47 protein-coding genes and 1 pseudogene (2 of these 48 cut by a window edge) are annotated in these 57,671 nt (G+C 40.4%); 12 read left to right on the top strand and 36 right to left on the bottom strand.

The window, feature by feature from the left end:
- Positions 1 to 1,291: the 5' portion of a glycoside hydrolase family 13 protein gene (locus AC2TF5_RS00500; RefSeq protein WP_491302762.1), read on the bottom strand. 362 nt of this gene lie to the left of the window's left edge; the window shows 1,291 of its 1,653 coding nt (coding positions 1-1,291); it begins with the start codon at positions 1,289 to 1,291; its stop codon lies beyond the left edge, outside the window.
- A gap of 95 nt (positions 1,292 to 1,386) precedes the next feature.
- Positions 1,387 to 2,391 carry a LacI family DNA-binding transcriptional regulator gene (locus AC2TF5_RS00495; RefSeq protein ID WP_491300355.1) on the bottom strand — a complete coding sequence of 335 codons (1,005 nt, stop codon included), beginning with the start codon at positions 2,389 to 2,391 and terminating at the stop codon, positions 1,387 to 1,389.
- 294 nt (positions 2,392 to 2,685) lie between these two features.
- Here AC2TF5_RS00495 and AC2TF5_RS00490 point away from each other — a divergent pair, with 294 nt between their 5' ends.
- The gene (locus tag AC2TF5_RS00490; protein ID WP_491300354.1) at positions 2,686 to 3,423 is read left to right on the top strand and encodes a DUF4386 domain-containing protein; all 738 of its coding nucleotides are present in this window, start codon (positions 2,686 to 2,688) and stop codon (positions 3,421 to 3,423) included.
- 357 nt (positions 3,424 to 3,780) lie between these two features.
- Complete coding sequence (locus tag AC2TF5_RS00485; protein WP_491300353.1) at positions 3,781 to 5,832, top strand: serine hydrolase domain-containing protein; 2,052 nt, start codon at positions 3,781 to 3,783, stop codon at positions 5,830 to 5,832.
- 181 nt (positions 5,833 to 6,013) lie between these two features.
- Here the strand turns inward: AC2TF5_RS00485 and AC2TF5_RS00480 are convergent, their stop codons facing one another.
- The 12 genes from AC2TF5_RS00480 to AC2TF5_RS00425 form a co-directional block, all read right to left on the bottom strand.
- Positions 6,014 to 6,598: a Crp/Fnr family transcriptional regulator gene (locus AC2TF5_RS00480; RefSeq protein ID WP_491300352.1), complete on the bottom strand. Its 585-nt coding sequence runs from the start codon at positions 6,596 to 6,598 to the stop codon at positions 6,014 to 6,016.
- Between the two features lie 117 nt (positions 6,599 to 6,715).
- Positions 6,716 to 7,795, bottom strand: coding sequence for an ankyrin repeat domain-containing protein (locus tag AC2TF5_RS00475; RefSeq protein WP_491300351.1), 1,080 nt, complete (start codon positions 7,793 to 7,795; stop codon positions 6,716 to 6,718).
- A gap of 132 nt (positions 7,796 to 7,927) precedes the next feature.
- The gene (locus AC2TF5_RS00470; protein WP_491300350.1) at positions 7,928 to 10,153 is read right to left on the bottom strand and encodes an FIMAH domain-containing protein; all 2,226 of its coding nucleotides are present in this window, start codon (positions 10,151 to 10,153) and stop codon (positions 7,928 to 7,930) included.
- Between the two features lie 217 nt (positions 10,154 to 10,370).
- Positions 10,371 to 13,490 carry an ATP-binding protein gene (locus AC2TF5_RS00465; RefSeq protein WP_491302761.1) on the bottom strand — a complete coding sequence of 1,040 codons (3,120 nt, stop codon included), beginning with the start codon at positions 13,488 to 13,490 and terminating at the stop codon, positions 10,371 to 10,373.
- 413 nt (positions 13,491 to 13,903) lie between these two features.
- Entirely contained in the window at positions 13,904 to 14,893 is a 990-nt protein-coding gene (locus tag AC2TF5_RS00460) for a MerR family transcriptional regulator (RefSeq protein WP_491300349.1), read from the bottom strand.
- Positions 14,894 to 14,982: 89 nt separating this feature from the next.
- Complete coding sequence (locus AC2TF5_RS00455; RefSeq protein ID WP_491300348.1) at positions 14,983 to 17,304, bottom strand: ABC transporter permease; 2,322 nt, start codon at positions 17,302 to 17,304, stop codon at positions 14,983 to 14,985.
- Between the two features lies 1 nt (position 17,305).
- Complete coding sequence (locus AC2TF5_RS00450; RefSeq protein WP_491300347.1) at positions 17,306 to 18,067, bottom strand: ABC transporter ATP-binding protein; 762 nt, start codon at positions 18,065 to 18,067, stop codon at positions 17,306 to 17,308.
- Between the two features lie 145 nt (positions 18,068 to 18,212).
- Positions 18,213 to 19,472: a HAMP domain-containing sensor histidine kinase gene (locus AC2TF5_RS00445; RefSeq protein WP_491300346.1), complete on the bottom strand. Its 1,260-nt coding sequence runs from the start codon at positions 19,470 to 19,472 to the stop codon at positions 18,213 to 18,215.
- A complete protein-coding gene (locus tag AC2TF5_RS00440) occupies positions 19,469 to 20,155 on the bottom strand; it encodes a response regulator transcription factor (RefSeq protein ID WP_491300345.1) in 687 nt (228 codons plus the stop codon). Before AC2TF5_RS00440 ends, AC2TF5_RS00445 begins: the two co-directional genes overlap by 4 nt.
- A gap of 154 nt (positions 20,156 to 20,309) precedes the next feature.
- Entirely contained in the window at positions 20,310 to 21,866 is a 1,557-nt protein-coding gene (locus AC2TF5_RS00435) for an SAM-dependent methyltransferase (protein ID WP_491300344.1), read from the bottom strand.
- Positions 21,867 to 22,108: 242 nt separating this feature from the next.
- Complete coding sequence (locus tag AC2TF5_RS00430) at positions 22,109 to 23,497, bottom strand: glycoside-pentoside-hexuronide (GPH):cation symporter (protein ID WP_491300343.1); 1,389 nt, start codon at positions 23,495 to 23,497, stop codon at positions 22,109 to 22,111.
- Positions 23,498 to 23,500: 3 nt separating this feature from the next.
- On the bottom strand, positions 23,501 to 25,900 hold the full coding sequence (locus AC2TF5_RS00425; protein WP_491300342.1) for a hypothetical protein: 2,400 nt from the start codon (positions 25,898 to 25,900) through the stop codon (positions 23,501 to 23,503).
- A gap of 212 nt (positions 25,901 to 26,112) precedes the next feature.
- Between AC2TF5_RS00425 and AC2TF5_RS00420 the strand changes: the two genes are divergently transcribed.
- Positions 26,113 to 26,988 carry a helix-turn-helix transcriptional regulator gene (locus AC2TF5_RS00420; protein ID WP_491300341.1) on the top strand — a complete coding sequence of 292 codons (876 nt, stop codon included), beginning with the start codon at positions 26,113 to 26,115 and terminating at the stop codon, positions 26,986 to 26,988.
- 263 nt (positions 26,989 to 27,251) lie between these two features.
- Here the strand turns inward: AC2TF5_RS00420 and AC2TF5_RS00415 are convergent, their stop codons facing one another.
- The gene (locus AC2TF5_RS00415; RefSeq protein WP_491300340.1) at positions 27,252 to 27,593 is read right to left on the bottom strand and encodes a helix-turn-helix domain-containing protein; all 342 of its coding nucleotides are present in this window, start codon (positions 27,591 to 27,593) and stop codon (positions 27,252 to 27,254) included.
- An 823-nt stretch (positions 27,594 to 28,416) separates the two neighbouring features.
- A pseudogene (locus AC2TF5_RS00410) lies at positions 28,417 to 28,602 on the bottom strand (GNAT family N-acetyltransferase); the annotation flags it as partial.
- Between the two features lie 151 nt (positions 28,603 to 28,753).
- On the opposite strand from AC2TF5_RS00410, the gene AC2TF5_RS00405 reads away from it, so the two are divergent.
- The 3 genes from AC2TF5_RS00405 to AC2TF5_RS00395 all read left to right on the top strand — a co-directional run bounded on the left by AC2TF5_RS00405 (position 28,754) and on the right by AC2TF5_RS00395 (position 30,744).
- Positions 28,754 to 29,233, top strand: a complete 480-nt coding sequence (locus tag AC2TF5_RS00405; protein WP_491300339.1) for a MarR family winged helix-turn-helix transcriptional regulator — start codon at positions 28,754 to 28,756, stop codon at positions 29,231 to 29,233.
- A 66-nt stretch (positions 29,234 to 29,299) separates the two neighbouring features.
- On the top strand, positions 29,300 to 30,496 hold the full coding sequence (locus AC2TF5_RS00400) for an ArsA family ATPase (protein WP_491300338.1): 1,197 nt from the start codon (positions 29,300 to 29,302) through the stop codon (positions 30,494 to 30,496).
- Positions 30,493 to 30,744: a hypothetical protein gene (locus AC2TF5_RS00395; RefSeq protein ID WP_491300337.1), complete on the top strand. Its 252-nt coding sequence runs from the start codon at positions 30,493 to 30,495 to the stop codon at positions 30,742 to 30,744. The genes AC2TF5_RS00400 and AC2TF5_RS00395 overlap by 4 nt, the downstream gene beginning before the upstream one ends.
- A gap of 31 nt (positions 30,745 to 30,775) precedes the next feature.
- Here the strand turns inward: AC2TF5_RS00395 and AC2TF5_RS00390 are convergent, their stop codons facing one another.
- From AC2TF5_RS00390 to AC2TF5_RS00365, 6 genes are all read right to left on the bottom strand, one after another.
- Positions 30,776 to 30,862, bottom strand: coding sequence for a WCX domain-containing protein (locus AC2TF5_RS00390; RefSeq protein ID WP_491302760.1), 87 nt, complete (start codon positions 30,860 to 30,862; stop codon positions 30,776 to 30,778).
- 128 nt (positions 30,863 to 30,990) lie between these two features.
- A complete protein-coding gene (locus tag AC2TF5_RS00385) occupies positions 30,991 to 31,440 on the bottom strand; it encodes a GNAT family N-acetyltransferase (protein ID WP_491300336.1) in 450 nt (149 codons plus the stop codon).
- Positions 31,441 to 31,605: 165 nt separating this feature from the next.
- On the bottom strand, positions 31,606 to 31,968 hold the full coding sequence (locus AC2TF5_RS00380; RefSeq protein WP_491300335.1) for a RidA family protein: 363 nt from the start codon (positions 31,966 to 31,968) through the stop codon (positions 31,606 to 31,608).
- A gap of 480 nt (positions 31,969 to 32,448) precedes the next feature.
- Complete coding sequence (locus AC2TF5_RS00375; protein ID WP_491300334.1) at positions 32,449 to 32,778, bottom strand: hypothetical protein; 330 nt, start codon at positions 32,776 to 32,778, stop codon at positions 32,449 to 32,451.
- A 308-nt stretch (positions 32,779 to 33,086) separates the two neighbouring features.
- Positions 33,087 to 33,980 (bottom strand): AraC family transcriptional regulator, encoded by an 894-nt coding sequence (locus AC2TF5_RS00370; RefSeq protein WP_491300333.1) that lies wholly within the window; start codon positions 33,978 to 33,980, stop codon positions 33,087 to 33,089.
- A gap of 189 nt (positions 33,981 to 34,169) precedes the next feature.
- Positions 34,170 to 35,288: a hypothetical protein gene (locus AC2TF5_RS00365; protein WP_491300332.1), complete on the bottom strand. Its 1,119-nt coding sequence runs from the start codon at positions 35,286 to 35,288 to the stop codon at positions 34,170 to 34,172.
- A gap of 302 nt (positions 35,289 to 35,590) precedes the next feature.
- On the opposite strand from AC2TF5_RS00365, the gene AC2TF5_RS00360 reads away from it, so the two are divergent.
- Positions 35,591 to 36,460, top strand: coding sequence for an aldose epimerase family protein (locus AC2TF5_RS00360; protein WP_491300331.1), 870 nt, complete (start codon positions 35,591 to 35,593; stop codon positions 36,458 to 36,460).
- Positions 36,461 to 36,888: 428 nt separating this feature from the next.
- On the top strand, positions 36,889 to 37,668 hold the full coding sequence (locus AC2TF5_RS00355) for an alpha/beta fold hydrolase (RefSeq protein ID WP_491300330.1): 780 nt from the start codon (positions 36,889 to 36,891) through the stop codon (positions 37,666 to 37,668).
- A 120-nt stretch (positions 37,669 to 37,788) separates the two neighbouring features.
- Here AC2TF5_RS00355 and AC2TF5_RS00350 read toward each other — a convergent pair whose 3' ends face one another.
- From AC2TF5_RS00350 to AC2TF5_RS00335, 4 genes are all read right to left on the bottom strand, one after another.
- The gene (locus AC2TF5_RS00350; RefSeq protein ID WP_018757707.1) at positions 37,789 to 38,142 is read right to left on the bottom strand and encodes a hypothetical protein; all 354 of its coding nucleotides are present in this window, start codon (positions 38,140 to 38,142) and stop codon (positions 37,789 to 37,791) included.
- Positions 38,143 to 38,929: 787 nt separating this feature from the next.
- Positions 38,930 to 40,669: an ABC-F family ATP-binding cassette domain-containing protein gene (locus AC2TF5_RS00345; RefSeq protein ID WP_491300329.1), complete on the bottom strand. Its 1,740-nt coding sequence runs from the start codon at positions 40,667 to 40,669 to the stop codon at positions 38,930 to 38,932.
- Positions 40,670 to 41,038: 369 nt separating this feature from the next.
- Positions 41,039 to 41,773, bottom strand: coding sequence for a CPBP family glutamic-type intramembrane protease (locus AC2TF5_RS00340; RefSeq protein ID WP_491300328.1), 735 nt, complete (start codon positions 41,771 to 41,773; stop codon positions 41,039 to 41,041).
- A gap of 106 nt (positions 41,774 to 41,879) precedes the next feature.
- Positions 41,880 to 42,323: a hypothetical protein gene (locus AC2TF5_RS00335; protein WP_491300327.1), complete on the bottom strand. Its 444-nt coding sequence runs from the start codon at positions 42,321 to 42,323 to the stop codon at positions 41,880 to 41,882.
- Between the two features lie 170 nt (positions 42,324 to 42,493).
- Between AC2TF5_RS00335 and AC2TF5_RS00330 the strand changes: the two genes are divergently transcribed.
- Positions 42,494 to 42,841 (top strand): helix-turn-helix domain-containing protein, encoded by a 348-nt coding sequence (locus AC2TF5_RS00330; protein ID WP_491300326.1) that lies wholly within the window; start codon positions 42,494 to 42,496, stop codon positions 42,839 to 42,841.
- A 553-nt stretch (positions 42,842 to 43,394) separates the two neighbouring features.
- Positions 43,395 to 43,958: a sugar O-acetyltransferase gene (locus AC2TF5_RS00325; protein WP_491300325.1), complete on the top strand. Its 564-nt coding sequence runs from the start codon at positions 43,395 to 43,397 to the stop codon at positions 43,956 to 43,958.
- A 720-nt stretch (positions 43,959 to 44,678) separates the two neighbouring features.
- On the opposite strand, the gene AC2TF5_RS00320 is transcribed toward AC2TF5_RS00325, so the two are convergent.
- From AC2TF5_RS00320 to rlmH, 6 genes are all read right to left on the bottom strand, one after another.
- On the bottom strand, positions 44,679 to 46,769 hold the full coding sequence (locus AC2TF5_RS00320; protein WP_491300324.1) for a hypothetical protein: 2,091 nt from the start codon (positions 46,767 to 46,769) through the stop codon (positions 44,679 to 44,681).
- A gap of 879 nt (positions 46,770 to 47,648) precedes the next feature.
- Positions 47,649 to 48,074 carry a hypothetical protein gene (locus tag AC2TF5_RS00315; RefSeq protein ID WP_491300323.1) on the bottom strand — a complete coding sequence of 142 codons (426 nt, stop codon included), beginning with the start codon at positions 48,072 to 48,074 and terminating at the stop codon, positions 47,649 to 47,651.
- Between the two features lie 2 nt (positions 48,075 to 48,076).
- Positions 48,077 to 49,924, bottom strand: a complete 1,848-nt coding sequence (locus tag AC2TF5_RS00310; RefSeq protein ID WP_491300322.1) for a DEAD/DEAH box helicase — start codon at positions 49,922 to 49,924, stop codon at positions 48,077 to 48,079.
- A 386-nt stretch (positions 49,925 to 50,310) separates the two neighbouring features.
- The gene (locus AC2TF5_RS00305; RefSeq protein ID WP_491300321.1) at positions 50,311 to 51,054 is read right to left on the bottom strand and encodes a restriction endonuclease; all 744 of its coding nucleotides are present in this window, start codon (positions 51,052 to 51,054) and stop codon (positions 50,311 to 50,313) included.
- Positions 51,055 to 51,814: 760 nt separating this feature from the next.
- Positions 51,815 to 52,573, bottom strand: coding sequence for a hypothetical protein (locus AC2TF5_RS00300; protein ID WP_491300320.1), 759 nt, complete (start codon positions 52,571 to 52,573; stop codon positions 51,815 to 51,817).
- A 169-nt stretch (positions 52,574 to 52,742) separates the two neighbouring features.
- Positions 52,743 to 53,222, bottom strand: coding sequence for a 23S rRNA (pseudouridine(1915)-N(3))-methyltransferase RlmH (gene rlmH / locus AC2TF5_RS00295; protein ID WP_491300319.1), 480 nt, complete (start codon positions 53,220 to 53,222; stop codon positions 52,743 to 52,745).
- A 167-nt stretch (positions 53,223 to 53,389) separates the two neighbouring features.
- Between rlmH and AC2TF5_RS00290 the strand changes: the two genes are divergently transcribed.
- Entirely contained in the window at positions 53,390 to 53,629 is a 240-nt protein-coding gene (locus AC2TF5_RS00290) for a DivIVA domain-containing protein (RefSeq protein WP_491300318.1), read from the top strand.
- A 384-nt stretch (positions 53,630 to 54,013) separates the two neighbouring features.
- Here the strand turns inward: AC2TF5_RS00290 and AC2TF5_RS00285 are convergent, their stop codons facing one another.
- Positions 54,014 to 54,181, bottom strand: a complete 168-nt coding sequence (locus tag AC2TF5_RS00285) for a CxxH/CxxC protein (protein ID WP_491300317.1) — start codon at positions 54,179 to 54,181, stop codon at positions 54,014 to 54,016.
- Between the two features lie 289 nt (positions 54,182 to 54,470).
- The gene (locus AC2TF5_RS00280) at positions 54,471 to 55,841 is read right to left on the bottom strand and encodes a S1C family serine protease (protein ID WP_491300316.1); all 1,371 of its coding nucleotides are present in this window, start codon (positions 55,839 to 55,841) and stop codon (positions 54,471 to 54,473) included.
- Between the two features lie 524 nt (positions 55,842 to 56,365).
- Between AC2TF5_RS00280 and AC2TF5_RS00275 the strand changes: the two genes are divergently transcribed.
- Positions 56,366 to 56,578: a hypothetical protein gene (locus tag AC2TF5_RS00275; RefSeq protein WP_491300315.1), complete on the top strand. Its 213-nt coding sequence runs from the start codon at positions 56,366 to 56,368 to the stop codon at positions 56,576 to 56,578.
- Positions 56,579 to 56,687: 109 nt separating this feature from the next.
- On the opposite strand, the gene AC2TF5_RS00270 is transcribed toward AC2TF5_RS00275, so the two are convergent.
- On the bottom strand, positions 56,688 to 57,491 hold the full coding sequence (locus AC2TF5_RS00270; protein ID WP_491300314.1) for an MBL fold metallo-hydrolase: 804 nt from the start codon (positions 57,489 to 57,491) through the stop codon (positions 56,688 to 56,690).
- Between the two features lie 7 nt (positions 57,492 to 57,498).
- Positions 57,499 to 57,671, bottom strand: the final stretch of a protein-coding gene (yycI, locus tag AC2TF5_RS00265) for a two-component system regulatory protein YycI (RefSeq protein WP_491300313.1). Its footprint extends 577 nt past the window's final position; the window shows 173 of its 750 coding nt (coding positions 578-750); the start codon falls outside the window, past its right edge; the stop codon is at positions 57,499 to 57,501.

Genomic DNA, 57,671 nt, shown 5'->3' with positions numbered 1-57,671 from the left:
TAGTAAAGCCTGCGTTTTCACTGTCATCCCATTGTATCGGTGTACGAGCGTTATCTCTTCCTTTTGCGTTGATCGACTCAATGATGTCTTGAGCAGTATACCCTTTAGCCAAGCGATCATGATACATGTTCACGGATTCGATATCTTCTACTTCATCAATACTTGAAACCGGATAATTGGTCATTCCAATCTCTTCGCCTTGATAGATGTAAGGTGTACCTTTCATCATGTGTAAGAGAACGGCAAACATTTTTGCACTTTGATCATGGAATTGTTTATCATTTCCCCATCTTGAAACAATTCGCGGCAAGTCATGGTTGTTCCAGAACAAACTGTTCCACCCTTCATCACCCAGTGATGTTTGCCACTTCCCTAAAACCTTTTTTAACTCCGTAATATCCAAAGGCTTCAGATCCCATTTATCTTTGCCTTCTTGCTGGTCTAAACTTACATGTTCAAATTGGAACACCATAGATAACTCATTTCGTTTTGGGTCAGAATAAAGTTTTGCAATTTCTGGTGTTGCTCCCCAAGTCTCGCCTACAGTAAGGACATCATGAGAACCAAACGTTTTTTGGTTCATTTCTTGCAGATATTCATGCAGCTTTGGTCCATTGCCCGTAATTTCTTTATCCGGAATTTTCCCGATCAGATCTATAACGTCCATACGGAAACCGCCAACACCTTTATCTAACCAAAAATTCATCATATCGTAGACTTCTTGGCGGACTTTTTCGTTCTCCCAGTTCAGGTCTGGTTGGCGTTTACTGAATAAATGCAAATAGTACTGGCCGCTTGCTTCATCCATTTCCCAAGCAGAACCACTAAATATAGAACCTAGACCATTAGGAACGTCGCCATTTACTGGATCACGCCAAACATAGTAATCCCGATATTCATTATCCCGACTTTTTTTAGCTTCAATAAACCATTTGTGCTCGTCCGATGTATGATTAACGACTAGGTCCATAATGATTTTGATGCCAGCCTCATTTGCCTTGGCAAGCAATTCATCCATATCATCCATCGTGCCGAATTCATCCATAATGTCCTGGTAATCACTAATATCGTAACCATTGTCATCGTTAGGAGATTTATAGACAGGTGACAACCAAATGGCTGCAATCCCTAACAATTTCAGGTAGTCAATCCGGTTTATGATTCCTCTCAGATCGCCGATGCCGTCTCCATCGCTATCCTGAAAACTTCGCGGGTAGATCTGATAGATTACAGCAGTCTGCCACCACTTTACTTCTTTTTCTCCGGTTATAGCTTCTCTCTTCTCTTTCATTGCTTCCATTATTCTTTCACTCTACTTTCAGCATAATTTTGAAGGGTAGAAACACAACGTAAACGTTTACGTAATGCACAAAAAATTATCTCTATTCAAGATAATTTTTTTACTGACTGGCGTACAACTAATTCATGTGGAATAACTTTGGACTCAATCTTGATTTTATTTTGGATAGAGGCAATCAAGCCCAAACAACCCTCTCTCCCCATTTCGTATAATGGCTGCGCAACCGTTGTAAGGGGCGGGATCGACATATGTGAAACCTTGGAATTATCATATCCAACAACTGAAATATCCTTTGGTACTTGAAGGTCATTTTCAAAACAAGTCGATATGATACCTAATGCAGCCTCATCACTTGCGCAAAACACAGCCGTAACATCTTCATGATGTTCAATAAACTCCTGCATGGCTTTTTTTCCTGATTCAAAGCTAAAATCCCCTGCCTTAATCAGATTCAAGTCTACTTTTATGCCATGATCTTGCAGCGCTTGAATATAGCCATTAATTCTTGGAGAACCCGCTATAGAATCATCAGGATTAGCCCCTGCCATACCTATGTTTCGATGGTTATTCTTAATGAGATAATTGACAGCTGTATACGCCGCACTAAAATCATCAACTTTAATATATGGCGTGTCTTCTCGGTCGGTTTTGGTAGAGAGCAAAATAAAAGGAATACCGAGAGATGACAAAGATTCGATTTCCGCCTCGTGGAGTTCAACAGAAACAATAATGAGCCCATCCACTCTTCGTTCGCCCATCAGATTCATACTCTCATGGATTCGGGCACCACTCATACCAGCATGAGTTAATATCACACTGTACCCGTGCTCATAAGAAACATCCTCTATTCCTTTTATAATGTCACCATAAAATGCTGTAGTGACCTCTGGCATAATTACACCGATTGTCTTGGTTGTTTTCTGGACCAAACTTCTAGCATTTTCATTTTTTCTGTATTCTAGTGCTTTGGCAACGGCCAGAACCTTCTTCTCCGTTTCCTCATTGTAACCGCCAAGATTATTAATCACCCTTGAAACAGTCGCTATGGAAACACCCGCAACCCGTGCAATGTCCTTAATAGTAGATGCCATAAAACCACCTCTCCAAAGTAAACGTTTACTAATCATAAAAAGCTAATATAAGAAGGATATTAACTACGTTTGTTAAACGTTTACGTAGATTATATTAGTGCTCTGACTCTCCTCTGTCAATATTATTTGGCCTTCTTTAGGATAAGGTTCGCCGTGTCGTCTGTGATGGCAAGTTAAATGCGTCCATAAGTCTTTACCGGAAAATAATAAGTTGCTCTCTTGACTTAAGTTAATGCCCCGTCATAAACCTCTTAAATATAATGAAAATCAATCATGTTATATGGAGGTTATCTTATGGCTATCTCAGTAAAAGAACTATCGCATCAGCGAAAATCTGCACTAATTGCTGGCACTTCACTTATCATCATGGCACTTGCCTCATTTTTTTCCTATGGCTTTGTCCATGAAAGTCTTGTGGTTCAAGGCGATCCCATCGCCACATTTAACAACATCGTGTCATCAAATAACCTTTTCAAAGCTGAAATCTTTGGTTGGGTCATCATCCTGATCTGTGACATAGTGGTCGCCTGGGCTTTCTATATCTTCCTGAAGCCAATTCATAAAAACCTTTCATTGCTCGGCGCATGGCTCCGTCTTACTTATACGACTATATTGGGAATTGCCATACTGAACTTGATATTTGTGCTGCTTCTCTCGAGACATACAAACTATTTATCCTCATTTAATATCGAACAACTTCAAGCACTTATGATGCTATTTCTTGAAGCATTCGAATCTATTGGGTCTATTGGTTTGATCATTTTTGGCGGGCATTTAATGATTGTGGGCTATGTGACTCTAAAATCAGACAGCATTCCTAAAGTTATCAGCACTTTATTGTTGCTTGCTTCAATAGGCTATATTGTCATTCACCTAAGCAATACGTTTCTTCCACAATATGACGGGGTCATTTCAACACTTAATCTTATATTTAGTGTACCAATGATTGCAGGAGAACTAGGCTTTGGGATATGGCTCCTGTTCAAAGGGGGAAAACTCCCCAAAACAGCTCTGCGCATTCGTTCAAAATAGCTTACAATTTACCACTGCCTTCTCTCCATGAGTATTTCAATATCGATTGAGATTGACGTTTACGTTTGCGCGATCACGCAAAATATCATGCGGCAGATACGGATTTGCCGCAGTTTTCTATTTGATATATTAATATTACACAAAATGGAAGAGGGGTGAGGTAAGTATGACAGAAGATTTTCCGTTAGCCATCAGGACATAGTGATTGCGTAGTAATGGGCGAACGGACAGTTGAATTCCGCATCTGTTCGGTAAATCGTAGACCTAAGAGTCAAAACAAGAAACGCGCGATAGCGATAAACAATGAAGCGGGCTACGAAATAGCCAACGCTTATAAATTTCGAGGAGAAGAAATAGATGAAAACCATAATTCGCAAAGGGTTTAAACCTGCTGTCCTTACCACTGCAATCCTCATTGGATTGACTGTAATAACGCCCGGCATACCGGTGTATGCCGCACAAGATCAAAGCGAATCGGTGCAGAAAGCAGCCACCGCTTCGAGAGAGGCGATTCCAATCACAACCGAATCGGTAGAGAGGTTTGCGGATTCTTATTTCTCGCGTCCCGATGTCAGGGAGCGGCTCAAGGGCGCACTCTTTCTTGTCGTCAAAGATGATAAGGTATTGCTCAATAAAGGATACGGATATGCCGATGTGGCCGCAAAGAAGCCTATTGACCCCGATACGACTGTATTCAGAATGGCATCAATATCCAAAACCTTCACAGCAACGGCAGTCATGCAGCTCGTCGAGCAAGGCAAAATCGATCTGGAACGTGACATATCCGAATATATGGCGGGCATCACCATCCCTAATAAAACAGGCTTCCCGCTTACGATGAAACATCTGATGACCCATACAACCGGGTATGACTACACAGATGGTTCCGCAGCAGCAAGCCGCGTATCTCTTGATCGCTATGTAAAAGAAAACATACCGACTGTCATACGCAAACCTGGAGAGGCCTACCGTTATGACAATATAGCTTTCGTGCAACAGGGATATATCGTACAAAATGTATCGAAGCTCCCGTTTGAAATCTACACGAAAGAGCATATATTTAAACCGCTCGGTATGAATAGATCCGATTTTGCAATGAGTGCCGATGTCAAAGCAAATCTCACCAAAGGCTATGATCCTGAAGGCAACGAGATTGCTTTGTACGATAATACCCCCTATATTGACCCAACCGGAGGATTATTCTCAACCGGAAGCGATATGGCCAAGTTCATAATTGCGATGCTAAATGGAGGCAAGCTCGGGGACAACCGAATATTGAGAGAACAAACAGCCCGAGCCATGGAGTCCTTTCAATACGGCATTCATTCGAAGCTGCCTGTGATGTCATATGGGTTCGAATCCTTCTTTAACCACCTTCACAACGGAGAGGTTGTCATCGGGAAAGGCGGAGATCTTGCTGGAGCTCATTCCTGGATGTGGATGCTGCCCGAGCACAAAGTAGGCGCGATGGTTATCGTGAACGGCGAGGCGATAGATCCAAGAATCGAACTGTTCGCCACCTTCATGCAGCAGTTTTATCCTGATCAACGCTCTGCTGCAACGCCTCAACTTCAACCGGCACAGGAACCGTTGACTCGATTTGAAGGCACATACCGAAACCTGCGGAATCCGATGACGATTTCGAGTATTACGGCAGGTCAGGACGCTACACTTACGGTAAAAGATCAGATGGGCACTCATAAACTGCAACAGCTAGAAGCTTTATTGTTTCAAGACGAGCAAGGCATGAAAGCGGGCTTTAAGGAGGATGGCAACGGGGAGATCAGCTACTTCTATTACAACTCCCCAGACAGTTTTTTTGAGAAATTGCCAAACCCTGAGCAATACCGTGACGTACCTGAAAATCATCCGTATGCCTCTTCTATTTATCTGTTAAGAAATCTTCAGAATGTAAGCGATGACGGCCCAAACACATTCAGACCTGAAGAAACTATAACCCGCGCGGAATTCGTTCAAATGCTGGTGCAGATTGGCGGATTTCAATTAAGCAAGCAGCCTGTCCGATTCACCGATTCGGCGGGTCATCCGCTTGCACCGGAAATTCAGACAGCCGTAGAGCATTTAGGTGTTGCAGGATTACAGGACGGACGTTTTGAACCGGATCGAGCGATAACGAGGCAGGAAGCTGCTTCATTAGCATGGAGATTTGTGCGGCCGTATTCGGACCAACCGCAAATAGCAAAGTTAAGTGGCGAACAACCATCATCTTGGGCCAGTGATGCCGTACAATTTGTTGCTGCCGCAAGGCTGTTTGGTCCTGAAGTAAAAATTAGAGCGAATGGAGCGATCGATTATGAACCAACGCGTCCAATGCTTCGCCAAGAAGCCGCTGCGTTGTTAGCCCAACTTGCCGTACCGTCGGGATTAGTTCCCCCCGATTTATCTTAACTGCACGGTAGATTTGCTCCACTGGCACCAGCCGCAGGCATGGCTCAGGTTGAAATAAAACGGACCTGCACTCCGCTATGGATTGGAGCAGCAAGGTGCAATTCTGGAAGTATAGGGGCGCCTCAGGTCAATGAACCTTTTGGGACGCTCCCTTTTACTGCTAAAGCGCATGACAACTTTCCTAAAAATCACCTTTGTTGATCCGTTTCTTGATTCTACTTAATGACTCTGGGGTAATCCCAAGATAACTCGCCAATTGATGTTGGGGTACACGATTGACTAAATGAGGTCTTTTTCGTAATAGTGCTTTGTAGCGTTCTTCAGGTGTAGAAGCGATATATGAAGCCAATTCATCTTGTACCTCACCCAGGTTTTCTTCTACCATCTTGCGTGTCATGGTTTCCAATTGTGAGTATTTGTGAAACATGTCATTCTCGGCATCAAGATCACCAACAACCAATATACAGTCTTCTAGACAAGTTAATGTGTACGCAGATGACTTATTTTGTTTATGATAATTGAAAATCGAAACCGCTTGCTCTTCTGTGTAGAAATTGGATGTAACTTCTTTTCCCGTTTCATCTATCGAATACTGCCTTACACATCCCTTCAATACGAAATAACATTTAGTGGGAACATCTCCTTGTCTAAGGAGCATTGTTCCTTTTTTATATTCTTGGACTAGTATATCTTCAACGATGGCCTGTTGTTCTTCTTCGTTAAGTGTTGTGAATCTGGCTAAATACTTCAATAATATGCTTTTCATTTTGCTTTCCTTTCAGCCTCATAGTCCTCAGGGGCTTGTGCCATATTCAGATGGACCTGGGCTCACCTGATACAGAATACAGTCCGTTCTATCATCTAAAATGTTCGTATGATTCATTTACAACTCTCCCTCAAGGAACTTGATGAGGTACAATTCAGGCTGCGCAAGGAACTCGATAAAGCTGCATAAATCGGCATACTCCTGATGCTCCACATCATAACAGCCAATCAGGCCCTTTTTCTTCGGATTCCACATGAGCTGTAGATCGGAGTAATTGTCGATATCGGCTGACAGACGCAGCAGCTTTTGCCGACCGACTTTCATCTCGATCGTATCGGTCAATGTGAAAAAGTCGATATATCCGATTTCATAATCATTGTCCGGTAGCTCAAGGCGCAGCTGGTCTCCTGTCAGAAAACTGACGAGTTCATCGGTCAATTTATATTTTTTCAGCTCATACTTTTTGTTCTCTATATTATGGAGCTCAGCCGGCTCCAGCGATTTCAAATAGTCCGCCAGGACGGCATTCTTATTGCTGACCGCAATCGTATACGGCCTTTCGCCATCCTTTTCCGCTAAAGTTACGTCGGCGCCACGCTCAATCAAATATTTGACCATAGCTAGATTACCCATACGTGCGGCAACGGTTAACGGGGTCGCTTGATAAGGATAGACCATGTCCGGTTGATTATAATTAATGTCCACCCCTTGATCGAGTAAATATGTGAGTGTCTTATAGTCATGGCCCGACACGGCTTGGCGCAGTACAGCGCCGCCATGCAGCTTGATATCTAATCCCAGCTCATGAATGAGCGGGATATTGTTTTTGTTGCCATAATATGCCTGTGAATATGCGCCTGACCCGGTTTGATTGAGCTTGTCCAGATCGGCCCCTTGCGCTGCAATGTAGCGAACGATATCTTCCTTGCAATAGCGAACAGCCCCCAAAAAAGCCGGATTATGGTGGACATTCAAGTTAACGCCGTGCTCGACCAACAGCTTTATAACATCCATTCTCTGCGAAACAAGCGCCAGATCGAGCGGGCTTAACGTGGTATACCTGCTAAGTACGATGCCATCTTCAATATCCCAACCAGCAGCAATTGCATTCTGCAAAGCCGGAATATTTCCTTTGTAAATGTGCATCGCGATTTCCGGCAGCTCTTCGAACCTCCTGATATCTTTCAGATTGATCATCCAATATCCGCTCCTACTCAAAGTTATATGGAAAGTATAGAAAACTACTTGGCAAATAACAATATACGCCCATGCTGGGCGTATATAAAAAACGAGATCTGGCCGATCAGGCTGATCTCGTTTTATTTGGGGTTATATGGACCACGAAGCGATTAATGCCTGCACACTCGTCTTTAGATTTTCTTTCGCACTCTCCGTAACATTCTTTTGCATCGGCTCGTTATCCAAATGTTTCAAGAAATCCCGCAGGAATTTGATCGCTTGATTGGCCGAACCTTTCGTGAACTGATGTTCCGCCTGGTCCAGGCTGTTCGTTAATTGCGGAACTAGCGGACCCTTCAACTGTCCGTCGGAGACATACTGCCCGATCATGCTTCGGATAGACTGGATATCCGTACTGCTCATTGGCGTCACACGGACTGTATTCGATGGTAAAGTTTCACGTGTCGGTTTCCCGTTCTGATCCTTAAGAACGCTGGTGACAGCAAATTCATAATTGGCGCCGTTCGTCAGATTTTCCACAGTGAACGAGTAGACGCTAGATGTTACTGTCGCCACAGAGTCGGATACAGGTTTGCCGTTTTGATACACACGATACCCGTACAGGTCAATTTCCGCCTGATCCCAACTCAACGTCACTTTCTTGTCGCCCGCTGTCCCTTGAAGATTCAAGTTCAGCTTGGGATCTGGCACTTGGCCCGGCACGAGAGCTCCCGGATTTGGCTTTTGCCTCATCATAAATTTGACCATTTGATTGCCACTTTCGGGGTACCGATAATAATTGGTTGTCCCGTTTACATTGTCTACGATAACATTCCCGTTTCCATCCAGTTCGTCATTATACTCTGCACTGACAATCACAGGCCCGCCTTTGTATGTACCCGGCTTGGCGATGGCCAATTTTCTTTTGGCTGTTTTGTGTAAGCCTTGACCCGAAGTAGTCAGCATCACCTGGAATACTTGATCGTCAGTTAAGTCGACCCCGTAGTGCTCATTAAACTCCGACAATGGCAAGTTCGGATCGCTGGTCGTTTTCAACCATAAGACCAATGTTTGATATGGACCGATTTTTTTGTTCTTGATTGGCCATTCATTCGCATGCGATTGCATGTTGTTCGTATAATACCATAGCAAGTAACCGTCCAGATCGATTGTTTGATTGGTTGTGTTATAAATCTCCACATATTCGTATATTTTGGCGTCATCATAGTTAGCTATTTCTGTAATTAATAGCTTGGGCTCTTCGGGAACCGGATCCGGATATGGAATAACGAACCCGTCAAGAAGCTGGACAGTATCCAATATGTAATAACAATCAACTGGGTAAAGACCGTTCCCGCGGTATTGTGTTGCTCCTGATTCAAAAAGGATATAAACCTTGCCATTCAATTCGAAGGCGTCTTCGAGCATGGGCGGCAAAACCATACGTTGGCCGATGTTTTGTCTATCCAGGAACCACAGCGGCACTGACTTTCCGTTTACCTGTACAAATTCGTGCGGCGCCTCGCTCAAAGGATTTTGGTAAATGAGAAAGTCGCTCATATTACTGCGCCCATACGACCGACTCAGTACAATTTTATCCTGGATTACGGTCATACCCTGGATCTCGTCTTGCGTAGATAGAATATAGTCAGGGGCTGCCACCCAATCAATCGTGTCATCGGCATTCAATTTATACCCTGCAATCCAAGCGATCTGGTCGTTTCCGTCACGATCTTTCTTATGATGCGAGGCATCCGTCTTGTAGTTATCATCATTCAATCTCGCAAATTCCCCAACCCATAAAACACCATCTGCATACACGACATATGATCCTTTCGTCTCAGTGGGAATAATTTCAGAGAAAACGAGCTTATCCCCATCTTTAGCGTTTATAACATCCTCTAGCTTGATCTTGTAGACCTTACTGCCGGATGCTATCCATACATGCTGCTTACTTACTGTTATTCCGCCGGCATGGCCTGTATAAGGTGTGGAGTCACTGCTATACAGCGGCATTGCTTTCACGAACTTTCCGGTAGCCAGATCTGTGATCGATATTATACTTGGATTTCCATCCAAATAATGGGAATTCAAGATCCAGTTGTTCTGCGGTTCGTAAGAAAGCCCTTGAGGGGTATAATCTTGCTTTAACCCCGGAATGATGGGACCTTCACTAGCCTTATTCAAAAATTCGATAGACAGAGGTTTTCTACCGCTAAGATCTAAGGCTTCCTGGGTAATACCCGATCCTACAGTCGGGTTAGGATTGGCGGCGGGATCCGGATCAGCCTCCCTCGCCGAGATACAGCCGATGCTTACGAGCAGGGCCACAACCATAAAGACAATGCTCCCAATTTGTTTGCGATATCTTTTCATTTTTTTCTCCTTTAGCTGAATATTTTAAAAAACAAAAACCCAAGTTAAAGAAAGATTCCATCAGCGCGAAGCTGACGTGGAAATCTTACCTTTACTCGGGTTTCTCTTCGACTCTCCCTTTACAGTAAGCGGATATTCAATTATTTTACGCATAATTAACCAAGTTTATCTATTTAAATCCTATAGCCAAAATGTAAGTGAGTCAATATTTTTTTATTCACTTTATTCCACCTTTGTGTACATGAAAAGTTACCCTTGTTCCTGTACCTAACGTACTTTTGATATGAAGTCCTGTTCCGAAGTGCCGTTTTAATCGCTGATCCGTATTTATCAATCCGACTCCTGACTTACCATCTGCTTTTCTTTCTAATATCCGTTGCAATTGAACCTCATCCATTCCGATCCCATCGTCTTCAACTGTTATCTCTGCATGCGTTTCATAGACAGAAACCCGAATAAAAATCTTGCCTCCGCGAATGCGATTCATAACACCATGTCTTATCGCATTTTCAACTAGAGGCTGGATCGTAAGAAATGGGATCTTTAATTCCTCGCAGTCATCTATCTCCCAAATAACCTGCAGCCTTTCTTCAAACCGAACCTTCTCGATATATAGATAAGAGCGCACTAGACTTAGCTCCTCTTCGATTGGAACAAGGCCATCCATATTTTGAAATTTAAATTTATTCCTTAAAAAATTGCTGAACTCGTCAAGCAAATTACGCATCTTATCCAAATTAATGTCACTTAAAGCTGTTACAGCATTTAACGCATTAAATAAAAAATGAGGCTGGATTTGCGCTTGAAGCCATGCAGCTTCTAATCGCAATTGTTCCCGAACGAATTGTTTAATCGTAATTAATGACTCTATCCGCGATTTTATTTCTATTGCTTCCACTGGCTTAGTTACATAATCGTTTGCTCCCGCTAAAAATCCACTTTGAATATCTTTCGGTTGGCTTCTTGCGGTAAGGAGCAAAACAGGGAGCTCCGTGAGTGTAAACCGCTCACGAATCTTTCGTGTCAGCTCGTAACCAGACATCTGCGGCATCATAATATCAGAGATGACTAGATCCCATTCCTTTGTATCCAGTATAGCCAACGCTTCTTTACCGCTCGTTACCATCGTTACATCATATTCATCTGGTGGTAGTATTGCTTCAAGCACTTGAAGGTTGATAGGATCATCATCAACAATTAATATGAGCGGACGATCACGATTCATTTCTAATAAAGTTGTTGGTTTCGTAAACGGAGGGATATCCACCTTTTCCGAATTTATCGAGACTTTTTCCTGAATCGGCATAGATTGTATTACTAACTGTTCGAATAAGTTAGACACATCTTCCTCTTCCTCATCCTCTGCTTTCAAACCTGCTAGCTTTAACGAAAATGTAAATTTTGAGCCTTCTCCTGTAACAGAGGACACATCTAACGTACCTCCATGAAGCTCAACCAGTTGCTTGCTTATACTTAAACCTAACCCAAAGCCGCCTTCAATCATTGTCTCACTAGTGCTGGCTTGCTCGTACGGACGGAATAGGCGCTTAAGCATGTCCTCATCCATTCCGATCCCGGTATCAGTAATAACAATATAAGCTCTTCCGTCCTTTGCAAAAGCTTGAATCGAAATTATCCCTTCGTTCGTATATTTCACAGCATTATGAAGTAAATTGAAAACGATTTGAATAACCCGGTTTTCATCCGCATTTACTGAAGGAAAATCTTCAGGAATTTGATTTACAATTTTTACAGACTTCACTTCTGCGTTAAATTGCAGCATATCAAGTACTCCGGTCACGATGGGCTGAATCAATATGACTTTTTTCTGTAGACGCGGATTGCCTTCCCGTAAACTCATCACATCAATCAAATCGTTTAATATTAGTGTTAGCCGACGTCCTACGGATGAAACAGTTTCAAGCTCTTTGATACTCCTTTCCTGTAACAAATGTCGTTCCCTTTTTAAAACGGATTGTGACATGTTAAGAATGCTATGAAGCGGATTTTTAAATTCATGTGAAGTGTTTGCCAAAAATTGATCCTTATGGTCATGCATTCTTTGCAATGTTGCGGCAATCTCCTTTGTGTTAGCATGCATGTTAAAATAATCCTTAAACCATACAGAGGCTAAACACCCCATCGAAATAATCAGATCAAACGGATAGTAGATAAGACTCAAACCGCTATCCAGCAAGATTAACGACCAAAGAGAATGGTTCATCAACGCAAGAAAAGAGAAAAGCAGTAAAAGATTGCTCTTTAAACCTTTGATTACTTTTTTAAACATTGTAATCAACGTGATAACTGCAGCAATACCAACTAATAGATAATAAACCGGAAAGAGCATAATCACTTGAGATGGATCTAAGAACAAAGTGATGCCGGCAGTCCCTAGATTCATTACTTTATAGACAGGGTACATCCTACGCCAATATGGAAGCTCGCGATGATTCGTACACTGGAGCAAAGCATGGGCTGCAATAACGAAAGCAGTATTAGCCAGCCTAAAATCCCAATTAACTCCAATGTAAAATAATTGATGGAACAACTTCTCATCCGTACTAAAGACACTCGTGATCGTTACACATAATGCAAGCAAACTGAAATAAAGCAGCTTCTTTTCCTTATTTCCTAGTAAATACAAAATAAGTGCATAGACAGCATGCATAATAAATATAATCGCTGCCAAAAACTGCATAGAAACGGAAGCTTTCATCTCTTTGGCAATGGCTTCTTCTGAACCAAATTTAATGGATCGGACAATACCCCCGCTTCGACTATCCACATAATTTGCCGCCTGAATGACGAGTTCGATTACACCGTTTTCGTCTGCTGTAAAGGTTGTAGAATAAGGTAGGTCCTTCGAAATATATTCATCCTTTGTTGTCGCCACCTGTCCGGATTTAGTAAGCAATCGACCGTTTACATATAATTCTGATGCAGTGCGTACGCTGGGTACACGAATACTATAATTAAGGTTCTTTTCCGGATCCACCAAAATACGCAGGCGATAGGACGCGAATCCATATGGAGTCGTCTCTTCACCATGCCAGGCTTCATTCCATCCCCCCGGAACCGAAATCAGCCTGTGCTCCAGCTCGCCCGGTACATCCTGTCCGCTGCCATCCAGCAGCCATTGTGAGGGATAAAACTCCCATTCCCCGTCAAGTAAGAGAATGCCGCCGTTTTCTGCATCCCAATCGCGCAGATCGAGATGCCCATTCGTAATGGATACCTGTTTTTGATCAGGAAATAATTCCATCCATAAAATGCGAAAGCTTGATAAAATGACCACTAATAACCCTAATAGTAATATAATATGGCTCTTTTTCATTTGGTAACTTGATGAGTCTTTTGCCAAGAAGGATCCCTCTCCTAAATAACTCTCTAATATTACACATGTGAATATTTAGTGATTCAGCCCTTACACTCTTAGACATTCAAACTAGGCACTAGGCGTTAGGCGTTACTTCGTAATTTACCACAGACAACATGAAAGAGAAACGGATGATAGAGATGTCCTTATGTCTATTATATGGCCATACCTTTGCCTGGCACCTTCGTTGATCAATGGACTAGGAGGAATATTTCAGCGGCAAGATTTAAATAAAAAGACCACCTATCGGTGATCCTTCACGCCAAATTGATCCGTGACCCAGCCGAATTTCCGACTGAATCCATAATCCCCAACGACAAAAACGCACCGACTTCATACATAATCGGTGCGTTCAGGAAATCATGTTTCCGTTAGGAGTTCTTCAACTTGACTGGGAACAGCAAATCTAATTGATGTTCATCGCTCTCCGGCCAATTGAGATGACAATGGTAGACGTAATTCAAGTGTTCCTCTAACAATCCGCCCATAAACTCTCCATGGTCATTCAATGTATTGGCTTCATACTTTAGATTATCACGAAGAACCCAATCGGACAGCAACTCCCATTCATGGAAATTACCCAATGTAATCGTATGTGCCGCATACATACCGCCGGCAAACTGCTTCTTCACGAGAGGCGCAGGAACATCCATGTCGGCAGGGATCGTAACCCATATCTCGTACCCGTAATGCGGTCTCTCATCGGACGGGTTCGGATGATTAAACCCAAAAACCCGAGCGTCCGGCTTAATGTTATAGAGCTGAATCTGTTGCACAAATTCCGCAAGCTGCTCTCCGGCATTCTCCTCGGGGTTTTCCCCAACATAATGACTCGCCGCGACTGTACAAGGGGGTACATGGACAATCCTCACATTTTCAAGCTTTTGCAGTTTCTCTGCCACCTTGTTCAAATCATTCATTGATTTTTCCTCCTTTAGATCGAAATAAGATAAGGATAAGGAGTCAATTTCACGAAGTAGGCTTTCATCACACAAGAGATCATGGTTAATTTCAAGCACGTGATTTCTTTCCAGTTCTTCGATCAGCTTCGCTATGATTTCTTTAATCGTGACCAACGACTCTATTTTGCTTGTTAGCTCTTTTACTCGTTCTTTAAAGATATCTACAGCCGCTGCCGCGTCTTCATGCTCAAGGATGGCTGCGATCTGTTTTAAAGGAATGCTTAGTTTTCTTAGAATCACGATTTGCTGGAGACGCCGAAGAGAGGCTTGGTCGTAGGTTCGGTAAGCATAACCTTCTTTTTTTGTACTCTCGATAAGCCCAAGCTGCTCATAGTACCGAAGCGTTCGAGTCGTCACTTGAAAGAACCTTGATACTTCGCTAATGGTTGCAAGTTCCACATTTGTCCTCCTTCCCTTCAATTTGAAGTCTATAGGACGCCGCGACGTCAAAGTCAATGGGGTTTTCCAAAAACATTCACGTGAATGATCTATTCTGTAATCAATCCATAAGCTGTTATTCCCTTGATCCTACGCGACACTAACATCGACACGAGACAGGTCAGTACAACAAGTCCAATACAAAGCACAACGATAAGGGGAATATTCACAATAAACTGCACGTTATATATCCCAGCGCCCGATAGCAGCAGTGTAAGTACAGAGTTGGTACACAGGGTGCCTAGCACCCCCCCGATAATTACACCCACGATCACAACGGGAACAAAGCTCAGTACGATTTGGGTCATAAGCTGAAGAGTGGTGTACCCTGTAGCTTTTAATATCCCAAATTCCCTCTTGCGCTTGAGAATCATCGTTTTGATGACGAGATAAAGGATCAGAGCGACGACCAGCACGGTTATCGCAAGAATGGTGACCATGACGGATAACACTGCTGAGATATAAACACTGCTTTGGCTAGCCAACATCTCATCTACATCCGTTATATCCTTTATCAAATTTCCGTGATTTGCTTTGAAGTCTCGGATAAAGTCGGCATTACCTACATCTTTTAGATAGACATTTATGATCGTGCCTGTATAGTCAGGGATTAGATGCTGTACACCAGATAAAGTTAAATGTGTAATCTTCCCCATATAGTTTAAAGATTGGCTCAGCCCGGTTATCAAGAACGAATGGGATACATCGTTCATTTCCACCTTAACTGTATCGCCGATACTTTTATGAAGCAGCTTTGCCACCGCCCCAGAAACCGCAATTTCGTTGTCGTGTTGCGGATTTCTACCTTTATAGACCACATTGTTATTTAGCTTACTGTAATCATCCGAAATACTCATATAAACGCTTTGTCCATCCATTGTCGCTGTAATATATTCCAGTAAAGCGGTCTTTGTCACACCATCCATTTGTTCAATATCTGCGAGCAATTTGTCGCTATCGACGTCGTGATTAGACTGAATAACTACATTAGACGTCTCCGAACCAACTAGATGAATAAACGCAGTTTTATTTACCGCAACGTTGTAATATAACACGATGGAGAAGATGGATGCAAAGGTGATTGCTGCAATGATAATGGCAATCATGATGTTCTGCCTACTATTCATGATCATTGTTTTGCAAGCGAGCACGAAATGGAGTCCACCCTTGCCTTTCTCTAACGGGAAAAGATTCTTTTTAAAACTGTGAGTCATGATACCTCCCCTCAGCGCTGCAACGGGATGAAGTTTTCTGATACGTGAGGAGGAGAGCAATGCCACCGTCAGCACCAATACAACAACAAGCAGGATACTAATAAGATTAATCACTATGTCGAAGGTCTGGGACCATTGCAGTCCGGCTAAAGAGGAAATAACTCCACCGAACACGGGCATTGCGGTATAAGAGATTAAGACTCCCATGACACCGGCAGAAAGCGCGATCAGCATAAACTGTAATGCCATGGATGCGATGATCTGCCAGCTAGTATAACCAACCGCTTTAAGGACGCCGATATTCACCATGCCATCGTCGATACTGTTGGTCACACGGAACTTGATGACGATCAAAGACACAAGCACAATCACTGCCGCAAACGCAACCAGAATCATCGCGACAATATTGACCGTCATCGTGTTGACACTTTTCATCATCGACATGTCAGCGCCCCAATGCGGATGCGAAAATTGTTTGTTGTAGTCGTTAAACAGCTCAGCCGATTGTGTACTGTCCGTAAGACTCGCGGACATAAGGATGCCGTCCTCAGTCTTACCCAGCTTATCGGACAACTGATGATAGGCAGCATCTGGTAAAAGGAATTTCATCATGCCATTATTGTTCGTACCCATCATGGTTGCCTCAAAAAATCCAGCAATTCGATAACTGTAATCCTTATCCTGGTAGTTGATTGTGAAGCTGTCACCCAGCTTGTAGCCACCGCTTGTTTTAAAGCTGTAAGGAACATACATATCTTGGTTATTGATCGAATCCAGCTTTTCAATTAGCTTCAGTGGTGAAAACTTTCTGCTTGCATCCGCATTGAGTATCGCGGCACCAAAAGACAAATCGCTATCACCATATCGGAACTTGGCCGTGTTCATTAGAATGATTTGTTCCGTTTCTGTTTCTCTCACACCAGAATAGTTCTTGAGGAAATCTCCATAGGGTTGTTTATATTCAGAGCTGTTCATGATAATGCTCACATGCGCATCATGCAGTTCTTCGACCTTATCATCGTAGAAGGTATTCATCTTAGAAATAACCGTCATTCCCACGTTGAGCAGCAGCGCGGCAATAAATATTAAAATAAACAGAGAGATTGCCGCACCTTTGCCTTTTTTGATGTTGGCCAAGGCAAGATTAACGATTTTCATCTTACCACCCCATTTCAGCAAGAAATGCGGTTAACTTTTCATGCCGTTCACGGTTGTGATCCACATGGTAGGCACCTAACTTTAGGTCTCCGTAAATAACGCCATCACGCAGATAGAGCACTCTGCTTCCCCGCAAAGCCGTCTTGATGTCATGTGTGACCATCACAATACTCTGTCCATTGTGGTTGACTTCGGTCATCACATCTAGCACGCTATCACTTGCAGCGGAGTTGAGCGCTCCGGTTGGCTCGTCAGCGAAAACAATTTTCGGACTATTGATCAATGCGCGTACGATGCCTGCCCGCTGTGCTTCACCGCCAGAAAGCTGGGAAGGGAATTTCCCCCATGAGGTTTCATCTAATCCCACTTGTGCAAGCAACTGTTTTGCTTTTGACACGATGGCAAGCTTGTTTTTACTCACCAACAAGCCACTTGCCAGCACATTATCTAATACACTCATGTTGTCCAGTAAATAGATCTGTTGGAACACAAAACCACAATTATTTCTTCTAAAAACCGCAAGCTGATCATTATTCAGCTTGGAGACGTTCTGCTTCTCAAAGTTGATTTCACCCAATGTAGGTTTATCCATACCAGATAGCGCATAGAGCAGGGTGGATTTCCCCGAACCTGAGCTGCCCATAATAACCGTAAAGTCCCCCTCCATAAGACTGATATCTAGATTTTTCAGTACATGCTGCTGGATTCCACTGCTTGAAAAGGTTTTGCATAATTTTTCCGTTCTTAATATCACGTTTTGCATGCATTAGCCACCCTTTATTAACGTATTTGAATTTTCATCTGTTCAGCTCTAATACAAATAAGACTGTAAAGTAGATTACAGTCTTATCATACAAGGGCAATTCTTATTTAATCTTTGTTCAATCCTTAACCGTTTCTTAATTCGCTTAAGCGAGCTTAATTTTAAGTGTGACGGTAAATCCATCCTCACGGTTATGACATTCAATATCACCCTGCATGTTTTGCATGAGATACTTAGAAATGTACAGGCCTAGCCCTGAACCGCTTTGTCCCTCGGCGTTATTTCCTCTATAAAATTTGTTGAACAAGAGAGGTAATTCATCGCTAGTGATGCCATTTCCATAGTCATTGATGTAAAGCTCTAAATGAGTATGGCTTGCAAGAGAAGTAATCTTGACTGAGGTGCCCGCATATTTATATGCATTACTTATAATATTATCAAATACTTGCTGCAGACGCATGACATCCGTTAAGAGGATACAATCCGGTATTGGCTCACAGCTGATTTGATCATCGTAATTTACATTCGCAATCATACCGTTAAGAACACTGCTGTATGCCTCGCTAACCGTAACCTTTAACTCTTTCAATTCTTCTAAAGTTGCATGGAACATATCGGTCACGAGTAGATGAATCTGCTCCGCCTTAGAATAGACCGTATTTAACTGCTTAATCACTTTTTCATCGGTAGCGCGCAGCAGCATGAGTTCGGTCACTGCTTTAATGGAGGCAACAGGTGTTTTGATGTCATGGCTTAAGCTGGCAACGAGTTCCTTCTTGCTGCGATTTGCAGCATATTCACTATTACGCGCCGCTGCCAATTCCTCGCGCATGATATCAAAGCTTTCGGTAAAAGCACCGAACGGATTATTTTTGTCCATTTCCAACGGAATGTCCAAATTCCCCCTTGCCACATTGAGAGCAAAGTCCTGCAGCTTTTGGAATGGTTTAAACACGGTATGATTTATAAATAGTATATATAGTGTAAACAGTACCGTTAACGTGGTAAATGTCACAAAAATTACAATGACAAGTTGTTTCTTGATCTGTTGGATCATTTCTTTATAATCATTGAAAATAATAAGCTTGCCCGCAGGGGTACCATTTACCATTACGTCCGAGATCGTATCTCTGTTTTTGATCGCATCATTTATCATAGTGGAAGGTGCGCCCGCCGTTTGGTAGAGCACGTTTCCACTGTTATCAAGAACGGAAAATTGCTGCTTTATTGCACTGTAATCTCCTTGGCCGATATGTCCCCAATGGCTTTCAACCGTCTTTAATACCTCATTCACAGCGACAATATCCACATCGGTATTTTCCTTTGTCACAAATACTAGTACAGAAAAAGAACCACCTGCAATAAAAACAATAAGGATTAATAAGAACATCCATTTTATTCTCATGACTTGCTATCCTCTAAGACGTATCCCGTTCCCCATACGGTTTTGATATATTGCGGTTCGTTGGGATTAACTTCAATTTTCTCGCGTAAATGACGAATATGTACATTGAGCGTCCCATCTCCGGTAAAGGAATCACCCCATACATTATGGAACAACTCTTCTTTGGTGACTACCTTGTTTTTATTTTTCGCCAAATAGCAGAGCAGTTTATATTCCAATGACTTGAGTTTTATATCCACACCGTTCACACGGACACGGCAAAGCAGACAGTCAATCTTGACCTGCCCAAACTCCAGGATTTCAGGGGGACTGCTATTACCGCCATATCTTTTGAGTACAGCCTTTACTTTGGCAAGCAATATGCTAAGTGTATATGGCTTTTGTATGTAATCATCTCCGCCTATGTTCAGTGCAATGAGAACATCATCATCACTAGAACGGGCGCTAATAAACAAAATGGGGATCTGCGTCGTTTGCCTCAGCCTTTTGCACAAATCAAAGCCAGATGTATCGCCGAGATTGATATCCAGGAGGATCAATGATGTTTCATGTTCCCGTAAAAATTGCACACATGCATCTGCGCTAGTCACATAAGCGGATTTGACCTCGAACATATTAAAATACTCACTCGTTGTTTCCGCAAGGACCGTCTCATCATCCACAATTAAACAATCATAGTTCATACAGGTTCTCCATTAAACGATAGAATTGTAATCGGTTTGTTACCCCCATAAGATACCATGAAATATGAAACTTCCGATATCTTTAATTGCAGCGCGTTTCACGACCGTATTTTTGTTGACCGTTACTTAGTTTGTCGAGATACGTGGCTTTCGATTAACACAACTCAAATATGTTTAACAATGCCAATGCCTCTTCATGATCAGGCTCGCGTTCTAATAATTCCCTTACGTATCTCAAAGCATCTTCGTCTAACTCTAACTCGAAACAACAAATGGCTAGACAATAAAATACGGTCGATACGATCTCATCTTGTTCTTGATGTATTGAAATTTCTAAAAAACGTTTGGAGTCCTCGTACATTTCCATCTCAAACAGTATCAATCCAGCATCAAGCGCTAAGTCATAGCGCTGCTCCATTACGTAGTACGATGACCACATAAGCTGTATGCCTCTCAAAATATCCTGCATTTCTTCATCGTTTGCATCCGGCAACAGACTAGAGATCTGCTTCGTACTTTGAATGAAAAATTCCGCATCATATCCACCCAAACGCCAAAAACTCAATATTTGTTGTAGTCCCATGTTATCTAGATTGCGATCTACCCATATCTTCATGCTGAAAAACTCGTCCGGACCAAAGCGTTCAATAAATCGACGATAAGCTAGTCTTGTATTGAAATAGTCGATCGGCTTATCCATATTGAGAATACAGCCCACATTTATATTTTTATAATGATGCGGGGGAAATAACGCCGTGGCCCCTCTTTGTTCAAAAACATGCTGAATAGCATGATAGTTTGCCGTTAAAGAAAAACTTCCGTGTAGGATCAACTCTGGCGGTTCTGCGAATTTCCAGTTATCAAGCAAGTGATCTCCTTTGTCTGCTGTTATTAATAGGAATCCCGCCTGAGACAGCCGATTCAAACGCTCCAAACAAGTTATTCCAGCGACAGGAAACAAAATATGCGAATCTTCTAATTGCTCCTGATAGATTGCAATGACATCACGGTATGGATAGGTCTCTTGTTCGTACTCGGGTGCCCGTCGATGCTCATAATGCAAAGATATACGATCTAATAATTCGGATGGTTTAAGTGAATCCATATGTTCAGGATATTCAATAAAAACATCTGCTTCATAAATTCGACCATCACCTACATAAATCAACTCTTGTGGAATACTATCAAAAAAGTAGTTGGCAATAATGACTAACGGTTGTTTTAAGTCTCCTTCTCTAATGGTTGCGTCTGACACGACGAGGTTCAGAGCTGTATCATGAACAGCATCAAATTGCGCAAAATCCAGTAATCCCTCGGCAATAAAAGATTGCAGAGCAGGATGCTCCTTCCAAGCTAAAACATTGTTTATCGCCAAATCCGTCATAATATAACGGAACGAAGGTAGCACTATCCCCGCATAGTCTCTTAACCGGCACAACTCACTTAACACATGGTAAGCAAGACGTCCCGCCCCTGCTCCAAGCTCCACAATCATAACAGGCTCTGAATTATATTCCTTATTAGCCCGATCTTGAAGAAGCCCGAATATCATTTCCGCATATGAAGTAGCGATCATCGGATTACTCGTTATATATTGAGGAACTTGGTCATTGTTCCAAGCCTTCGTTCCTTTTTCTTCATAATAATTCCGCTGGATATTCCATATAGGCGCTTCACTAAAGCGGTAGCGTTGTTTTTTATTAAATGTCATTAAAACTTATCCTGCTCTCTGAAAGTTATTCGATTCGATTCGATACCTATTACCTTACTTTATAATAACCCTTTTTACGATAGCACATCCCTCCAAAATCTCAAAACAAAAACCCTTGAATATCAAGGGTTTTAGCATTTATATAGGGTCGAGACGACAGGATGTGATCCTGCGGTTTCTTGATCCTGCGGCCTTATGCTCCTATGATGATGCTGCCATACTGTATTAATTTTATTCAAAAGTTAATTCTTCGTGCTCAATCTTGCCTCTAACTCTTCTCTAATCTTGCTTTCGTTTTTCTCATATTTAACGTATTTAAACATAATAAGTGCTCCAATTATAAAGAAAATTGCCGGTAGCCAGGTGAAACAAAACTTAATGGCCGCTAATGCTTGAGGCGTCTGTGTCATATTTGCCTCATAACCTGCAACATTTAAGATTACTGAAGGAATAAAACTGCCTAATCCCGCTCCCAACTTAATGCAAAAAGAAATTCCAACTGCTGTCAAAAATCCACTGGCCCTAATGCCACTCTTCCACTCGCCATAGTCGACTGTATCTGACAGCATTGCAAAAGGCAAAGTAACAGCTATACCCGTACCTAGTGAAGATACTGTCCATCCAATGATTATCATCGTGAGGTCACTTCCAGCGAACCCAATAATGAGTTGACCCAAGGCTGCCAATGACAATCCAATAATTTGTGTATGAGACTTTATGAAACGTTTAACTAGATAAGGTAGCAATGTTATAGAGACCATTTGGACAACCACAAGACCATTTAGAATAGAAGCCCAATTCTTATGTCCCAAATTATATTCACTATAATAAATCACTGTCGATGCTCTAGCCGTGTTTCCTAACCAATAGAAAATGAATACTAAAACTAATGTAATCCATGGCCAGTTCCCTTTAATAGCACGAAAACTTTCACGAATAGAAATTGATTTAGCTTTCTCTGTAGTACCAATTTCTTTTGTTCCGATAAAAGCGAAGAGAAGCAGCAGGATAGCTACAACTGCAAAAATTCCTACAGTAACACTAAATCCTAATTTATCATTACCTTTTCCAAAGAAGTTAACCAACGGAAGTGTAAACGAAGCAGTAATTAGGTACCCAATCATTCCCCCATTACTTCTCCAGGAATTTAAACGGACTCTTTCATCAGAATCGTAAGTCAGATTTGGAAGTGCAGACGACATGGAAGCACTAATACCTGTGTAAATAACACCAGCTAAAATATATGTTACTAATGCATAAATCGTTTTTGCACTTGTTGATATATCTGGAACTAGAAAAGCTAGAAAAACGGAAACTCCAAAAGGAATAGAAAGCCATAACCAGTATGGACGGCTTTGTCCCCATCTTGTACGCGTATGATCAATAACAATTCCCCAAACGGGAGCATCAAGAGCATCGACAATTCTCGCTATAAGTAAAATCATACCTGCTGACGCTATAGAAATTCCAAATACGTCGGTATAAAAATACATGATATAACTCGTTAGGGTACAATACAGCAAATTCCCTGCTGTGTCGGTACTAGCGAAAGCCAGTATTCGCTTTAATGATAATTTCGATGGCTTTGAATCACCGTCATTTGTTTTTTCGATTGTTAACGCATTTTCCATTGCTTATTTCCCCCCTTGCACTTTATCTATACTTATAAAACGGCCATCCGTATAAAGGATTTCGCTCACAATTTCTCCATTCTGAGAGATGAAATGTGAATCAGTATCATAAAAATGATATTCTGTTGGATACGGAGCGTAGCTATGAATCAAAAGTCCCTGACCTGTATATTCAATACAGCCATTAATTACTTTTATTTGATCATCTTCTTCATATAAGAAGGTTTTTTTGCCAAATCCATCAAGATATGCTGCAAGTTCCTCTCCCATATCCCAGTCAGAAGTTTCTTCTTCTTTACTGAACAACTTCGAAAAGATCCCGCCATCTCTATAAAATGTTGATTGTCCAAACCGGTTTCTTGATAAATCAGGACGATTAATATTTGGCCCGCCAACACTGTATGTTGATGCTGCCTCTCCGGAACTCAACCTCAGGTCAGTAGCTTTTGCGTCAGTATCATAACAATATAAAATTCCTACAGTAGCTCTATAAGCAGCCTTTAAATAACGAGTATCATGTAATTCCTCGTATACTTTAAGAGTGGCGGCAGCGGTTAAGCCACCCCATAATGAGTGAACCATGTAAGAGAGTGCTTCCCACCAGCGATCTGGATTCTGTGCTCTAAAATCATTTGAGAAACCTATGTTGGCAAGCAATAATTCTCCGTACTTTTTGGCAGCATCAATATGGCCGGAACTTGCTAATGCGCCAGCTGCTGGACCAAATCCGGCGTTATCATAAAAATGTTCAGTTACCGCTGCTTTATAAGTCTCACTGTCTTTTGCGACATTCGCAGCTAGGTCACACCATAATGCATTTATTTCATTATATTTATCCGTTAATCCTCGATTGTTCATTTCATCTAGCAAACCATTGATATATAAGGAGAAAGTGCCTAACATTTCTGCTTCTTCTTTTCCTCTAGCCGTCTGATGCAAATCAGGATTTACACGCAATCTGAATACTTCTGCCGCCCACTCTAAATAAGTGTCAGGGCTGTTGTACTTTAATATATTTTGGTCAAACCGTGATAACAAATAAAAAACATGACCTATATATTCGAAATCCATGCATCGATAGAAATCACCATAAAGGAAGGAAGGCTTTAAAAAGTCTCCATTAACAAACCATTTCGGCCGAATGTAATTAACACAACTTTCTTCTACCTTTTGCACCTCTGAAATATCAGGGCTGGTACCCAATAAATTCTTTTTCAAGATAAAACTCAGTTTGCCTAACGACTCCCCTTGATTGGAAATTGGGGAATAAGAGTACGGTACGTCCCCATTAGGACCGCTATAGAGTTCATTGCTGATATATTGTGCTCGATTGGTGATAATGCTTTGTATAGGTTTCATCACATTAACAACAACATTATCAATTTTTCCGTTATCCAGTTCGATTGAAAATTTATGTTCACCAGGTTCTTCAAAAATTAAAGCAGCTCGATAACCGCTTTCATTTTTATTCATATAGGACATAATATTTTGTATCATACAAACTTCATTAGGATCTTTATACTCTACGTAAGCATCCTTTAAAGTTATATGGGAAGGCAGGCTAAAAGAAAAATCATATGGCTGATTAGTGATGGCAAGCGGTTCAAAGTCATATATTGGATGCCCGTATTTCTTGCCTACCTGATAGAAATTGTCTTGATCATCAAATTCCTCAAGTACAAATTGCCAAACCTCTTGTTCATTCGATTTCACTGAAAAGCCATCTTTAGAATAGATCCAATCGGAATTAGTAAGTCCATCAGGATATCCGCCTGCAAAAATTAATTGGTGAAATAAAATACCATCTAGTGAAGGGGAAGCGTTTTCAAAAAAAAGATTTTCATATTCACAATACGTTCCTACTGATTTGGTTTCGCCATTTAACTGGAACATACCCAGATGTGGTGCATTATTACTTCTTCTCATACATGCCAATTTAGTGAAGTTTTGAGATATGGATGGAAAAACGGCAGTAGATTGTTGTGTTTGCATATTTAAATCGTTAATGCGATACATGACATAAGCAAATGATGACCAAACTCTAAAATCAGAAATGTAGACATCACTATCCGTACGATTGATTAATTGAATTTTCCAAAATAAGGAATCCACTGACTGGCTCAAATCATAAGTGAAAAGGACATCCACATCATCCAAAACATAGGTTACCGTTGCCAATTCTTTTGATAGACTCAATTTCTCATGAATTTCATTACTGTTATACTTTTTATCGTTTATAGAAATACAAAAGTTTCCGAACAATTTATCCTTATCTTCATAATTTACTTGTTCTAAATAACTCTCATCGACAACCCAATTCATCTTGTGGGGATCATTCTTCAGAATTATTTTTGATACATTTCCATTTGGACAGAACTCAATCATAAATCTTTGATTTTCCACCTAATAACCTCCCTTGACTTATGTGAACATATAGAACACCCTAGATAGTAGGTATTAATTGAATTGAAAGCGATTAATGAAATCGCTTACTAATAAGTATAGTTAAAAACATCAATAATTAAATAAACGATTACAATACTTTTTTATACATTTTCACTTTTGGTGATATTATTTAATTATAATGACAGCCTTAGTAAGGGAGAGCGTAATCAATGAATGATAATTTATATATATCTATTGCCATTCCACCTTTTCCTATATTTATTGAGGGGAACTTAACAGAGTATGGCATAGGCACTTTGCATCCTGACAGAAAGAACCTGAAATATTTCGATATTATTCTCGTTAAAGAAGGAGCTTTGTACTTAGGTGAAGAAGGTATAGAATATACCGTTAGAAAAAATGAAATGTTGGTCTTATTACCTAATAAACATCATTATCCATTAAAACCGACAGATGAAATTACAAAATTTTATTGGATTCATATGTTTACCACTGGCAACTACGTACAAAGCAATCAAGCAAGACAACTGGAATCCAATATTCCTATTCCTTCGCTGCACTTTCATAATAAATTTCATACCATTCATCTTGCTAAAAAGTGTCAACTCGTTGACACTGATGAGATATACCAAAAAATACATGATTTGCTGGTTGGCACAACAAAAAAAGATACAGATATAACTTTTTGGGATATTCAGCAACGTTTTTTTTCTTTATTAAATCTCTTGGATGGGCAAAATTATACAAAAGATATCAGCATTATCATTGCTGAAAAAGTAGAACAATTTATTCGAGCAAACTTTAATCAAGAGCTTACAAATGATACTTTAGTTGCTAAATTTAATTTGCATGAGAATACAATTGCCAAGTATCTAAAACAATATTACGGATATACACCAATGGAATACTTAAAGGAGTACAGGTTGGAACAGGCAAGAGATCTCTTACTTAAAACAGATTATCCTATACAAAAAATAGCTGAAGTTTGCGGTTATAATTGGGTTCCTTATTTCTCCAGGTCATTCAAACAAAAGTTTGGTATTTCGCCGCTTAAATATCGAATGAATCATATAGGGAAACAATAGAATGGCTAAATGCCAGTTAAATCAAAAAGGGACACCTCGGGCATATTTCAGCCTGCTGGTGTCCCTTTTGTGATTTCTATTACATTTAGTATTCAGACGCACATTCATACTTTATAATCAGAAAGCCAAAACATAGCCAATAGCGAGATGGATGAGGTGTTTCTCCCTACTTGTGGTACGGTTCAGCTTAACGGGTCTATCGGCGAAAAATACAAAAAAAGAGCTGCCGCAGCGGCTCCTTTGACAATCATGACAGTATAAATTTAATTCAACTGCTCATCCAGCATAGCGTCGATTACTTTCAATACCCTTTTCTGCTCATTTACACTCTTGCCTCGAAGCCTATCCACGATTTCTGAGAGTGTAGACTCGCTCCCCTCTCCGCTCACAGGTTGGATATAACTAAAAAACTCTACCATCGATAGGTCGAGCGCGTTTGTAATTTTAGCTAGTACCACGACAGAACATACTTTTTCTGAACGCTCCAGCTTACCAATATAAGTCTCGTGTACCTCAGCTTTACTTGCAAGCTCCTCTTGGCTAAGTCCACGTAGTTTTCGGAAGTGTCGAATGCCTTCCCCAACCATCTTCATCAAGTCACTCACAACAATCACCCTAAGCAAACCATAGACTAGACACTTGCCCACTCCAAGATACTATAGAATTTATTTTTTATAAATATATTCTATAGGGTTTTATTTTGATATAATAAAATTACCAATTCTAAGTACACACGATAAAGCTATTTGTACAGGCGCTTCGGAACATCCACCAATATTCATATTCAATTTCAAAAAGAAAGGAATGAGCCCCATTAGAGTACAATGCATATTCCCTGACAATTCAAAAACGGATATCTATATTTCCGAAATTGGAGAATTTATTCGTCTTACGAAGTTAGTCAACGGAATTACATTGGAAGAAATCAATTACAGCGTAGTCAATACAGAGCTAATTGTAGAAAAAGAAACCTTTTATATTTCCGTGTTATTGAAGCATAGGCAGATACAATAAGCTCGACTATCGAATAAATGTAATGCGTGAAAACCTCCCCGATATTGAGAAGATTAGGTAAACCTCGTGAAAGTGGCCTAAGCCGAAAAAATTCACCTCTACTTTGATACGGCTCTCTGCACTGTCTGAATAGGTAAGTTTTAATACGTTTTTCGAAGTCAAGGCTTGGTCAAAGAAAATAGCCGTTATACAACGGCTATTTGTAAAGTTCTCAGTATATCAGTAATTCCACCATTTTAATATTTCTTTCGCCTAATGTGCGGTTGTCCGTACTTTGTTGGTGTTGCCATGCCACAGTATGTATCGAGAGAAGACAATCGTAGTATGACTGATGAGCAGATCATAAGAACGACCTTTATAACAATGATGTTCCCATGCGATTTCTAGCGCTTTTCTTAAAATACTAGTTCCATAGCCTTTTCTTCGGTAATCATTGTGAGTCACAACTTTTTCGATGATCCCATAAGGACGCGCATTTTTTGTTAAGTTAGGAATAAGGATTAGTATGCAAGAAGCTACTAATCGACCATCTTCTGCTACTACTAGGTAGTACATGTTTTTATCTTTGTATATGTCTTCCCACAGGGAATGGATATCCAATATATTAAGTTCAGGGTCATCAGGATGTAAAAATTGGTAGCGTGTGGAAATTAATTTTTTCTATAGTCATACCACAGTTGCATTTACTACGACATCGTAGTATTATAAAATCAGCTTAACAGTAGATTGGATTGTTGGAGGAATTTTGCCCGTGATTGATCACATGCTGGAGCTGTTCGTGAAGAATGGCTTGCGGCCTTTTAACTTAATGCCTGGTATTCGGGAGCTGGAGAAGACTGCGAACAGTCTGGAGATATCAGCGCTCGTACTCATTGGTTTTCATAGTGAGCTTACGATGTCGGAGCTGGCTGACCACCTGGGAGCACCGCTTAGTACGATGACAAGTTTGACGAAAAGACTTGCACAGAAGGGCTGGCTGGAGCGAAAGCAATCCGAACGGGATCAACGCATTATTTTGGTACGGCTGACTAGCGAAGGGGAAGAGTTAGTCGCTCGGGCGCGTAAGTTGATGGAGGATAATTTTGCCCGTGTTCAAAATGTGCTTACACAAGAGGAACTGCAGCAGTTTTTGACCATTGCAATTAAGGTAGGCAAGGCGCTTCAGAATGGTGATGATGACAGTCGGAAGATACCTGAGAAAGCATTGCGCCGCATCGAAATCGAGGATTAACTTTAGTCCTCTTTTTTTAACTACTTACTACGAAATCGTAATAAATTCTAAAGGAGGCTGACAAGGATGAGAATTATTGTATACACAGGCAAGGGTGGGGTAGGCAAGACGAGTGTGGCGGCGGCTACTGCAGTTAAACTGGCTTCACAGGGGTATCGGACGCTAGTGATGAGTACAGATGCGGCACACAGCTTGTCCGATTCATTCGATGTGTTGCTTGGCAGTGAGCCTCAGCTGATTGCTGAGCGGTTGTGGGGTCTAGAGGTGGACAGTCTGCGTGAGACCGAGAAGCATTGGGGCGCTGTTCAGAGCTGGTTGACGGGTATTATGAACTGGGCCAAATTGAATGATGTGTCGAATGAGGAACTGCTCGTATTCCCCGGCATGGAGGAATTGTTCAGTCTGCTTCAAATCAAGCGCCGCTCGGAGAGTGGAATGTTTGACGCCATTGTGGTGGATTGCGCTCCGACCGGAGAAACATTGCGATTGCTCAGTTATCCCAACGTGTTGAGCTGGTGGATGGAGAAGATTTTCCCTATGGAGAGGCGTCTTGTTAAGATTGCAAGGCCAGTGGCAAAGCTCGTTACAGGGGGATTGCAGCTACCGGATGATCATGTGATGGATAGTATCGAATCGTTCGTTAAAGAACTGGAGGCACTTCAAGCATTGCTGCTAGATCCGAAAGTAACTTCAATAAGACTTGTTATGGTTCCTGAGAAAATGGTTGTCTCCGAAGCCCGCAGAGCATTCACATATTTGAACTTATTTGGATTTAATACTGATCTCATCGTCGTTAATCGCGTGTTCCCAGCGGAAGCGGGCGAGGGATATTGGGGACAATGGCTAGGCATACAGGCAAAATATGAGGAAGAGATTCGCGGGAGCTTCAGTCCGCTGCCGATCGTTCGTATTCCGATGATGCCTTCGGAAGTTATAGGTCTGCCTATGCTCTCTTCAGTCGGAGAAGCGGCCTTCGGGGAGATTGATGCAGCTGCTGTTCATTATAAGGGTCAAACTCAGCAGGTTCGTAAAGAAGAGGATGCCTATTACCTAGACCTCGCGCTGCCTTTTGTACAGAAGGAGGAATTGCAGCTTAACCAAAGAGGTGACGAGCTGACCATTCATGCTGGTTCCTATAAGCGCAAAGTGCTGCTGCCGCGAGTGCTGCTTGGCCGCTCGATTTCAGGTGCCAAGTTTCAGAACGAGAAGCTGGCCATTCGGTTTAGTTCAAGAACAACTCATTACGAGGAGGAAGTACAATGAACCAAAGAAGAGAAAACTTCGTAACTTTACTGGAGCATCTATCTCAGCTGCAGGATGCGATTGTACAGACTTGTGTGCCTCAGCAGGCGCAAACTCATTTTCGCCAAATGCGCAAGGAGGCGCTGCTCGGCGTCCGCGCAATCGTGGACGAAGCGATTGCGCGAGATGACGCTTCCCATGGTGCAAGGTGTAGCCGTTCGAATTCATCAACAGGGACGTCGACGACAACAATTGAGATTACAGATTAATAATTGCAAACCTTTACCTTGCATAACTTACTTACTTTCTCTTCGCACGTTTCGCAATGAGCTCCCGTAAATGTGGGGGCTCAAGCACTTCTGCTAATGGGCCGAAGCTAAAAACCATATAGCCACTCATCCTCTGGGAAGGCTGTATGTACGAACCAGCTTCCAAGGGATCGTCAGGTCTCGCAGCGTGAATAAGTTGTTAGACGATGACTGTGCCATCCCTGAATATGCCGTCAAAGAAGAAGTCTATAAAGTCTTCTCAAAAATGTATAGGTCATTATCTACTCTAACCTTGGTAAATCCGCACTTTGTATAGAAGCGATGATTCTTGACACTCCAGCTAGGAGTATCAAGCCACCATTTATTGCTATCCGGAAAAATCCTTTCAATTTCTTTCATTACTTTCATACCGATTCCTTGATTCTGAAAGTTCGGATCAATAAAAACTCTTCCTAGATTATGTACTTGATTGCTTTCTATGAGTATCAATGCCCCCCCTATTATTTCTCCATTAAAGAGTACCTTGAAGTATTCACAATTTTGCATCATCTCTTCTTGCCAATTTACGGAATCATATCCTATTGGACCACCGATTTCGTTATTATTGAAATGTTTTGATTCTTCATCAAAGCTTGCCTTTTGCATTTCAGCAAGTTTTTGTGCATCATTTTTTATTGCTCGTTCTAGTTTCAACATTAGATACTCCTCCATTAATGTGAATAATATTATTTTTGATTATTATATTTTGCACAGGTTTCGTCTAACATCTATTTACGAACTTCGTAAATAATCACCATAGTTAGATTATTCGCGAAATTATTAGCTGAATAGGCTGCCAATTGTGCCGACAGCCTGTTCTCATTATGCTATCGTTTTTCGTCCCAATCCTTTATATGCTATACCGTCAATCATCATAAGACAGTCTGAATCAATGAACTCTGTTGTGGATGTCATTCTTGCAGGGAAATTATCTTTTTCAAAATAATCAAAAAAAACTTGTTCCATTTCGGGTAAGTCCTTAATACTTTTGAGGTAGACATTAACTTTTACAAGATTTTGAAGTGGTACATCAAGTTGATTAAGTGTGTCTTTTAAATGTGAAAAAGTATCATGTATTTGCTCAGTAAAGGTTTGTCCAAAACCTCTATGTAATCCAAGAAACACATAATCTCCTGCCGAAACAGCTGCTGAGTAGCTAAATGGTGTTGAAATTCGGTTTATCATTTCATGAACCTCCTATGTAATACGATCACCCCTCCATGGTAGAACGTATGTTCCGAATTGTAAATGATTTTTTTAACATGTATTTCCATGTTATCCTGCCCGTTAGCTTAATAAAAAAACAAGCGCCGTGGCACGTAAAAGCTACCTTTTGGTCTTTTCACGAGAAATTAGCAGCTAAGGTGTGCTAACAGTATTTTTCACCCGCATTCTTTGACCTAACGGGGCTATCGGCGAAAAATGCTTCTCTGCGCATAGTTGCCAAGCTTACCCTATCCGAGGACTATGATTCAAGCTTACATAACATGCACGGAAGGCCACCGAAGTTATCGGTGGCCTGATTGTATGTCATTCAACTATCGTACCCGTTAGGCTGCCTTCGTTTATTATTTGAGTGTTTTGCATAATTTTCGTTCTTAGAGCCGCAATATTCTTCCCGTGGCTATCAGAGGAATACAGGGCATAGATCACACCTTACATCTATTACCATCCTTTCTCTAAAAAATCACTCATGTGCCGTATTCCTTTGTCATCGATTTTCAGCACCCATTTTACATGATTGAAATATCCGGTTTTATTTATAATACACACGCCTTCAACAATAATATCGTCCCTTGTACCATCTATATCCTCATCCTTCTGAAATCCAACAACCTCTAAACCTTCACAAAGCGAAACAGGGACTCCAAAATAATCATTTTTTATATCGATTTTTGAAAGCATTATGATATCTTCTTCAATAAGTTCGTTATAATCTACATAAAGGAAGGGCTTATCTATTTTATGGACTATCTGGTCTACCGTAAAGCTCATTTCTTATCCTCTCCCATCATCATCTGAATAAGTGTTTCTTTTAACCGAGTGTCCATAGGAGAATTGGGTTCAAAGCATATTTCCACAAACTGCGACCATTCCTCCCAGTCTGCTGCTTTATGAGCCCCAGTGAGCAAGTAAATATTTTACGATTTAAAATCTGTGGCCAACTTATATATAATTTCCTTACTCCATGGCGAAAGGGGCCTTTCCTTTGGTTGGGAAAGCCCCTTTGCTGAAGCAAAATCTGAATATCATGATTTAACTACCGGAATTTGATATGAATAACCTCGCCACTTTTTGACAAACTATTTCTTTGGTTTTACTCTAAACCACACTTCGCTCCAGCATGCGCTACCGCGACCATAATACAGTTCCAACTCATAGCCGTCAACCTTCTCATAATTGGCAGTCGGCAACCACTCGGTATATACTCTTTTGATAAGACTTTGAATAGCATCGCTTGTGCCTTCCATTGTATGGTTTTCAGTTCTGAAAATCGCCCATGTTGTGGCTGGAACCGTCACTTCCTTATAACCATCGGGTTGGCTTTTACCCGTTTTGTAGGCGAAAAGCATGTAAGGAAAAGTGTTATCACCTTCGACCGAAAGATAATCGCAAATAGCATTGACCAAACACAAATCGCTCGGTGCCTCTGTAAGCATATTCGTTGATTTGATAAGTTTGCCGATCCTGCCGTCACTTAGTGCATCTTGCCATAATTGGGGGATGGAACGTAAATTTTCACCGTTATCAGTGGTCATGATACTTTCAATACCATAAATGGTGAATGCCTCTTTCGATTCAATTCTGTAATTCACAGGAACAACTCCTCTCACTGCTAGTAGGAAAGAGATTCGGGGATAGGCTGTGAGAACAACACCATTATCGCGCGCTGATGACGGCGTTGTCCCATGAATATTGTGAAAAGCACGTGTAAAAGCCTCCGGAGAGTCATAACCATAATTCATTGCAAGGTCAACAATCTTAATGTTACTATTCTGCAACTCAAAGGCAGCAAGAGTCATCTTCCTTCGTCTGATATACTCAGACAAGGAAATATCCGCTACGATTGAAAACACTCTCTGGAAACTGGAGTTGGAACAGCCAGCAATACTTGCGGCTTTTGTCATATCAATATCCGCACAGAGGTTATCCTCGATATAGTCGAGCGCTTTATTCATTCTTTCAAACCATGTCATCCCGTTTCTCTCCCCTCTAAAAACAGTTAATCATATCTGAAGATAAAAATCCTTGCAGATCATAATCAAATAATGCAAGCTCATCTTTAAATCCGTGGTTTCGAGCGGAGGAATTTCGCCTATTTGTGGTACGGTTCACCGCGATGGCTGAAGCGGCAAGTTTTGAGAATGTGTATATGCTCTATCTAATTATTGTTTTAATAACTTTTCTTTGATCCAACGGTAAATCCCTGGAGTGTTGATCTCAAATCCATTTCCTTTATACTTAGTCAGTGAAACAGTCCCTGCTAAAAGTTCTTCTTGATCTTCTTCTGAATTGGAGTCTTTTAACAGTGATTGGTGAAGAATAGAGGAATCAATTATTCTATGTTGCTGATCAATTGTGATTCTTTGATTCTCTATAATTTCTTTTTGAGCTTGTACTAACGCATTCGCAAGCAATAATTGACCATTGAGGTGTTGAATATTTGCTAATAATTGTTGTTCTCTCGGACCAACAGTCATATTAACAAAGTTCAAGTTAGACAAATTATTAGGCAATTGAAGATAAACATTTAGAGCTTCACGAATTTTAGTTAGTGCTATCTCACTAGATTCAGGCGTTACGGAGAAAATAACTTGGCTAGCCTCATGGCTAATATCTGTTGTTGCCTTGATACCTATATCTTTCAAAAACTCCGCAAAATAAAGTAGATACTGCTCGCAAGCAACACGGACTTGTTCAGGGAAATGAAAAAGGCTAACCATTGATTCTTCTCTTGATTTTTCAATTAAAGACTTATTTGCATTTTGATAAATCTCCTCAATGATGGGTATGTAGTGTCCAATGACTGATGTTATACTCTCATCTTTAGAAAAATTATCACAACTAATATGGCAACCATTGCTAATAATTTCATCTCGCTGTCCCCATCTAACATATTGATTTTTATATTGTGAAGCAGTATAATCCATGGCTTCAGCAAATTCCTCAATACTATAAGGTTTTTTCCATTTTTCAAAATCCCAAGAGAAATTAAAACGTAACTCCATATTCTCATAATTATCTCTATTTCTAACTATCTCTATCTCATCAATAAAATCGTTAAATTCTAAGGGATAAAAAAGTGTAAGTGATGTAATCTCTTTTGGGATTTCATTAAAAGAAGCTTCAGAAGCTTTCTGAGATAAATGATAATCATACACACACGCCCAAAGGTCTTTATTGCCTTTAGCAGTGATGTATCCTTTCTTCTCAATCATTGTAACTCCATCAACTTTAAAAATGTTATTAGCATTCTCGTCGGTAGCTAATTTAATTTTTATCAAAGGAAACCCCTCCAGTTATTCTAAATACTGTACAACGCTTAACCCCTAATTACATTGTCTTCCAACCGAGTGTAGTAAATCAATCAATTTATCTATATAAAACCATATAATTTGTGTACATCTCAAAACTTGCCCCTACTTATGATACGGCTTCCCGTAACATCTGTAGTGCGAAATCAAAAAGGCACCCCTGCGTGTTAATAACGGAGTAAATACAAAAAAACAGATCATCGAAGTCGACGATCTGTTACACTATTAAGACGGCATCACTCTTATTATAACTACCGCTGAGGAGGAAGATTATGTTTACTTGTTACACTAAGCAAGAACGATTTGAGACCTATGTTCTAACCAATGAGGATCATAAAATTAATATCGAAGTGGTTCCCGAACGGGGCGGTATTATTAGTAAATATATACATAATAATGAACCGATTTTTTATCTTGAACAAGAAACATTAGAGGATACTTCGAAAAATATACGCGGTGGCAATCCTATTTTGTTTCCTATTAGTAGCTACTTGGTTGATGAGACTTACTATTACAACGACATCGCTTATCAATTAAAACAGCACGGCTTTGCGCGTAATCTAGCAGGTAAAGTAACCCATACTTTTGCTGATGAGCACTGTGCTTCAATAACGCTTGAGATGGTAGATAATGAAGAAACATATGAAAGATACCCTTTCCATTTCAAACTGATCATGCAATATACGCTTACCAAGAGTGGGTTAAGCATACAAGCTACTATTAATAATAATGATAATAAAGTGATGCCCTTCTATTTAGGATACCACCCTTATTTCTATGTGGAAGATAAAGGCAGTATCGAAATAAATATTCCCTCATCTAATTGCAAAGAAATGGTACCAAATAGTATGGTGCAAAATAAATTTAACTTTAATCAACCCGAATCAAATGTCATTTATGAGCAACTACAATCTAACCATTGTGAGATGATTGATCATGCAAGACAACTGAAAGTGACAATCACCTCAGAAGATATATATCAGTATATGGTGCTTTGGGCATTGCAAGGAAAATCCTTCGTGTGCATCGAGCCTTGGATGGCTCCTGTAAATGGTATGAACGTTGGACAAGGCATCCAATTTCTTGAAGCCAGCCAAACACATACATCCACTATCCAAATAACAGCAGAGTCATTGATTTAACTTCAAAAGTAGATGATGTTATTATTATTTCCCCTTCGTGCGGAAGCCCACCAAACAAGGATGAACCGATTGCCTCGGTTCATCCTTGTTTGGTTTAGATATGGAATGGGGCTTTGATAGTCATCTCCCCCTCACAGTGCGAGACTGGCAATCTCATTTCGCCCTTATTTATATTAAGTTTCTCCACGCTGTCTGTAACGGCAAGTTTAAGGCTATCCTTCGCCGGATGGCTCTGCTTTTGATATCGCTATATTAACTATCGTATCCCGTTAGCTCAATGATCTGAAGAAATTGTTTCACTCAAGCTATTCCTCAGAAATCTCTACGTACTATCTAAACCCAATTTGACGCCGAAATTAGGCATTCACCTTGCCTAGGGCGAATATCTTAATGGGGAAGTACATTTTAAAAAAAATGAGGCGATACACTTGGGATACTTCGTTACTGTGGAACCGGGCGTAAAAGTATTTATAGAGGACATCAATCCGAAGGGAAATAAAACGATACTTTTTATTCATGGATGGCCGCTAAACCATAACCAGTTCGAATATCAGTTCAATTTCCTTCCTAAGCTCGGATATCGTTGTATCGGAATGGACTGGAGAGGATACGGCAATTTGGATAAACCATTCGACGGGTACAATTTCGATAGATTAGCGGATGATGTCCGCATGGTCATCGAGGCGTTACAGTTAAGAAACATAACACTGGCAGGACACTCTACCGGAGGCGCGATATCGATTCGTTATATGGCTCGTTACAAAGGGTATGGGGTATCTAAACTCGTCCTGATCGACGCTGCCTCTCCATCTAGCGTTCCAAAAGAATTTACAAATAAAATCATCGAAGATACAAATCATGACCGACCGCAAATGCTGCAAGACCAAACGGGAATTTTTTTCTTTCAGTATATTTCCGAACCGAAATCCGATTGGTTCGTTTTAATGGGATTACAAGCGGCGAATTGGGCGACTTCCGCCATTATGGTCACGCTTAGAGATGAAAATGTTTACAAAGATCTCGGTCAGATCGATGTACCCACATTAATTATTCACGGAATTCATGATAAAGTCGTTCCGTTTACCCAAGCTGAGGAAACAAATAAGCTGATCAAAAATTCGAAGCTAGTTCCGTTCCAATACAGCGGTCATTGCGCTTTTTTAGAGGAGCGCGATAGATTCAACCAATTATTATCTTCTTTTGCATAACGACTCGGATTAGCCGCACCATCGCTCCCCATAAATATAGTCCGATAATGCCCGATGATTGAGCAAATCTGCCCGTTAGTTGAGAAAAGCCAGTGCGGTAGACCTTTCGGTATTGAACTATCACGTCAATCTTTCGGAGATAGTTTTACTTATTTCTTCAGGGTTTTTAACATCAATGATTAACTTTGATATTTTAAATTTACCAACAAGAAAATTATTCAAGTCAAAATGAAGGGTATCAACCTCATTATTAAAAAAGTAGAGATGATAACCTCCATTGAATCTAAATAATCCATTTCTTGTTCCTCCAAAAGAAAAACCATAAAGCTTGAAAGCATTTGGTATGGGTCTACCTGTTGTTATCCCCTTAATCGAAGAGTATGGAATTTGCAACCCGTTATCTAATTTTAAAAAGGGCGGATTTCCAAGATCGATATTTAAATGGGTTTCCATTAATTGAATTGTACGTTCCATTCGTTTAGTCCACCATTTCATAACGCTTTAGTATTTTTAAAATATATTAACATATTATACCATAGATAATCTTATTTATAGAATTTATTGAGCTAATTTACCCAAGAACTGAACATGCAAGCGAATATTTCGCCGGTTGCATGATGGAATATTACATTATCCTGCCCGTTAGCTTAAAACCGTTTCAAGTATAGCTCCTTCATCTTCCCAATTTTCCAAGCCATATAATGAAGCGCTTCTTGCGGCTCTACAATTCGAGCGTCCTCCCCTAACCCCCAGATCATATCTGTGAAAAAGGACAGACGTTAACATAGAATCATCATCTGAATCTCCCCCTTTCCGTCCTCGTGCAGGCTCAGGTAGGGACCGAGCCAACTGTTCGACTCCAACTTGCAAACTCCTTTAAGCGTTAACTTTACTCTAAGCTCCGCTTTCTTCCATCGCTTCCCATTGGGGGCTTCCCCAACGGCCCGCTTCTACGGGTCGGTGCTCGTATTCGTGACCTGAGAAAAGAAAGAGGATTAACACAAGAGTCTCTTGGAGAAAGATCCTCAACAGATTACTATGGCCAAAAATGTGTTGAGAGAGATTTTTAATAATAAGTGAACCACTGACCACGGCAAGAGCTATCAAGAAATGAATGCAGTAAAAAGACACTGAGATTCTATCCATCAGTGTCTTTTTTATTGATACTTTTCCACCAACATCATGTTTCATCGTTGAACTCGGACTAATTCCCAGTACAATAAATTGATTCTTGTAATCATTTCAATCAGAGGGTCGTAGTTTAAAGCAACTTAATCAGCTCTTCTAGCTCATCAACTAATACTTTTGCAAGTTCAAAATTAGTATCTTTTAAAGCCAATTCTATTTTCATTTCAACTGATTTTTTATTTTGTTCAGTTTCTAAATAGTCTCTATCAAAATGACTAGCATAAATCATCTGTCTAAATTTTCGCATACTCATTTTTCTAATCGTCTTATCGTCAATGATTAATACATAATCCATACCATTTACAACAGAATAGAAATCATGAGATATCATGAGAATCGCACCTTTAAAGTCTTGGGTGGCTTTCTCCAGTGCTATTTGTGTATAGGTGTCTAAATGGCTTGTCAGTTCATCAAGAAGCAATACGTTTGCTTTACTGGCAGAAACTTTAGCCAATTGAAGCATATTTTTTTCTCCACCAGATAAAGATTCTATCTTTTGATTAACGATTTCTCCTTCAAAGCCATAGTGTGATATATACGATCTAACCTCATCATAAGTTTTAAACCCAGCATCGATGAATTCTTCTAGTATTGTATTAGAATCCTTTAGCATTTCGCCTTGAATCTGAGATAAATAAGCCACTTTAACATCAGCATTTATTTCAATGGAATCATGATTATTGTTAAAGATATCTCGGAGTAAAGTCGTTTTCCCGGTACCGTTTGAACCAATAATGGCTACTTTATCCGTAGATTTTATCTCAAAGTTAACATTGTCTAAAAGCAACTCATCAAAGGCAACACTATAATTACTGACATTTATAACAGTGGTGTCTTCAATTTCATTCTCAATATCAAAACTGATATTCGGTTGCTTAATATCAACAAATGGCGCTTTAATTCTACGCGCTTCCAATCTCTCTTGAAACCTAACTCTAGCTTTTAAAGCTCTCCCTCTAGATGCTTCTGAATTATAAGTTGCGATAGCTCTAAGATTATCAATAATGTTATCGTATCTCTCAATTTCTTCTTGTTCAGCGACTGCGATTTCTTGCAACTCAATTTTTGTCTGAAGTAATGAGAAATTATACTCAATATATCGCCCATCAAACTCTTGGATCTCCATGTTGTCAAGGTGTATTATTTTGTTGAAACAATGATTCAATAGATATCGGTTGTGGGTAACAACTAGCAGTATGCCTTTGTGAGCATTAATAAGTTTTTTAAGCGCATTTAGATTTTCAAAATCTAAAAATACATCGGGCTCATCCATAATCATCAAGTCGGGACTATTAAGCATCTCCTTCATCACTTGAATAAGCTTGAATTCTCCACCACTCAGTTCGGATATCCTAACATCTTTTAGCTTCATGAGGTTTGTTAGATTTAGTTTTTTATTAATGTTGCTTTCAAAATTATCGCCGCCGATTGCATTAAATGCGTCTAAAGCTAATTGGTACTTTTCGAGTAACGGCTCAATATCCGATGATGTTTCCATTTCAGTACAAATAGATTGTATTTCATTTTGTATCTTAATAAATTCTTCTCCGATATATTCAAAAACGGTTGTTTCATTCGTTCTGTCTAGTTGGGAGAACTGACTTACATACCCAATTGTGCAGGTTGGATCTATCTCTAACTTACCCTCGAACAAATATCTTTCTGGATCCATCAGTATATCGATCAGTGTACTTTTACCACTGCCACTTGTTCCAATAAAAGCGCAATGCTGTGCCTCTTCTAACGTAAATGAAATGTTATTATATAGTTCTTTTTGTGGAAATGAGAAGGATAAGTTTTTAACTTTTATCATAGTATTACCTTTCTGTATAACTAAAAGTGACTATTATTGAAAGTATTGTAGCGCGTAGTTTTAGAGTTTGCCGTTTGTTAGCGTAACACTGTTTACAAGCAACTTCAATGTATTTGTATCCCATCCCTTGGGGGTCAAAGTTCCTTGCTACCTCCTGACGAATAGCCAACGAAATAGGTCGGGAAGCTTTTGGGTAGGCTGCAGGGGTAAGCTGAATAGCCTAGCTGTTCCATTTCATTCCATTCGTACATAGAAGTCCTCCCTCCTTTCCTTTTGATCATATCACCGGCGATTTTTGCATACTTGATCCGAGTATCCTTACACAAAAATAACCTCCCTATAACAGGGAGGCTATAATATGCTTTCTATCTACGCACTAAACAGACAAAACCTAATAATATCTACAATGGAATGCGAACCCATGGCTGATACCAAATCACGCTTACGTTGAAGCCATGCAAATGGTAGTCCAAATAATAGAGATAGCACGATGATATTTCCGATATTGATAGTACTTAATTCAAAGTGAATGAACACATGCGGCAACACCATAATCAAGTAACATAATACATTTTGCAGCTTAGTAAACTTATGGTCCCCTGCTATGACAACACAAAGAGCGAATAGAAAATATCTGAACATGATTTCTTCCGTCACACCGGCTTTGATGGCTTCAAAAATATGCGACAGTTGGAATGATGGATTAATAGGATTACTGCTGAGGCCAAGTAGAACATTGATCCCCCCTAATACCACGCCCACCAACACCAAAGTTACACACGAGATCACAACATCTCTTTTCGCAGCATTTTTAATCAAAATAATTCTATGACTAGAACCTTTCATCATACTGGTGGCACCAATATAAATGAGAATGGACGACGCGCCCATAAACACACTAGCTGGCATAGCTATGATCCCGAGTACACACCCGATAATAATATCTCTTAATGTGGTGTTCTTATTTTTTATAATATAAACCACGGAGACCACTCCAAATAACAGAAACCAAATAACCATCATCTTAAATACAGCTGCCAAACCCCATAAACACAATAATCCTACCAATAGCGAAGTCAGTTTGAATCCTACTTTGTTTGTCATCTCTAATTCATTTCTCCCAGTCTCAATAGAATTTACTGCCGCCATTATATCAATATCTGGAAGGTGAAATCTGTTATAAACATTGAGGAGTCTTATTCCTCTTCTCTTAAAATATGGAAGTGTATCGCTCGGTAGGAGAAGTGGTAACTCTGGGGGAAAGTCGGCATAAGAGCTCGTCCACTTTCCGCATGAGCCTCTGAAGATGCGCTGCGCTCATATTCTGTATCCATGATGAGCTTGGACTGTTCGCTAGATACTTTACCGATTCAATTAGATTCACAGCGTCGAAATCAGCATTCGATCCATTCCGTGTCAGATCAAATAGATCTTCTATGGGCAAGTTATATGGTGGAAAAATACTCCCCCGCTCTTGAATATATAGAGCCTTGAGCATAATTTCTAATGACCAGTCGCTTAGGATCAGGCAAGGTTTGGGGAGGTTGTGATGTAGGAAGATTGGGGTGAGATTCATGTAGGTTTGGGAGAGACTGCAACCAACAGGACGTTTCATTAAAATAATCACAATTTCCAAAGATGCTTCATTGATCATGCACCTAATCCTCCATAGGATTTCATTAATACCAGTATTATACATTTAAATAATATTTATTGATATCATTTTTGATACTTTTAGATATTATTTTAATCATTAAATATTCAGAAGCTAATGTTTGTATTGAGTAATCTTGTCTACACTTTTGGTATAGTGAGGTGTGGATTATGAACGATAAAGATATCCTTAAATTAGTTGGGGCAAGAGTAAGAACTTTAAGAAAAAAACGAGGTTTGTCACAGGAGTCGTTAGGAGAAAAAGGTGGATTTCATTTCTCATATATCGGGCAGATTGAGCGAGGAGAAAAGAACGTCTCATTGTTAAGTCTAGCCAAAGTTGCAAACGCGCTAGAAGTAAATGTCGCTCAGTTATTTTCATATGTTTATGAGGATAGTGAGCTTACTGAGGCAGATGCAGAGGTAAAAGATATTGTAATGATGCTTAGAGAATCAAATCCGGAACAAGTGCGTGTAGCTAAAAATGTGATAAGAGAGATTGTGCGAGGGAAAGAATAGAAATATAGAACGTTGTTTATCATAGTCACTCATATTTTGTGTATGATCATCAAAAAGTCTTCGTTAAAATTCCAGAATTGCTTAAACATCACGGCATCTCGTTACGTGAACTTTCCGACGGTAAAAGAGAAACCATCGATTTCTCTCATGTCGAAAAAATCGCCGATGCACCTGACTAAGTACATCTATCATCTCTAATTCACTATACTCCACACGCACCATCCCCCCAAAAACTTTCCTAATAAAATTTTTCGCCCTATTTATGATACGGCTCACCGTAACATCTATAGAGCGAAATCGAAAGGCACCCGATTGGGGTGCCTTTTTTGCTTAATTGATTTACCATTCTGCCGATCTCCACCTGAAAGCCAGGCACCAGTTGTCCGTTGAGTTCGAGGCCATCCAACATCTTTACGCACTCTCGAAGCATATATCGGGGTCACATCCTGCCATCTCACAATCTCGATAATGCCAATGGCGTAATTTTATAGTTGAACCATATCATCCCTTATAATAAAATACTTTTGCTGATATGAATAAAGGAGTTGATGTTATGAACGAAAAAGAAAAATCGCATGCTGGTATGTTATACCAACCTGGCGATCCTGAGCTTGTCGCAGACCGTGCGGATACCGTGAAAAAGCTATACGAATATAACAATATACACCCGCTAGACCACGAAGCACGACTGACTGCCATTCGCGGACTGCTGGGAAAGACGGGAGATAATTGCGTTGTGGAGCAGCCGCTTTTCTGCACTTATGGGTACAATACCACGGTAGGAGACAATTTTTTTCTCAATGTTAATTGCAAGCTCATGGACAGCGGGAAAATTACAATTGGTAACAACGTGTTTATTGCGCCCAACGTCTGCCTTATAACGGAAGAACATGCCATGGATGTAGAGCAACGGTTAGCGGGATTGGAATACACACATCCAGTCAATATTGGTGATAATGTATGGATCTGTGCAGGCGCTATAGTCCTGCCAGGAGTGACGATCGGAGCGAACAGCGTGCTTGGGGCCGGCAGTGTCGTTACGAAGGACATTCCGCCAGATAGTTTGGCTGTAGGCAATCCGTGCAAGGTCATTCGCTCTTTGAAAAAAGACCTTTAGTCAGGCGCCAATCGGTGATTCTATCGCCACTAATGAACGTTTGTTATACTGACCATAACCATGAAGGAAGACGTCCTGGAGAAGGCACTGCTAAAGCAGTAGCTCCTTAGCAAAGGACGTCTTTTCATTTTCTCCGTTTTGTTCCCCACTGGTTTCTCAGGAATCCCATAAACAAGATGGTCTTTCGCGGCACCTTTCGGAAGGTGGGCATACACAAGATGAAGTGGTATAACTACTCCGGCATGGTAAGCCGTACTCCCCAGCAACAACGCGACGCGCGGATCCTCAAAAACTATTAACGATTGCGGTGATTGAATAAACATCGACATAAAAAGCGCGTTTAACGCTCTGCCTCCCTCTGAACATAAAAAGGCGGGGCCATTCCTTAGTTAGGAAGAACCCCTGTTCACGATCAAAGTTTCTCATCAATACAATTATTGCCTTGCGCCAATTTTCGCCCTACTTGTTATAAGGCTCAGCTTAACGGGTCTATCGGTGAAAATGCGATGTAGTGCTCTGACTTACAACACACATAAAGGACACTTTTTCTAAATAAAAAAATGTTTATGCAACACAACAGAACATTTAAAATTGTGCTCGGGTTCCCCTAACAAAGCTCACACTCTTTCGTTTACAGCTTACTATTATCATTAACGTAACAATAGAAGAAAACCCACTCCAAAAGAGAAGTGGGTTTTCTTCTATCCCATATGAGAGCTATTAACAATACTTTACATTAAAACGGATTGACTTTTCTAAAGCAATAACAAGCTCTTCTTCCAGCACAGTCTTATGTTCAGAGTGATATCCCGTACAATAAGGAATACAGTTTTGGAGAAACGCAGTAAATAACTTTTGATTATCAAAATAACCAACTCTTTCAGCTTCCAGAAAAGCTCGATAATACAAAATTTTTGCTACAAATGAATAACTATCAAAATACCTGCAAGCGATTTCTTTCAATGCCTTAATATCTTCTTCGCGCTTAAATTTGCCACCCTCAAAAGACACAGCTTTATTTAACATACGTTGAAGTAAATCTACTGAAATTGTATTTTTGAAAATCCCTGGTAAATCTAAATTGAAGGATTTACAATTAACGAAGTACTTCTCATTAATGTTTGAGTTATGCCCGATGCCTAACTTCAATTTCCTTTGAGCTGCATTAAACCCTGACCCGTGTGGTCTGATCCCAAGGTTTGCCTTGATATTTTCGTTAGCGGGTATATACACCTTTGTTTCCATCTGAGCTGATTCAAAGTGTTCCCGAAGCCCCCGTTCTAACTCTCCAGTATCTAGAATAATTCTGATATCCTCATAACCATACTCTAGCTGGAATGAATATTTAGTTACTGAATTTCTCAGATAAACATTCATGGTATCAGCCACTTTTTCTATTACCTTAAGTGGATTGTAAGCCTCCAAAAGTTCATGTGGATGACGTTCATCTAATTTTAAGTAACAAATAAGTGGTGTAATTCTTTCATCTTTTCTTTTCGAAGATTGCAAGCTCTCTAAGCCTTCAATTACCTTATTCGAAGCCTCTGAAATTTTATTCATTACCGCTGAAACATCGATTACACCACTGCTTTGTTTCGCATCAGGATTATAAAAGCGACTTCTTTGCGTAAGCTTCTTAGTTTCATTATCGATAAACAAATCGACTTTATTTTGCAACACGAACAACGGGATTTGCTTATTAAATCCCCTCATCACCTCGTTACATAGATTTTTAAATTTCTCTTCGTTTGCATCGCCAAACAGTGGAACTACGAACAATAAAGCATCGTACTCATGATTATATAGCAACTCAGTAAAATAGCTTTCGTCGGGATTGTCGCTATCGTAACTCGCATCCTGATTAGAGTGAAAAATCCCCTTCGTATCAAGAAGTGCTATCGTATAATACCCATACGGATCTTCAAACATAGAACCATATTGTTGAAGCACAGGCATAATATCTGGACTCAATGGAGTGTATATAACAATTTCTTCACACATGACTTCTAAGGATAGCTTTTCACCGTCACGAAGATTGTTTGATGTAAAAAATGCTTCTATAAAGTTATGGCTTTCTTCAACGCTTTTCAAGTCAATTTTGTGGAAATAGTATCCATCCTTCGACTTCTGATAAAAATAATGGGAAAAATGTTCATCTAACGAAGCATTTAAGCTCTCCCAGACACTCCATATTTTATCAAACTGATTAGTATCATCAAGAAACTTCGCAACTTCGACCTTGATTGCGGAAGACAATTTTGCAGAGTTATCCTTTTTTTCTTTTTCTTCGAGTTGATTCTTTGCCGAATGGTATAATGTGTATAGCAGACCTGAATCGACAATATCATAAGCAAAAAAATTAGCCAATTGTTCTACATACTTCTCTAGGTCGGATGAATGAATAAAAGTCAGAGTTGCCTTCGTATTTACATCTGTATCCAACTCGAGATGCAAGTAATGCCTAAAGTCATTTTCCACCTCAGTTGGGTCAACAGACACATTCTTTCCGCGTTTTATAGTAACTTTAGTAATCGCATTAATAAGTGCATATTTATATTCACTTCGCGAGTAAATGGTTTGTTTCTTTTTTACCGCTACTAAAAGTTCCTGTTCTTCCTCAAACTTTTGACTATAAATAATTCGCTTTGCTTCCAGTGAAGAATTTGTTTTACCTTTTGATTTTGCAATAATCTGCTCTGCTTCAAATGTAGTGAACAGAGTTGAGACCTCGGTCTTACCAGTACCTGAACCACCGACAAGACCAATCGTTAGAACGTGTGGTTTTAGTCTTTTTGTTGTGTAATCTACCATAAAAACTCTCCTTCATAATCGTTTTTAGCAAACGAAAAAGCCGTAGCTTCTATGAGAATATAGAAACTACGGCTAAATAAACGATTGTAAAGAATCGAGTACCATTGCCCAGTAATATCCTATTTCATCATAGAACTTTCAAAGGCGGATAGCCTTCTACTTTGCTATAACGCTAATTTAACACCCCACAACCTATTTGTCAATACATTCCAACTGTGATTTAAAAGAAGATAATACAGCCAACCATTAGCCCCTAAGAATAGTGGCAAGTGGTCTAAATGATATTTTTATTTGAAATATGTGTAACTACTCTTGCGTAGAATATTTCCATTTCCCCACAGTTCAATGATATTATGGTACGGTTCTTCAACACTCCTACTAGAAACACCATATTTATTCCTAGTTTAAACCTTTATCCTACCCTAAAAACAACCCGCTTCGGTGGTCTCACCACGTTTTTGACTGCGCACAATTGAGAGGTAGTACAGAAGGTAATAACCTTTACAAAAACAAGGCTAAGGAACCCTAAATCAGTCGCTATTTTTTCAATATTATCCATAATAGGCACCACCCCTTTCATATGTTCAAAGACTTATATCCCCCATCCGTCCGCACACCATCCTTTGCTCTCCCAACCTTTCAATTGGGCGGGGCGAGGCAAGTTTATCATATTTTCCATTATTGATATAAGGACATGTCATGTTTAAACCCAAATCAAAAAGGTTGCCCATTAGTCTATGGTCAACCTTCTATTTGTTCTAAAAGTACTTTGTCGAAAGAAGTAACAACAGTTCTATCATTGTGAAATAAATATTCTCTTTCTTTTTCCTATTTGCCGTCTTGTCAATCGAATTTACATATTCTGCTCCAATTACAAATTTATGCTGTCAATTTATTTACCTCTTCTACCACCCTGCTTTGCAGTGACTTAGGAAGTGTGGAAATAAATTTAGAAATCTGCTTTTCATCATAGACATCTTTGAGTAAACTTACTAGTTCATTGACTATTTTTGACTCTGCAAAGTTTCTATCCCAAATAACTGAGGTAACCCCCATAAACTCTTCCTCTATCTTGATTACTTCTTGAGTAAGATTATAATAATAGCGAAGTTTAGAACTACTAATATCTGTTTCTTGAATAAGCAGTTCCCCAACAACCATTCCATCTATCTTCCTATAGCAGATACTACTGTAATCGTTTAAAAAGATATTACTAGCAATGTCACTAGGTTGCACACCTTTAGTTAGCAATAAGTTTATTAACTCATCAATTTTCTTGCTAATCATATTAATCTGTTTTTCCATTTTTAGATCATCCTCCTCAATTCATCAACAATCTGAACAAGGTATTTTTGAGAGTCTAATAATGCTTCTGGCTCTCGCTTATTTACTGGACCATATTTTGAAAATAGCCTCGCATTAATATATCTTACTAATATTCCGTCATTGGGACAATCACTTTTTAAATTACGAATGCTATTATAGAACTTAGGAAATAGCTCCGTCCCCTTCGGATTTATCTCCTTCTCTTCCAGTATCGCTTGCACTGCCTCATTAGCATTGTTGTATAAGAAGCTTCTCGATTTTTTTCTTAGAAGTTCCGGCCTCTTAGATAGTAGGAGCTCATCAATCTCCGACTTTTTGGATGTTACAGATTGTTTTTTAATTGCCTCTTTAGCAACCTCTACTTCCGCCTCGCTTAGTCCAGCATCTCTTAACTTCTGCATTTTACTCTCTAAGTCAAGCTCAATCTGATGCCTTGCTTGCTCGAACAATTCATTAAAATCAAGCCCTGTAAGATATGATTCTTTATCACTAATAAAATACTCGTCTTTTTCGATTCCTGCATATACGATTTCCCTTTTTTTATACTCACCACCTGGTATTGTATAGTCTTTGACTGGGATTTTTTTGCTTTTCTCCACTTCTTTAGAGAATATATCCCACATTGTGTTCAATCCTATTTCCTCATGGAAAATAACAACCGCATTGTTATCAATAGCAAAATCAGTTATTTCCTCATTAGGAATTGCTCGGAGTATTCTTCCTACAACCTGTGCGAAAGCATTCAAACTTCTATAGGGTCTGAATATAGAGAGTACAGTTAAATATTTGTGATCATACCCCTCCATTAACATATTTACAGACACTACAACATCACATTTATGGTTATCGATATCTAAAAATGCCTGTTCAAGCTCACTTGATTGCATATGACTATGTACAATCCTCACTGCACATCCCTTGTCCTTGTACCATTGAGACACATCTCTAGCATGTTCAATACTACAAGCAACCGCCAATATTTTATGAGGTACACTCGGGGATGCGTCTCTGATTATTTGTAGTTGCTTAATGCTTTCATCTATGACATCCATGGAACATTCCTTCGATAGAGCTATAGATTTTTCGACCCATTCCTTTTCCTTTATTGCAAGTACTTCATCTTTGGTGTATTTTTTAGAGTCCCCTGGAATAGAGAAAAACAAATTATCATTATTAATAGTAGCTTTTCTAAGCCATTTAACATATCTCAAAGCCATAACTTCGGATAATGAAGTATTATGAATTTCCTCTCCTGGAAGATCCTTATGGTCACCTCTGTACGGTGTCCCAGTAACATGAAGCCTTTTGGCACCAGAAAAATACTCCAATGCTTCTACCCATGTGGTTGCGACAGAATGGTGGGCTTCATCAACAATAATAAAATCAAAGAAGTCCCATGGCACTTTATTCAACAGTGAGTTTGCGTTACTTCTAGCCAGTTTATGAACATTGGTAATGACAAAATTACATTTTTCTAAACTCGACATTAACATATCAGACTCGTATTCTTCTACAACAGGCATATCTTCTGGCGAGAAAATCACATCTTGATTGAGCCAAAAGTTATCTTCTAGTGGATGAAGTGTTTTCACTACACTTTTCTTGGTCACAAGTCCTGGTGTAATTATAAGAACTCTTTTATTCGACACACCGTATGGTGCGATTGATATTAATCCGCTTTTACCAGTACCTGTAGGGAGGACAACTAACGCTTCACCTTGAGGATTTGCCTCATAGTAATCCTTAATTTTTATATAAGCCTCGATTTGTGGCTCTCTTAGTTTTCTATTGTTTATTATATTGGGAACTGTATCGAAGAAGTATGACATCCATATGCACTTCCTTTTTGGGTGATGGCTTACTAATTCTAGCTTGACTTCCGTTATCCTCCTTTGTACCTAAAAGTTAAGCTAAATCTGCATTCCTTTCTAGCCGACACTAGCTTTGCCTTAAATAATTTAAGTACAAACTCAACTTTATCAATCATAGCAAGCAAAATGATTTTAGGATTAGCACGGTACGATGCGGTACGGCTTGCCTTCAATACCATAACTGCATAAATTTAGCCGTCACTTATGATAAGGTTTACCGTAATGTATCTAAACACAAAGTACGGTTTGACCATAAAATATACATTAGCATATAAGCCAAAAACCACTCCTGACAATGGAGTGGTTTCATCTCCTTACTACAAACTCGAGCCATATCCATTTATTTAATCTAACACCCTTTTATATTCAGGTTTCAGTGATAGAATCTGATATTTATGTATAAAAATAATATTGATGTTATATGTTTTTTGTAATTCCATCCGAAATAATTCAGCATTATTATTAAACATATCAGCTACTATTCCAACTTTTTTTACCTTCTCTTCGTTCTTTTCACCTACAACATTTTCAACCACTTTTTTTATTTCAGAGTTACTTACTTGACCCTTTTTCACTTGAATATAAATAATGTCCACATCATTTTCAGCCAAGACATCAATTTTTTTATGATCGAGTTCTGGAGGCGCAATAATCGCTTCATACCCCATATCCTTAAAATAGTCAACCACTGCAAATTGATTTAATTGACCAGATGCAACTGTATGTTTGTTTAATACCTTAGACAAATTTTTCGAAACATTTTCAACGGAATCCGTTACTACTTTCAAATCGGATTGAGTTACTGGTATATTAAAAGATTGATCGCCATAATCAGAATAAAAACCAATTTCTTGACCCCTATACACTGTAAATATAAAATCTTCTCTAGGTTCAATCATACTTACGATTCGATCTTCAACTTCATTTAGTATAACATTTAGCTGATCACCATCAATTTCCTGAACAATAACAAAAATACCATGAACGGACTTCTGATAATGTAAACTAACCTCCCCTATAAAATCCTCATCACTATGAATTAAATAGTGCTCACTGTTATGCGTTCTAACTGTTCTTGAAAATCTCAAAAAAGTAACCCACCTTTCTTCTACGCGGAAAATATGTTTTCTTCAACTGGTAGATATTTTAATTTATTTTTATCGCATTATATATTCAGCATTACTTTTGATATTTTTCACTTAAATGTACCCAGCATAAATATACATGAGGAGAGGACTATTCACCATTAGTACCTACTCTGGCTACACTACTAAGTTTACTAATTTAGTGTTCCATTAATCAATTCGAAACTACATATCAATTCAAATTAAAGCAAGTTTAATAATATCTCGGTATATCTCATAACCATACTTTCCTGACAGCTTTAAATTACGGGGTTCGAAAAACTTTAGATCGGGTGCGCTAACTGAGGTTGGGATGTACTGCAATTTTGTTTCAGTGTAGGTTGTACTAATGGACTTAAAATCATTATTGAACTTTTTAAATTGGGGTATTGTGCTGTTTATAGCATTCACTGTTTTTACCCCTCTAGTGCGGATAGATAATGCGGCTGAAGGACTTGTTGTAGGCGTAGCACATGACCCTCATGTAACGGATCACGCTGGACGGCAGGAAGTACGTCAGCAGCGTCCAGTTGTACTTCAACGAATGAACTCTGATACTTCAGCGGCAGCTTTCAACTCCGCCATTTACTTGAAATCTTTTTCCATCATCGCTCCTCCTCTCCACAATTGCAATTTCAAGACTTTCCCCACACTCTTCTCAATGACCATACGGTGATGCCTTGCATCAAGCAACTCTGCTGGAAAGTGCCGTTATTCATACTATCTATTCCATATCAAGTCTTTCGAAATTTAAATCTGAATAATTTATCGAATTTTGCAAATGTATAACTGGAGTGAATTCCCTAATATTCTCCTTTAGTAAAAATAAAAAACCCTCTTCTTTAAGAAATTGATTTCTATGAATATCATTTAATTCTGCAGTGGGTAAAATGTACATCCACCCATATCCACCAAAAACTAAAACGATCAATCGAGTTTGTGAATAGTTTTCTCTTAAATAGGTATTACCATGAGTTATGATTTCATCACACTTAGTATCATTGCTAATGGGGTCAAATAGTTTAACTCCTAAAACAGGGAAGGTTTCAACTGGCGGCGCTAATCCATTTAATATGCATTCTTTTAAAGATTTTTCTTCACTAGCATTTAATTCTACTCCAGTAAAAAGATCCTCCGCTAAATGAGCTCTTAACAAAACAGATAACATAAATATTTTAAATTTATTATAATCAATGTTAACCCAGATTTCCTTTTCCATATCGATAACTTTTTTCACATGTTTATTATCCCTAATAACTTCAATGCCGTACTTGTCATACGGTCCTAACAAATCTCTATCACATTCATTACATAGCATATATTCGCGTTGACCTTTTTGCATAAATTTAAATTGATTTCTAGAAGGCGATGAATAATATGTTCTTTTTTTTTCATCATATAACGGAAGATAGAAACCTTCAGGTATAATATGAGATCTTACTAATTTTCTAGTCTCTCCACAAAGTTTACACCTATCAATCATTAAAACCCCCTCCTCTTTGTGTCTTATATCATTATATTATAAATTTGGAAAAATTATATTTTTATCCCCCTAAAGCCTACCTCTGGAGGGTTAGGCATATCTTTTACGGCATCTTCCTCCATTACTCCTCAGACCTCGATACCCTTCTTATCACTCAAATTTTTCGCCGTCACTTATGATACGGTTCCCCCCGATTTATCTTCACCGCCCGGTAAATTTGCTCCACCAGTACCAGCCGCATCAGCTGGTGCGGTAGCGTCATGCGCCCGAAGCTCAGCTTGGTCTGGGCTCGCTTCAACACTTCCTCAGACAGCCCGTTAGAGCCGCCGATCACAAAAGCGATGGTGCTTGTCCCGTAGGTGCCAAGTTTATCGATATGTGCAGCCAGGTCTTCGCTGGACCACAGTTGGCCGCCGATGGCCAGGGCGATGACGTGGGTGTCCTGCTTAATGTGGCTAAGAATGCCCGCACCCTCCCGCTCCTGCACTTGGCGCATCTCCGCCTCACTCATATTCTCAGGTGCCTTCTCATCCGGCACCTCAAACATCTGGAACTTCACGTACGGCCCGAGGCGCTTCGCGTATTCCTGGATACCCTGAACCAGGTACTTCTCCTTCAACTTGCCAACACATACAATCTGTATATTCATAGCGCTACCGCTCCTTAAACTCTGCTGTTATGACGTACATTCTAACATTGTAACGCCAACAGTTAAAGGTAATACCTCTTGCATTTTTGACACATCAAAGCCATTGACAAATAGTTACAACGATGATGAACTAGAGTTAGGTGAAGCAAGTTAAGGGAGCTGATTAGATGTTGGACAATATATCTCTAAGCCCGATGGAGATACATGAGAAAGAATTTCGAGTAGTAGGTACATTCGTAAAGGGTTATGAAATGGATGAAGTCAACGAGTACCTTGATACGATAATCAATGACTATAAGTGCGTGTTCAAAAAGGTCGATTTTCAGCACCGAGAAGGTTGGGTGAAGCTAGGGACTGAGGAGCGGAGCGTACGTTTTGGGTACGTGAGCACCGGAAGGACCGGCTGAATTCAAGATTCGATGCCGAGCCCACTTCCTGATTCACTTCGTGATCAAAAGCGGACTTTTTGAACAACCTCTATAAGATTTTTATTAAAACCATTAAGTCATTACAAACACAGATCGACGAGTTAACCCAAGCCCTATCCGGTCGTGCAGATACAGGTACCGCTAATGTGGAGCAGCTAAACTACAGGGTTACGCTTTTAGAAAGAGAACTATCCTATATTAAATCTAGGCTGTAGCCTAAGTAATAGATATCGGGGATCGCTAACACTGTTCGGCAAGCTCTATTGATAGAAAAAGAGTCACTCTTCACAGAGTGACTCTTATCTTGAGCGTGAAATTATCGCGCTTCCTCATCCGTTTCATCTATTCAATAATAAAATATTCTCACACAATCAAAAATTCCGCATGCTTTTCGCACTCCGCGCACTTCACCGGTGGGTCCCAGTCCGAGAACTCCGTCTCCTTCAAATCGACAACGTCCGGGGCATCCTCGTATTCATCCACGAAATTCTCGATCGCTAGCTCCACATGTTCCTTGCATACGACGTACATTTAATAAGCATCCTTTCTGTCTTTCGCATCCTGTTATGCACCATGTCCTCTAATCTTAAAAGTATGGCCACTATTCTGTTCTACCACACTATGTGAAAAAAAGAAATGCTTTTGTCGAAACAGCCAAGAATCCGCAGGACTGCTGACCTTTTCCTTACCATGACACTCAAGATCTCCCAGCAGTATCGCCAATAAGGGGGCCAGCCCTCTTCATCTGCAGCAATAAGAAAAACGTCTTACGTCATACCCCAAAGAAGACAGCAAAAGGGCGCGTTTAGCGCCCTTCATCTTATCCCCCCGGCTTCTCTTCCAGTAGCACCTTCAAGCTCTGTTCCTTCCCGCCGCGATAAAAAGTCACGTTCAGATCGTCACCGATCTTCGTTTGTCTATAGAGGAATTTACGCAGATCCAACGTTGTATGAATCGGCTTGCCGTTGAACTTCGTAATGACGTCATTCAGCTTGAGGCCCGCTTCCTTTGCCGGTCCCAGAGCATCGAGCACAATAACACCTTCCGTGACCGTCTTCGGCAGCTGCAGATCCTTCATTTCCTGCTTGCTCATCGGAACATAAGGATTGCTAAGGTCTATGGTATACACGCCAAGATAAGGACGCGCGATCTTCCCTTTCAACATCAGTTCCTTCACGATTTCAGTCACTTCGTTGGTAGGAATCGCAAAGCCAAGACCCTCTACGCCCTTATCGGAAATCTTCATCGTGTTAATCCCGATCACTTTACCGTTTAGATCCACCAGTGCGCCGCCGCTGTTGCCTTCGTTAATCGCCGCATCCGTCTGGATTACCTCAGCCTCCCAGTCGAACACACCATCCTGGTTCAGCGATACAGGGATAACCCGGTTTGTATAACTGATAATTCCTGATGTCAGCGTATCGCCAAGACCAAGCGGATTACCAATCGCAAAGACCATCTCACCCAGACGTAACTTGGAGGAGTCCCCAAGCTCTGCTACTTCACCAATACCTTTGCTGTCGATCGACAATACAGCAAGATCGCTAACGCGGTCTGTTCCGACAAGCGTTGCTTCTTTGGTATCCCCTTTCACGGTTACCACTTCAAGCGAATCGGCACCTTCAATGACGTGATTATTCGTAATGACGTAAGCCTTACCCTCAATTTTTTTGAATATAACGCCAGATCCCAATTTCGATTCATCCAAACCGCCGCCGAAGTCATCACCAAAGTCAAAGTCAAAATCTTCGCCTAAATCGAAATCCTCAGGCAGTTCTTCCGGCATGTCACCTTCTTCAGGGATGATGCCTTCTTCCAATTCACTACTATCTTGCTCTTCCGAACTGATTGGCTTCGGATCCTTATGAGTAACGACACTAACGACCGCAGGGCGAACCTTCGCTGCTGCATTCACCAGGCGCTCATACGGATCGCCCTCAGTCTGTGCAACCGGCTGGCCATTCATTATTGCTATTCTCGACGAAGTGGACGGATGTCCCGTCAACAGGCTGAACAAAAGAATGGCGATTAGCGCACTGCACACCGAACTGATCGCTGAGATCTGAAAAGTAGACAGACTTCTGCGCCGGCGGCTTGAACGCCACTTGACCCGCCCAGGACGGTCCTCGCTCGTCTTTTTACTGCGTCTGGATACTTTCGTCGAATAAAAGTCATCTTTAAACAATCCCATTGCGATCCCTCTCCCCTTTGTTGTTACACGTCAAGACACCACTGCAGCTTCGAGAACTCTCGTCATTTCGACTGATCATCTTGCTCATATAACAACCCTCGGTTTCGGGGACCATTGATCCACTCTCCAGGTCCCACCATGGCCCAAGGCCATAACCGAGTATCAATTGTAAACACCCTATTATAGTAATAAACACTTATGTAGCCAAAAAAGTTGCACTAAACGGTGAGTTAAGCACATTATCAGCCATAATTGTTCAAAATGACTGTTTGCGGAAGGCTAAGAACAATCTTATCTCGTGAAAAAACAATTTATTTGCGAAAAACGAGAATGATTTTCCACAATGGGGACTACAATAGAAACAAGCCTCTATGAATGGCGAATGAGAGACTGCCAGATTCATAGATTGTGACTCGCGTCCTTCGTTCATTGTACCATAATGATGAGGGTTCAAGTCATCTATTCTGGGTAAATTAAAACGGAAAATTAAGGTGGTTGGAAATTCATAAAAGGAGGAATAAAGGATGGAACGTTATAGCCCAGGCACGGCTATGGACATCGTGCATATGGCAGCAAAACTAGGGGATTTAAAGGACGAGCATTACCGAAATACCCTCGCCCTAAGCACGATCATCGAGTTATTGATCGACAAAGGCCTCCTGACCCGCGAAGAGGTGGAGCACAAAGCCGAAGAGTTGAATCAGTTCATGTCGCATCCACCGTATCCAAGCGTATAGATTAACGTACGTGAACACCTTTTGATCCTATATCGAAGACAGACCGTGTTTAGGCTAAGGTTGTTTTGCAATATATATGAACGCCAGGCCCGCACAGGATATCCCCTGCCTAATCTTTCAGCCTGTCCCAAGGAGTAGAGCGGTCATAATAGGTATCACACAATTTAAATTCGCTGTCTTTGAAAAAGCAGCCGTTATCTTCCATCGTATCGCGCACCGTCATTTTGGCCAAGTCCATCATGTTATGATCCCGGCTGAGATGAGCCAGGTATGCACGCTTAGTGTCACCAGCCAACAGCTCGCTAAGGGCATCTCCAGCCGACACGTTTGACAGGTGACCCATGTCGCCAAGAATCCGGCGTTTGGTGTTCCACGGATACCGTCCCATACGCAGCATCTCAATGTCGTGATTAGCCTCAAGGACTAACACATCCGAGCCTTCAATCGCTTTTTTTACCTTGTCGCTCACATAACCGAGATCTGTCGCTACACCCAGCTTCTCGTCTCCGTCATAGAAACAATAACCCACTGGCGCGGCTGCATCATGAGAAATTTCAAAAGGCTCTACACGCAGCGTCCCGAAATCCTTCACTTCATGGCTGTCCAGCACAATCCGATTCTCCTCTGCAATCTTGCCGACAGATCGGTTTATCGCTTCCCATGTCTTCTCGTTGGCGTAAATCGGCAGATTGTACTTACGTGCTACCGCCCCAAGTCCTTTAATATGATCGGAATGCTCGTGTGTGACCAGAATCCCGTCAATCTCTTCCCCGGACATGTCCCGTTCCTTCAAAAGTTCGTCAATCCGCCGCGCACTCAGCCCGGCATCAATTAGAAGTGTCGTATCCTCGTTGCGGACAACTGTTGCGTTGCCCGTCGAGCCGCTCGACAGCACGGTAAAAGATATCCCCATTGGTCCGTTACTCCTTTACTTTATCCATCTTGGGCGTGAACACATCTCCACTAATCCCCTGAACGTAGATCATTTCTCCATTATCCAGCGTAAACCGCCATGCCGGTGCCGCCAGCTCCACATCTGTGTTAAACATCTGCCCGTAATAACCGAGCTGTATATCCTTGACCACCGACTTCG

The sequence above is a fragment of the Paenibacillus sp. JNUCC 34 genome (assembly GCF_058269055.1).
The sequence above is the reverse complement of the archived record's forward strand: the minus strand, read 5'-3'. Positions and strand labels throughout refer to the sequence as shown.

What these genes read in the sequence shown, in the direction of transcription:
- AC2TF5_RS00495 (WP_491300355.1), bottom strand. Translation starts at nt 2,391, where the DNA reads ATGGCATCTACTATTAAGGACATTGCACGGGTTGCGGGTGTTTCCATA.
- AC2TF5_RS00490 (WP_491300354.1), top strand. Translation starts at nt 2,686, where the DNA reads ATGGCTATCTCAGTAAAAGAACTATCGCATCAGCGAAAATCTGCACTA.
- AC2TF5_RS00485 (WP_491300353.1), top strand. Translation starts at nt 3,781, where the DNA reads ATGAAAACCATAATTCGCAAAGGGTTTAAACCTGCTGTCCTTACCACT.
- AC2TF5_RS00480 (WP_491300352.1), bottom strand. Translation starts at nt 6,598, where the DNA reads ATGAAAAGCATATTATTGAAGTATTTAGCCAGATTCACAACACTTAAC.
- AC2TF5_RS00475 (WP_491300351.1), bottom strand. Translation starts at nt 7,795, where the DNA reads ATGATCAATCTGAAAGATATCAGGAGGTTCGAAGAGCTGCCGGAAATC.
- AC2TF5_RS00470 (WP_491300350.1), bottom strand. Translation starts at nt 10,153, where the DNA reads ATGAAAAGATATCGCAAACAAATTGGGAGCATTGTCTTTATGGTTGTG.
- AC2TF5_RS00465 (WP_491302761.1), bottom strand. Translation starts at nt 13,490, where the DNA reads ATGAAAAAGAGCCATATTATATTACTATTAGGGTTATTAGTGGTCATT.
- AC2TF5_RS00455 (WP_491300348.1), bottom strand. Translation starts at nt 17,304, where the DNA reads ATGAAAATCGTTAATCTTGCCTTGGCCAACATCAAAAAAGGCAAAGGT.
- AC2TF5_RS00450 (WP_491300347.1), bottom strand. Translation starts at nt 18,067, where the DNA reads ATGCAAAACGTGATATTAAGAACGGAAAAATTATGCAAAACCTTTTCA.
- AC2TF5_RS00445 (WP_491300346.1), bottom strand. Translation starts at nt 19,472, where the DNA reads ATGAGAATAAAATGGATGTTCTTATTAATCCTTATTGTTTTTATTGCA.
- AC2TF5_RS00440 (WP_491300345.1), bottom strand. Translation starts at nt 20,155, where the DNA reads ATGAACTATGATTGTTTAATTGTGGATGATGAGACGGTCCTTGCGGAA.
- AC2TF5_RS00435 (WP_491300344.1), bottom strand. Translation starts at nt 21,866, where the DNA reads ATGACATTTAATAAAAAACAACGCTACCGCTTTAGTGAAGCGCCTATA.
- AC2TF5_RS00430 (WP_491300343.1), bottom strand. Translation starts at nt 23,497, where the DNA reads ATGGAAAATGCGTTAACAATCGAAAAAACAAATGACGGTGATTCAAAG.
- AC2TF5_RS00420 (WP_491300341.1), top strand. Translation starts at nt 26,113, where the DNA reads ATGAATGATAATTTATATATATCTATTGCCATTCCACCTTTTCCTATA.
- AC2TF5_RS00400 (WP_491300338.1), top strand. Translation starts at nt 29,300, where the DNA reads ATGAGAATTATTGTATACACAGGCAAGGGTGGGGTAGGCAAGACGAGT.
- AC2TF5_RS00395 (WP_491300337.1), top strand. Translation starts at nt 30,493, where the DNA reads ATGAACCAAAGAAGAGAAAACTTCGTAACTTTACTGGAGCATCTATCT.
- AC2TF5_RS00390 (WP_491302760.1), bottom strand. Translation starts at nt 30,862, where the DNA reads ATGGTTTTTAGCTTCGGCCCATTAGCAGAAGTGCTTGAGCCCCCACAT.
- AC2TF5_RS00385 (WP_491300336.1), bottom strand. Translation starts at nt 31,440, where the DNA reads ATGTTGAAACTAGAACGAGCAATAAAAAATGATGCACAAAAACTTGCT.
- AC2TF5_RS00380 (WP_491300335.1), bottom strand. Translation starts at nt 31,968, where the DNA reads ATGATAAACCGAATTTCAACACCATTTAGCTACTCAGCAGCTGTTTCG.
- AC2TF5_RS00375 (WP_491300334.1), bottom strand. Translation starts at nt 32,778, where the DNA reads ATGAGCTTTACGGTAGACCAGATAGTCCATAAAATAGATAAGCCCTTC.
- AC2TF5_RS00370 (WP_491300333.1), bottom strand. Translation starts at nt 33,980, where the DNA reads ATGACATGGTTTGAAAGAATGAATAAAGCGCTCGACTATATCGAGGAT.
- AC2TF5_RS00360 (WP_491300331.1), top strand. Translation starts at nt 35,591, where the DNA reads ATGTTTACTTGTTACACTAAGCAAGAACGATTTGAGACCTATGTTCTA.
- AC2TF5_RS00350 (WP_018757707.1), bottom strand. Translation starts at nt 38,142, where the DNA reads ATGGAACGTACAATTCAATTAATGGAAACCCATTTAAATATCGATCTT.
- AC2TF5_RS00345 (WP_491300329.1), bottom strand. Translation starts at nt 40,669, where the DNA reads ATGATAAAAGTTAAAAACTTATCCTTCTCATTTCCACAAAAAGAACTA.
- AC2TF5_RS00340 (WP_491300328.1), bottom strand. Translation starts at nt 41,773, where the DNA reads ATGACAAACAAAGTAGGATTCAAACTGACTTCGCTATTGGTAGGATTA.
- AC2TF5_RS00335 (WP_491300327.1), bottom strand. Translation starts at nt 42,323, where the DNA reads ATGATCAATGAAGCATCTTTGGAAATTGTGATTATTTTAATGAAACGT.
- AC2TF5_RS00330 (WP_491300326.1), top strand. Translation starts at nt 42,494, where the DNA reads ATGAACGATAAAGATATCCTTAAATTAGTTGGGGCAAGAGTAAGAACT.
- AC2TF5_RS00325 (WP_491300325.1), top strand. Translation starts at nt 43,395, where the DNA reads ATGAACGAAAAAGAAAAATCGCATGCTGGTATGTTATACCAACCTGGC.
- AC2TF5_RS00320 (WP_491300324.1), bottom strand. Translation starts at nt 46,769, where the DNA reads ATGGTAGATTACACAACAAAAAGACTAAAACCACACGTTCTAACGATT.
- AC2TF5_RS00315 (WP_491300323.1), bottom strand. Translation starts at nt 48,074, where the DNA reads ATGGAAAAACAGATTAATATGATTAGCAAGAAAATTGATGAGTTAATA.
- AC2TF5_RS00310 (WP_491300322.1), bottom strand. Translation starts at nt 49,924, where the DNA reads ATGTCATACTTCTTCGATACAGTTCCCAATATAATAAACAATAGAAAA.
- AC2TF5_RS00300 (WP_491300320.1), bottom strand. Translation starts at nt 52,573, where the DNA reads ATGATTGATAGGTGTAAACTTTGTGGAGAGACTAGAAAATTAGTAAGA.
- rlmH (WP_491300319.1), bottom strand. Translation starts at nt 53,222, where the DNA reads ATGAATATACAGATTGTATGTGTTGGCAAGTTGAAGGAGAAGTACCTG.
- AC2TF5_RS00290 (WP_491300318.1), top strand. Translation starts at nt 53,390, where the DNA reads ATGTTGGACAATATATCTCTAAGCCCGATGGAGATACATGAGAAAGAA.
- AC2TF5_RS00285 (WP_491300317.1), bottom strand. Translation starts at nt 54,181, where the DNA reads ATGTACGTCGTATGCAAGGAACATGTGGAGCTAGCGATCGAGAATTTC.
- AC2TF5_RS00280 (WP_491300316.1), bottom strand. Translation starts at nt 55,841, where the DNA reads ATGGGATTGTTTAAAGATGACTTTTATTCGACGAAAGTATCCAGACGC.
- AC2TF5_RS00275 (WP_491300315.1), top strand. Translation starts at nt 56,366, where the DNA reads ATGGAACGTTATAGCCCAGGCACGGCTATGGACATCGTGCATATGGCA.
- AC2TF5_RS00270 (WP_491300314.1), bottom strand. Translation starts at nt 57,491, where the DNA reads ATGGGGATATCTTTTACCGTGCTGTCGAGCGGCTCGACGGGCAACGCA.